Below are 42,285 nucleotides of genomic sequence, written 5' to 3'. Positions count from 1 at the left end.
GCGCCAACGACGGGCTACCGCCGGTGGTGTTCGAGCAGCAGATCACCGAGAAGAGGAGGGCCACAACAGCCCACTACGCCGGGGCCAAGGTGGCATAACCAGTCTCCACACTTTCAGGGGATTGACAGGAGCGGCAGAACGCGGCCATGGCCAGGAAGCTCAAGCAGACCGAGGCCGCCCTGGACATCATGGGAAAAGGTATCGCGCTCTGTGTGCCACGGACGTCGAATGGGCCATTCCGGTAGGCGGGGTGGGCTCGTGAGGCGTGTAACTGCATGGGAGATGGAGGTTTTGTGGCCCTCCGGAGCCGCCCTGCGGGGGGTGGCTTCAAAGCACCTCAAGCTGCGTTAGTTGAAGCCTGTCGTGGTGAACGTTGAGGAAAAGGCGCACGTGATGCGTCAGCTGGGGATCGGGAAGGTGAGCTCAGCTCTCCGCTGTTGAAGCATCGAAAATGCCAAGCTGGCATCAAAACCGGAATGTAGAGTGTGTTCCGGGATAAGTCTGGCGGATACCCGTTTACTGGCCAGGCGGTGCCCGGTGTGAATGGCGGCACGAGCCCGATCTGCGGCTTCCATGCGGAACGTGGGAGAGCATGCCCCGATACTGCTACCGGCGAGTCCGGGAGCGAGAGGAAGCGTGCACAAGCGGCAGAAACCGTGAGGCGCGGAGTACCGTCGCGGGGGGTGCAGTCGGACCGGCTCGTATTAGCGGTGAAGTCCCTGTAATGGGGGTGGAGTGAAGGGGCCGGACCGTCCAGGTGATGTTCGTTCGAGCAACCGGAGAACTCTGGGAGGGATCGAGTGGGCGAACCACAGCAAGGCGAAAAGTCGTTCAGTATTTCTAAGCGGGAGGTGTGGCAGGCCTATCAGAGGGTTGCGGCCAACAAGGGTGCTCCTGGAGTGGACGGGGTGGCGTTGGAAGCATTCGAGAAGGATCTGAAGAACAATCTGTATCGGATCTGGAACCGGATGGCTTCGGGGTCGTACTTTCCACCTCCGGTGAGGGCGGTGCCGATACCGAAGAAAGACGGAGTCCGGATTCTTGGAGTGCCCACGATCGCGGATAGAATCGCGCAGACCGTGGTGGCCAGAAGGTTGGAGCCTCGCATGGAGAAGATTTTCCATGATGACTCCTACGGCTATCGGGTAGGCAGGTCTGCGGTCGATGCGGTGCGGAAGTGCCGGCAACGCTGCTGGAGATACAACTGGGTGATCGACCTTGATGTCCAGAAGTTCTTCGACAGTTGCCCGCACGACCTGATCGTCAAAGCGGTGGACGCGAATACCGATCAACGCTGGATCGTGCTGTATGTGAAACGGTGGCTGGTAGCGCCGATGCAGCATGCAGACGGCACCCTGGAGGCCAGGGACCGGGGAACCCCGCAGGGTTCGGCGGTCTCACCGTGCCTGGCCAACCTCTTCCTCCATTACGCGTTCGATGCGTGGATGGAACGGGAATTCCCGGCCGTCCCGTTCGAGCGATACGTGGATGACGCGGTGGTGCATTGCTTCAGCGAGCGTCAAGCGCTTGAAGTATGTGAGGCGATCGGGCAGCGGATGGAGCAGGTCGGGCTGAAACTCCACCCCGACAAAACCCGCATTGTGTATTGCGCGGACAGTAACCGGCGAGGCGGGCACGACGCCGTCACGTTCGACTTCCTCGGGTACACATTCGGGCCCCGGAAAGCACTCAACCAGCGGATGGGGAAGATGTTCACCTCGTTCGCCCCGGCCATCAGCCGGGAGAAGCTGACCACCAAGGGGCAAGAAGTTCGGGCATGGCGGCTCCATCTGCGGACAGGCAGCTCTCTGGCCGACCTCGCTGAGCAGATCAATCCGATCGTGCGAGGTTGGATGACGTACTGGGGACACTTCAACAAGTCCCACATGTATGACCTGCTACGGCGCATCAACGCCTATCTGATGCGATGGGCCCGTAAGAAGTACCGGCGGCTTCGCAGCCGGAGGAGACTCCAAGTCTGGTGGGAAAAGCTCGTCGCCAACGAGCCGGATATGTTTGCGCACTGGGCATGGGTCACCGGCAGCGAGTTTGCCTTCGCTGGGCGGTAGGAGCCGTATAAGCCGAGAGGCTTACGTACGGAACTGTGGGAGCCCGGGGGTGCGATTCCCCCGGGCGACCCGACTGGAAACGATGTCCGAGAGCGCGGACACCGAGAATTCGTGACCCGCCGCCGGAACGAAACCCTTTCCCTGCTGGTCGAACATCTGCCGATTCGCATCTCGTGCGCATTGTCGGGTGTGCCGCGCAGTAGTTTCTACCGGCGGCGGAACCCGGTGCCGGAAAACAGTGAGCCGGCAGCGCGGCCGGTGCCGCCGAACGCGCTGAGCGAGAGTGAACAGGCCGGACTGGTCGAGATGCTCAACAGCGACCGGTTCGCCGACAAGGCGCCCCGGCAGGTGTGGGCTGCGCTGCCGGACGAGGGGGTGTACCTGGCGTCGGTGTCGACGATGTACCGTCAGCTTCGCAGGCGTGACCAGGTCCGGGAGCGGCGCGCCCAGGCCCGGCACCAGGCGCGCACCAAGCCGTATCTGGCCGCGCACGCCCCCAATGAGACTTGGAGTTGGGATATCACGAAACTGCCGGGGCCGGGGCCACGGCAGTTCTATGACCTGTATGTGATGCTCGACATCTTCTCCCGCTTCGTCGTGCACTGGGAGGTCCACCTGCGCGAGTCGGGTGAGCTGGCCGAGCAGTTCATGCAGAACTCGTTCGTCGCCAACGGCGGGATCGTGCCCGGCACCGTTCAGTCCGACAACGGGACCTCGATGACCTCCAAACCGGTGACCGAACTACTGGCCGACCTGGACATCATCAAGTCCCACTCCCGCCCGAAGGTAAGCAACGACAACCCCTACAGCGAGGCGCAGTTCAAAACCTTGAAGTACTGCCCGGCGTTCCCGGCCAGGTTCGGCTCGCTCGACGAGGCCGAGACGTTCTGTCACCATTTCTTCGACTACTACAATCACCGGCATTACCACGCCGGGGTCGGGCTCCACACGCCGTTCACCATGCACATCGGCACCGCACAGGCGATCCAGCACAAACGAGCCGCCACGATCGCGGCGTTCCGCGCGGCCAACCCGTTGCGGTTCACCCAGACGCCCACCCTGCCCGAGATTCCTACAGTCGCGCAGATCAACCGAACCGACCAAGACACCACCAACCAGGCCAGCCCTGACCAGGGGAAACACGCCGCCTAGCGATCACTGGCCCCTGTCCCGTTTGACTTGACACCTACCGACCCGACAAAGCCCGCGCACATGGGGAAGGGCGGCAGCGAGATCGCATGGGAGGTGCTGCAATGTCCGGAGAATCCGGGGTGGATGCCCTGGTCGTGTGGCCGTCGGCGCAAGCTGCTGAGCTGCGGGTACGGAAGATGCAGGCCAAGCTGCATCGCTGGGCGGGGGCCGATCGAGGTTTCCGGTTCGACGATGTGTTCAACTTCGTCTGTGACCCGGCCGTTTTGGTGATGGCGTTCGAGCGGGTCGCGGGCAACACCGGAGCCCGGAGCGCAGGCGTCGACGGTATTCGTGCCGCTGACGTGCAGGCGGCCGGGGCGACCGCGCACTTGCACCAGATCCGTTCCGAGTTGAAGGCGGGGGCGTTTCGGCCCTTGCCGGTCCGGGAGCGGATGATCCCCAAGACTGGCGGGAAGCTACGCCGGCTGGGGATTCCGACCGTGACGGATCGGGTGGTGCAGGCTGCGGTGAAGCTGGTCCTGGAGCCGATTTTCGAGGCGGACTTTCGTCCGTGCTCCTATGGGTTCCGGCCGAACCGGCGCGCGCACGACGCGATCGCCGAGCTCGGCGAACGAAACGAGACCGCTTCGGGGACTCCGCAAGGAGGCATACTCTCGCCTCTGCTGGCCAATATCGCGCTCTCGGTGCTCGACGACTTCGCCGCCGAGCAATGGGAGACTGCGATGGCGACCCGGCAAGGCCGCGAACAACGGCGGCGACGGGGCCTTCCGACCTGGCGTTTGGTCCGCTACGCGGACGACTTCGTCATCATGGTCCATGGCGCCCGAGAGCACGTCGAGGAGCTTCGCGGCCAGGTGAGCGGGGTTTTGGCGGAGATGGGTCTGATCCTGTCACCGGCCAAGACCCAGATCGTCCATCTTGCGGATGGGTTCGACTTCCTGGGCTTCCGCATCGTCTGGATGCGTAAGCGGGGAACGGACAAGCGGCATGTCTATACCTTCATCGCCGACAAGCCGGTCGAGTCGTTGAAGCGGAAGATCAAGGCGCTGACCCAGAGGTTGTCGCATCTCGATTTCAAGATCGCGCTGATCCGGATCAATCAGATCCTGCGCGGCTGGGCCAACTACTTCAAACACGCGGTCGCCAAGCACACGATGCAACGCCTGCACACCTTCGTCTGGTGGCGGGTGGTTCGCTGGGTGAGCTGATTCCATCCTCATCGGTCCTGGTGATGGAGGGTGAGGATGGCCTGCACGATGGCGGATAGGCGGCGGGGTGAGCAGCGGGCCTTCCGCAGGATGTGCCATCCCTTGAGCGCGGCGGCGCCTCGCTCGCCCAGGGCGCGGACCGTGGCGTGGTGCCGGTTGAACAACTTCTTGCGTTTCCCCAGCCTTGCGATGCTTCTTGCGCTTGTAGGGAGTGCCGACCGCGCCGCCCGCTCCGACATATCCCTTGTCGGCGTAGCAGGCGATCGCCCGGGCCGTCAGAGCGTCGATGATGCCGTGCTCGCGGGCGGCGGTCAGATCATGGTTGGACCCCGGTAGGGCCGGCGACGCCCAGATCAGTTCGCCGTGCGGGTCGGTGAGGAACTGGACGTTCACGCCATGGCGGCGGTGTTTGCCCGAGTAGTGGAGCCGGTCGCCTGCGCCCGACAGTCGGTCGGTGGCCACCAGCGTGCCGTCCAGGATGACGTACGCCTTGCGCTGGGAGATCCGCATGGCTTGCCGCAGGTCGGGAGCCAGTTCGGCGAGCAGTTCGATCACCTCGGTGACGTAGCGGTGCGCGGTCGCGGCACCGACGCCGAACGCCGCCGCCAGGCCGGCGAAGGTCTCGTTGCGGCGCAGGTGCACCAGGACCAGCAGCGCCTGGCGGCCCGGCGGCAACCGCCGCCACCGTGACCCGACCCGGCCCCGGTGCTTGCGGATCAGATCGGCCCCTCGGCGGCCATCCCGTCGGCGAGCTGCGCCCGGTGCCGGGAGCCGATGAACAACGCGTAGTCGAGGCCCACGGCCAGGCCGACCATCAGCGCCAGGCTCGGGGCGGTGGAGGAGACGGTGGCCAGGTGGGAGGCCAGCATCAGGCCGAGCAGCCCCACAGCGGCGTTCCCCGCTGCTGGTCACGGAGCTGTTCGACCCGGTGCCGGATCTCGGTGTTGCGGTAGAGAAAGTCGAGGGAGACGCCCGCGGTCTTGGCTAGGCCGCGGAAGGTGATGGGGTCGCCCCGGCGGACCATGTCGCGAAGGCCTTGCTCGGCGCGCGCCTTGGCAGCTGCACTCTTGGCCGCGGCTGCGGCCCGGAGGTTGTGGGGGTTGCCTCGGTTCACGATTGCGTCTCCCGGTCGCGGGTGATGGCGTCGGTGCGGGCGGTGACTTTGGCACCGCGGACGGCCTGGATGCTTCCGTCTGCGAGCCGGGTCTGCTCGATCTTGACGATGATCCGGCCGAGCGCGTCCTGTTCCTGCAGGTGTCCGGCCAGCCACACGTTGTCGCAGCTCATCTCCTGCCCGGTGCGGGCCTTGAACGCCTGGCGGCGCTCGTCGATGAGCTGCCCGGTGCGTTGCTGCTGGAGACTCAGCTCGGGTAGGAAACTTGCGTCGGTAGTGAACTTCTCGCAGGTCAGGCAGGCGTTGCCCTTGTCACAGGCCTGCCTGGGCGGAAGCAGGCACCATCCGTTGGGCAGGATCCGGTCGGTGCGTTTGTCCAGCTCCAGCATGTCGTAGAGATCGCGCGGATCGACCTGCAGGTCACGCCCGTCAGCGGTGATCTTTCGGTAGCGCAGGAACTCGCGTTCGTGGGTCTCGGCCAGGGTTTCGGTGTACTCCATCGTCATGGCGGGCGTCAGGTGTCCCATGTAGCGCTGAACGACGTGCAGCGGGACGCCGGCGTTGAGGAGGCTGGTGGCCTTGGTGTGGCGGAAGCGGTGGATCCGGTTGAAGTCGACCATCCGTTCAGCGCTGTCGCGGATGTCGAGTCGTCGTGCGAACTCGTTGAGGAGGGCGTTGACCCGCTCGTAAGGAAACAGTGCTACGGAAACAAGCAGACCGTCGTTGATGGTCACGCCGGCCGGGCCTGCTCGGCGGTGTCCCCGTCGTCGGTCAGCTCCCGCAGCACTTGGACGAGGGCTGCCACGGTCGGCCTGTCCTGTGCCGCGGCTCGCGCGATCACGACGATGTGCCGCTCGAATGTTTCTGCGAGGCCCACGACATCGAACCGTGAGGGACGCAGCCGCGTCATCAGGTCGGTGACCGGGGCTGCGCCGACCCCGGCCTCGACCAGTGCCAGCGAGGCGGCCGTGTCGGTCACCTCGTGGCGCACGTCGGGCTCGACCCCGGCGCGGCGGCACACCGTGCGGATCGCCCGGCCGTAATGGCTTTCTGCGGCCGGCAGGATCCATCCCAGGGACTCCGTATCGGAGAGGCTGATGGGATCCACGCCGGGGAGCGTGCCTGTGGGAACCGCGAGTGAGAACCGTTCCCGATACAGCCGCACCACATGCAACGCCGGATCGCGGGGGATCGGCACATCGGGGTAGTCCAGTCCGAGCGCCAGATCCACCGTGCTGGAGGAGACCGCGTCGTAGACATCGTCGACGTCCATTTCCTTGCTCTGCACGACCAGGCCGGGATGACGGAGGTGAATCCGGCCGAGCGCGAGCGGGAGGATCTCCGCGGCGGCCGTGGCGAACAGGCCGACCTGCAGCATCCCGGAGATCGCCCGGGTGGTCCGTTCCAGCGCCGCGACCGCTTCGGCCTCGATGCCGAGCATCCTCTCGGCATGGCCGGCCAGGGCGAGCCCGGCGTCGGTGAGCTCGACCCGGCGCCCGACCCGCCGCAGCAGCTGAACGCCCGCCGCCCGCTCCAGCGCGCCGAGCTGGTGGGAGACACCGCCCGGGGTGTAGCCGAGCGACTGCGCCACGGCCGTGATCGTGCCGCGCCGCGCCAGCTCCACCAGCGACCGCAGCTGCACACTTGTCCATTCCATATAGAAACTCTAAAAAATAAAGATGACGAATTGTGAATAGACGTCAAATGTTCGCGGATGCACGATGGTGCCTGACGCACCATCGCCCTCCGCCACATGCGTCGGCCCCACGGAAGGGACACCGATGTCCGCCACCCCGGCTCTGCTGCCCGACCGCGCCTCCGTCGTCATCATCGGCGGCGGGGTGATCGGCACCAGCATCGCCTTCCATCTCGCCGAGGCCGGAGTCGGCGATGTGGTGCTGATCGAACGAAACGAGCTCGGCTCCGGCTCGACCTGCAAAGCCGCGGGCGGCGTCCGAGCCCAGTTCTCCGACGAACTGAACATCGAACTCGGCGCCCGCAGCCTCGAGGCATTCACCCGCTTCCGCGAACGCCCGGGGCAGGAGATCGACCTTCACCAGGTCGGGTACCTGTTCCTGTTGTCCACACCCGAGCATGTCGCGGCCTTCGAACGCGACGTCGCGCTGCAGAACGAGCTCGGCGTCACCAGCCGCATGATCGACGTCTCGGAGGCGCGCAGGCTGTCACCGCTGATCGAGACCGAGGGCCTGCTCGCCGCGGCGTTCTCCCCCGAAGACGGTCACTGCGCCCCCGAGTCGGTCGTGCTCGGCTACGCGACGGCGGCCAGAGGGCTCGGCGCCACACTGCGCACGAACACCCAGGTAACCGGCATCCGGACACGGGCGGGCCGGGCCACGGCCGTGGTGACCGACCACGGCGTGATCAGGACCGGCACCGTGGTCTGCGCGGCGGGCGCGTGGTCGCGCTCGATCGGGGAGATGGCCGGTGTGGAGCTGCCCGTGACGCCGGTGCGCCGCCAGGTGATGTTCACCCGGCCGATGCCCGATCTCGCCGCGGAGGTGCCGTTCACCATCGACTTCGCCTCGTCCTTCTACTTCCACCGCGAAGGCGGGGGGCTCCTGCTCGGCATGTCCGACCCGGAGCAGGAGCCGGGATTCCATCTCGGCTACTCCGACGCGTGGCTGCCCAGGCTGAGCCGGGCGGTCGAGACCCGCGCACCGCGGTTGCTCGACGTCGGGCTGTCCCGGGGGTGGGCGGGGCTCTACGAGGTCACCCCCGACCACAACGCTCTCATCGGCCGCGCCGACGAGCCGCCGAACCTCCTCTACGCCACCGGGTTCTCCGGCCACGGATTCCTGCAGGCGCCCGCGGTCGGCGAGGTGATCCGCGACCTCTGCCTCGAACGCGCGCCAGTCCTCGACGTGAGTCCGCTGAGCGTGCGGCGTTTCGCCGGCGGTGGCCGGCCGCGCCCCGAAGCACACATCGTCTGAACACGTCCCCCGAGTCGAGAGGCGAAGCATGAAGACGCTCGGCCAATGGCAGCTTCGCGCGGCCTTCGCCCGCAGGCTGTCGGAGATGTACGGGCGCGAGGTACCCGCGTACGCCACGCTGGTCGACGTCTCGCGGGAGGTCAACGCCGATGTTCTGCTCCGTTCCGGGGCCGCCGCCGAACGCTTCGGCTCCGTCGGCCGGGTCACCGCCGAGCGCCACGGCGCCATCCGCGTCGGCACCCCGGCCGAACTGCACCAGGTCGCCCGGATCTTCGGGGCTCTCGGCATGGAGCCCGTGGGCTTCTACGACCTGCGGGAGGCCGCGTCCAGCGCGGTCCCCGTCGTGTCCACCGCCTTCCGGCCCGTCGCGGCCGAGGAACTGGCCCGCAACCCGTTCCGCGTGTTCACCTCGATGCTGACGCCCGCCGACCCCCGGTTCTTCGATCCCGAACTCCGGCGCAGGCTGGAGAACTTCCTGGCACGGCGGCAGCTGTTCCCACCCGAGTTGCTCGCGCTGGCCGATCGCGCCGAGCGCGACCGAGAGCTGCCCGAAGCGGACGCGGAGCGGTTCCTGCACCTGGCGGTGCGCTCCTTCGAATTGTCGGACGAACCCGTCGACGCGGCCTGGTACGAGACCCTGGAGAGGGTGTCCGCGGTCGCCGCCGACATCGGCGGAGTCCACAGCACCCATGTCAACCACCTGACCCCGCGGGTCCTGGACATCGACGACCTGTACCGGCGGATGACCGCGCGCGGCATCCGGATGATCGACACCATCCAGGGCCCGCCCCGATGGAACGGGCCCGACGTGCTGCTCCGCCAGACGTCCTTCCGCGCCCTGGCCGAACCCCGCCGGATGCGCCGGCCCGACGGAAACGTGTCCACCGGAGCGCTGCGAGTGCGGTTCGGCGAGGTGGAGGCGAGGGGGCTCGCGCTCACCCGGCGCGGGCGCGCCCGCTACGACGCCCTGCTCGACGAGGCGGACCGGCGGGCCCACCCCGACGTCCCCCGTGCCGACACGGTGCGCGCCGTCTGGGAAGAGGGCCTCCCTTCCACCGAACGCGGACTCATCGAGCACGGGCTGGCGTTCTTCACCTACCGCATCTCCGACGAGCGCCCCGCTCAAGGCGAACCTGCGCCGGCGAACATGATGGACCTGCTCCGGCAAGGGTGGATCCGCGCGGAGCCCATCGTCTACGAGGACTTCCTTCCCCGATCGGCCGCCGGCATCTTCCAGTCCAACCTCAGCGGTGAAGGCACCCGGAACGACTCCCGGGAAGCGATCCGGTACGACCTCGACTGGCTGGCCGGCGCGATCGACCGCCATATCCACGACCCGTACGACCTCTACGAGCGGCAGCAGAACGACTCGATCGCCGAAGTCGCCAAAGCCCTGGGCATCGCGGGCGCGCTCGACTGACGTCATCCGGCGGACAAGCCCCGAAAGGAACCTCATGCCAGACACGCCTCTCCCCAGCACCGGCTCGCTCCGCGACCGCGCCCGCACCGCCCTGCGCCGGGTCGGGGTGACCGTCACCGAGGGGGACGGACCCGTCGCACGCACCCCCATCACCGGTGAACACCTGTTCGGCCTCGAAACCGGCACCGCCGCCGGCGAGGCGGACCGGGCCGTCACCGCGGCGGCCGCCGCCTTTCGCGCGTGGTGCACCACCCCGGCACCCGCCCGCGGCGACCTCGTCCGGCGTCTCGGCGACCTGCTCCGCGAGCACAAAGACGACCTCGCCGACCTCATCACCATCGAAGCCGGCAAGATCCGCTCCGAGGCCCGCGGCGAAGTCCAGGAGATGATCGACATCTGCGACTTCGCCGTCGGGCTGTCCCGCCAGCTCTACGGCCGCACCATCGCCTCCGAACGCCCCGGTCACCGGCTCGCCGAGACCTGGCACCCGCTCGGCGTCGTCGGGGTCATCTCCACCTTCAACTTCCCCGCCGCCGTGTGGTCGTGGAACACCGCCATCGCCCTGGTCTGCGGCGACACCGTGGTGTGGAAGCCCTCAGAGCTGACGCCGCTGATCTCCCTGGCGGCCGGCCGGCTGCTGGATCGCGCGGTCGAGGACGCCGGCGCTCCCGCGGACGTGCACCGGCTGCTGCTGGGCGACCGGGTCGCCGGCGAGCGACTGGCCGACGACCCCCGTGTCGCTCTGGTCAGCGCGACCGGCTCCACCCGGATGGGCCGGGAGATCGGTCCGCGCGTCATGGCACGCTTCGGGCGCGTGCTCCTGGAACTCGGCGGCAACAACGCCTCGGTCGTCACCCCGTCCGCTGACCTCGACCTGGCCACGCACGGCATCGTGTTCGCCGCCGCGGGCACCGCCGGCCAGCGATGCACGACCCTGCGCCGCCTCATCGTCCACCGCGACGTCACCGGCGACCTCGTCGACCGGCTCACCGACGCCTATCGCAAGCTGCCCATCGGCGACCCCTTCGCCGACCACACGCTCGTCGGCCCGCTCATCTCCACCGCCGCCCACGACACCATGCGCCAGGCCCTCGACCGGGCGCAGGACGAGGGCGGCGAGCTGCTCGCGGGGGGCCGGCGCCGGCTCGCCGACGCCGCCCCCCACGCCGCCTACGCCGAACCGGCCCTCGTGCGCATGCCCGAACAGACCGGCGTCGTCGGCGCGGAGACGTTCGCGCCGATCCTGTACGTGATGACCTACGACCGCTTCGACGACGCCATCGCCATGCACAACGACGTCCCCCAGGGACTGTCCTCGTCGATCTTCACCCGCGACCAGCAGGAGGCCGAACGGTTCCTCGCCGCCGACGGCTCCGACTGCGGCATCGCCAACGTGAACATCGGCACCTCCGGCGCCGAGATCGGAGGCGCCTTCGGCGGTGAGAAGGAGACCGGCGGCGGACGCGAGTCCGGCTCCGACGCCTGGCGCGCCTACATGCGCCGCGCCACCAACACCATCAACTACTCCGGGAGCCTCGCCCTCGCCCAGAACGTGAGCTTCCTGTAGCGGCGCGGATGCCCGGCCGGTCTCCGGCGCGGCCCGACAAGGGTCAGCGGGAGCTCTCTCCCCACACGTCGGCCAGCGTGTAGCCGCGTGGGAACGGGTCGTCCGGATGGAGGACGTGCTGGTTGATGCCGGTGATCCAGGCGCGTCCCTTGATGGACGGAATCACGGCGTCGCGGCCGCCGACCCGCACGCGTTCGTGCAGCATGCCTTCGAAGGTCGTACCCAGGACGCCCTGATGGATGAACGGGACGCCGAGGGCGAGTTCGCCCCGCGCGTGGAGGCAGGCCATGCGTGCTGAGGTGCCCGTCCCGCACGGTGAGCGGTCGAGTGAGCCTCGCCAGGTCTCCGGCCGGCGGACGTCGAGTTCACCATTGGGGAGGATGACGCTGTTCCGCGCGGACACGCCCGGCTCGTCGGCCGGGCCGTGGAGCATCGCCAGGGATATCCGGTTGAGGTTCGGGTCATCGGGGTGGGACACCGGGATCTGGGCTCTGGCCGCGGCGAGCAGGGCTGTTCCCGCCCTGACGATCTCTGGAGCGTGCTGCGCGCCCAGTTCGATGCCCATCGTCGCGGCCGGCGCCTGAACGAAGAACTGTCCGCCGAAGGCCACGTCGGTGAGCACGGTGCCGTACTCGGGCACCGCGAGGGGGGTGTCCAGGGCGACCGCCCAGGAGGGCACGTTACGGATCGAGACGGCTCGCACCTTGCCGTCGGCGACCGTCGCGGTCGCCTCGACGAGCCCCGCCGCGGTGTCGATCCGGACGAGCGTCTCCGGGCTTCGCGCGGGCAGGCTACCGGTTTCCAGCAGGGCCGTGACCGCGCACATCGTATTGCTTCCGGACATCGGACGGAAGCCGCCGTGCTCAAGGATGATGAGCGCGACGTCGGCCCCGGGTGTGACCGGGGGCAGCACAAGGACCCCGCACATGGCCGGGTGGCCCCTGGGTTCGCGCAGGAGCAGCGTTCTCAGGTCATCGAGGTTCTCGACGCACCACTGCAGCCGCTCGGCCATGGTCGTGCCGCGTACCTGGAGGTCTCCGCCCAGGAGGATGCGGCCGGGCTCGCCTTCGGCATGCACGTCGACCGAGTCGATGACCTGAGTTCTGTCCACGCACCGCCTCCAAGGGTCGGATGGCCGGCTCACGAGGATGTTGCCGTTGCCGTTGCCGTTGCCGTGGCCTCGGCTCTTGACATCCGAGTGTGATGCTCCTTACCTTCGATCCACCGTACATGCAGATCGTCTGACAATCTACATTCCAGTCAGGATCTCAGAGCTGGTCAGCCTCAAGGAAGTGCACCATGACCAAACCCACCAGATACTCCCTGGCGGTCATCGCCGTAGCGGTCATCGCCCTGGTAGGCGGCTACCTCGGCGCGGGACTCCGCGGTGACGGCGGCGCCTCCGCGTCCAGCGGCGGGTCCTGGCAGGAGGAGATCAAGTCCCGTGGCGAGCTTCGCGTCGGGGTCGCGATCGCACCGCCGATGACCGTCCGCAAGGACGGGGTGCTCGGAGGGCCCAACCTGATCCCGCTGCAGCGGCTGGCGGAGGCGCTGGGCGTCAAGTTCACCCCCGTATCGGCCGACTGGGGCAACATCGTGGCCGGCCTGCAGGCGGGACGCTACGACGCTGCGGCCAACCTGGACGCCACACTGGAGCGCGCCAAGGCGATCCAGTTCTCGGCCCCCGTCTACGAGTATCAGGGCGTCTTCGTCGTCAGGGAGAAGTCCTCCTACCGCACCGCAGAACAGATCATCGAATCCGGTGAGGATGTGGCCGTCGCCAAGGGGACCGCTCCCGGGGCGGCGGTCGCCGAGGCAGGCGCCAAGACGCTGGAGCTGACCGACTTCACCAACGCGTTCCAAGCCGTGCAAGCCGATCGGGCGGTGGCCGTCTTCGCCGATCTGCCGACCGCCGAGGCCCAGGTTCAGGAGAATCCGGAATACAAGATCGTCGTACCCGATCCGTCGATCTACGAGGCCGGCACCGGTTACGGGCTGCCCGCCGACATCGACCCGCGCTCACTGCGGCTCGTCAACCTCGCCATCGCCAACGCTCGGATGAGCGGAGAGCTCGAACGGGCGTACGCCGAGGAGAACTACGTCCCCATCGACCAGCTCGGCGACCTCCAGAAGAAGTAAGGGAGCTGACGGACGCATGTCGGACTACGAATTCGACTGGGGCGTGGTGACCGACGCCTGGCCCCATCTGCTCGGCGGGCTGGGCGTCACACTGCAGCTCGCGGGCATCACCATCGTCCTCAGCATGATCCTCGCGGTACCCGTCGCGGTCGCCCGGATGGCCACCGTCGAGATCGTCCGGTGGGCCGCGCAAATCTACATCGAGATCTTCCGGTGCACCCCGATGCTGGTGCAGCTGTTCTGGATCTTCTATGCGCTTCCGGCGCTGACGGGGATCACGATCCCCGGCTTCACGTCGGCGACCATCGCGCTCACCGCGAACCTGACCGCCTTCATGGCCGAGGCCTACCGCAGCGGCTTCCAGGCCGTGCCCGTCGAGCAGATCGAGGCGGGCAAGATGCTGCGCCTGACACGTTTCCGGCAACTGCGCCACATCATCGTGCCGCAGGCGCTCCGGCAGCAGATCCCGGTGATCCTCTCGCTCAACATCTCGATGTTCAAGGACACCGCGCTGGTGTCGACCATCGCCGTCGGCGACCTGATGTTCCAGGCGAGCACGGCGGCGACGGAGTCCTACCGCGCGCTCGAACTTTTCACGACGGCGGCGCTGATCTACTTCTGCATCGCCTTCCCGGTGTCACTGCTCACCAGCTACCTCGAACGCCGGGGGCAGCTCGCACGCACCGGGCGCACACCCATGATCAAGCCACGCAGGCCGCAACCGGCGGGAGCCTCCTGATGAACGCAACGTCCGGCATTCCGGCGGGGACGCGGCGCCCGGCCGGCACGGCCGCCCAGGCGCCACTGGTCTCGGCGCGGAACCTGCGCAAGGAATACCACGGTCAACCGGTTCTAGACGGTGTCGACTTCGACGTCGCCTCCGGTGAGGTCAGCGTCATCATCGGCAAGAGCGGCTCCGGCAAGTCCACCCTGCTGCGGGTCATCGCCGGTCTCGAAGATCCCGAAGACGGCGATGTCACCATCGATTCGAAGCCGGTCCGTTCAGGTGGCGCCCGGACCGCCGAGTGGGACCACGGCGCCGCCATGGTCGGCATGGTGTTCCAGAGCTACACGCTCTGGCCGCACATGAACGTCCTGGAGAACCTCGTCCTCGCGCCGCGCAAGGTCCTCGGGCTGTCGGCGAACGAGGCACGGGAGCGAGCCGAGGCCGCGCTCGCCGAGGTCGGCATGGCGCACCACATCACCAGCAGGTCGACCCAGCTATCCGGTGGTGAACGCCAGCGGGTGGCCATAGCCCGGGCGCTCATGATGCGCCCCCGGGTGCTGCTGTGCGACGAGATCACCTCGGCGCTCGACCCGCCCGTGGCCGCCGAGGTCCTGGGGGTGCTCGCCCGGCTGAAGCAGGAGGAGGGACTCGCGGTCGTGCTGGTCACGCATGACATGGCGTTCGCGTCAAAGGCGGCCGATCGCGTCGTGTTCTTCTCACGCGGCCGCATCGCGGTCGACGCCACTCCGGAGGAGGCCTTCCACCACTGCGAGAACCCGGAGCTCAAAGCCTTCGTCGACGCGGTGCGGTTCGGCTGAACCGCGCCCCCGCGCCCGGCACACGGAAATCAAGGACGCACAGAGATCAAGGAGACGACTCCGCATGTCTGACAGGGACCCGCTCACCGGCATTCTGGTGGCCCTGGTCACCCCGTTCACGCCCGACGCCTCGAAGATCGATGGCGACGCGCTGCACCGGCACGTCCGCCGGCTGATCGACGCCGGAGTGCACGGCCTGGTGCCGGGCGGCAGCACGGGCGAGTTCACCGCGTTGACGCTCGCCGAGCGCAAGCAGCTCACCGAGGTCTGTGTCGAGGCCGCCGAGGGGCGGGTCCCGGTCATCGCCGGCACCGGCGCCCTGTCCACAGCCGACGCCGTCGAACTGGGCGCTCATGCGGCCGAGGTCGGCGCCACGGCGCTCATGGTGGTGCCCCCGTTCTATGACGCGCCTGACCTGCCGCAGGTGCGCGCCTACCTCAAGGCCGTGCACGACGCCTCGGGGTTGCCCATCGTCTACTACAACATTCCGGCCGCGACGGGCGTGAACCTCACGGCCGGCCAGATCGCGGAACTCGGAGACGTCGAAGGGGTGCGGTACCTCAAGGACACCTCCGGGGACGCCGTCGCCCTCGGGGAACTGCTTCAGGCCCACTCCGGCCGCATCACGGCGTTCAACGGATGGGACACACTTACCTTCTTCGGGCTCGTCAGCGGCGCCACGGGGGCGGTGTGGGGCGCCACCAACGTCATTCCCGAGCTGTCGATGCGGCTGTGGGACGCCGTCGCGGTGCGCGGTGATCTGGCGGAGGGACGCCGACTGTGGGAGAAGATCTGGCCCATCTGCAGCTTCCTGGAGGCCCACAACTACGCCGCGGCGGTGAAGACGGGCATGGAACTGACCGGGTACCCCGCGGGACCGGTCCGCGAGCCGTTCAGCCTGCTCGATGACGGCGCACGCGCGGAGTTCGCTGGGCTGCTCGGCGCCGCGGGTGTGCTGTAACGACCGTCCTGCACCGTCGGTTCAAGGGAGGAGTCGCGTGAGAATCGTCGTCGTCGGCGCCGGTGTCATCGGACTGGCATGTGCGTACGAGCTGCTGCAGGACGGGCACGAGATCACCGTCGTCGACAGCGGGCTCGCCGGAGCCGCCGCCTCGCACGGCAACGCGGCCAAGATCGCCATCGCCGAGACCGGCCCCGTCCCGGCGCCCGGCATGGTGGTTCAGGCGCTCAGGTGGATGCTGCGAGCCGACACTCCCCTGTACGTCAGGCCGTCGCTGTCGCCGGGCTTCATCCGGTTCCTGGTGCAGATGGCCCGCCACTGCACGGAGGACGAGTTCCGCGCCGGCTTGGATCTGCACCTGCGGCTGGCGTCTACCGCCAACGAATTGCTCGACGAGTGGCAGGCGGCGGGCCTGGAATTCGAGATGCATCGCCGAGGCGTCCTGCTTGCCCACGAGAATGCCGGGCATTTCCAGGATCACCTGCGCTACCAGGACGTCTTCGCCGCGTACGGCGCGGAACCCGAGGTGCTGGACGCCGACGGAGTCCACCGGGTGGAGCCCGCGCTGTCGGACCGCGTCCAGCATGGCCTGTTCTACCCGCGGGATCGTCAGATCGAGCCCGACTCGCTGACATCGGCTCTGGCGGCGCACGTGCGCAAGCTCGGCGGGGAGGTCCGCGAGAACACCAGGGTGTGGAAGTTCGATCGCGGGGCGGCAGGAATCGGCGGCGTCCTGACGGCCCGCGAGCGGCTGCCGTGCGACGCTGTCGTCCTCGCCGCCGGGGTCTGGAGCGGGCCGCTCTCAAGGCTGCTGGGCACGCCCCTGCCCATTCATCCCGGCAAGGGCTACAGCCTGGACTACACCCCTCCTCCCCTCACCTTGAGGACCTCCCTGACGCTCGAAGACGCTCGCGTCGCCGTCACACCGCTCAATGGAATGGTGCGGCTGGCCGGAACCATGGAGTTCTCCGGTTTCGACAAGCGGGTCAGGGTCAGGAGGGTCGAGGCGATCAAGCGTGCGGCGGCGGAGGCGTTCCGTGACTGGGATCCCGCGGCGCCGCATCGGGCCGCGTGGGCGGGCATGCGGCCCATGACCCCGGACGGTCTGCCGATCGTGGGACGGCTCGCCGACGACGGCAACGTCTGGGTCGCCTCCGGACACGGAATGCTCGGCCTGACCCTGGCCCCTGGCACCGCGCATACGATCCGGCGGTTGGTCAGAGGGGACACCGCCGAAGAGCTCCAGACGAGCCCCGGGCGTTTCCGGCGGGCTCGGCGACGCCCGCGGCGCTGAAACGGCGGCCGGCGGGCATCGAGGTATCTGCGACACTCACTGGTGAATAACAGAAGGGGGCGTTGAATGACAACCGGGCGGGAGCGGGAACCGGCGCTGACCCCAGTCAACAATGCCACGAGGCGCGAAGTCGTCGTCGACGCCATCCGCCGTGCGCTGCTGTCGGGTGAACTCGCCCCCGGGCAGCGCGTCAAGGAAGCCCCTCTCGCCGCGGCGCTGGGGGTCAGCCGGCCGACCATACGGGAAGCGATTCACCAGCTGATCCACGAGGGCTCCCTCGTACAGGAGCCCTACAAGGGCATCCGCGTCGCGAAGCCGAGCCCCGAGGACCTCCTCGACGTCGCGGACGTCCGCGTCTCGCTGGAAACCCTGGCCGCCCTCCAGCTGGCGAAACATCGGGACGGGAAGGGCATGGCGGCATTGCGCCAAGCCCTGCAGGCGCACCTCGACGCGATCGACGCCGACGACCTCGTCAAGATCGACATCACCCATCTGGAGTTCCACCGCACCCTGTGGGAAGGCGCGGAGAACCAGATGCTCACGCGCATCTGGCCCCTCGTGGAATCCCAGATCCGGATGGCCATGTCGCTCGACCAGGCGACCCGCGCCGACATCGCACGAGACGCCGAGCTGCACGTACGGCTCGTCGAGGTGATCGCCTCCGGCGAGGAGGAGCGGATCGTCACCGAGGTTCGCGAGCACATCGCCAGAAGCGCCGAAGAGGTCGTCAAGCTCATCGGGTTCCGCTCCGGTTCGAACTGACGCCTCCGCCACCTCGTCCTCTTCCGGAAACCAACGCATCGTGCCGCGATGACTCCTGCCCAGCGCAGCCCATCGGCGGCCGCCACCCCCCCCCGTACCAGGAGTGACCCATGCCCGAATGGACGAAGACGAGCAACTACATCGATGGAGTACGCCGAGCCGGGAGCGGCCCCGAAGTCCCGGTCGTCGATCCGTCGACCGGTGACGTCATCTGGACCTACCGTGCCGACACGCCGGACACCGTCGACTCCGCCATCGGCGCCGCGGCCCGCGCGTTCCCCGAATGGTCCCGGGCCACGCCGGCCGAACGCTCGGCGGTGCTGCACGCACTCGCCGCGGAACTCGGCGCCGTCGCCGAAGACCTCGCCCAGGCCGAGACCGCACAGACCGGAAAGCCGATCCGGCTCAGCCGCGAGTTCGATGTTCCCGGATCCATCGACAACGTCTCGTTCTTCGCCGGAGCCGCCCGGCACCTTGAGGGCAGGGCGGCCGGTGAATACTCCGGGTACCACACCTCGATGATCCGGCGGGAACCGATCGGCGTCGTCGGTTCCATCGCCCCGTGGAACTACCCCCTCCAGATGGCCGTGTGGAAGGTGATGCCGGCGATCGCGGCGGGCAACACCATCGTCCTCAAGGCCGCGGAGAACACGCCGATCACCACGCTGATGCTCGCCGAAGCCTGCGCCCGGGCCGGGGTGCCGGCGGGCGTCGTCAACATGGTGAACGGCACCGGCCCCGTGACGGGGGAGGCCCTGGTCACCAGCCCGAAGATCAGCATGACCTCCTTCACCGGATCCACCGCGGTCGGCCGGCGCATCGCGGGCCTGGCCGCCCGGAACGGGACACGGCTGCACCTGGAGCTGGGCGGCAAGGCCCCCTTCGTGGTCTTCGACGACGCCGACCTCGACGCCGCCGTCCGCGGCGCGGCCGCGGCCGCCCTGATCAACACCGGGCAGGACTGCACCGCGGCGACGCGCGCCTACGTCCACCACACCCTCTTCGACGATTTCGTGGCGGGCGTCGCCGCGCTCATGCGGCGCCTGCGTCTCGGCGCGCCCGCCGAACGGGGTACCGACCAGGGCCCGTTGGTGTCGTTCCAGCAGCGTGACCGGGTCGCCGCGATGGTGGCACGTGCCCTGCGGGACGGCGCCCAGGCCGTCACCGGCGCCCGCGCGCCCGGCGGTGAGCTGGTGGCCGGCGCGTACTACGAGCCCACCCTTCTCGTCGGCGCGGACCAGCGCAGCGAGATCGTCCAGGACGAGGTGTTCGGCCCCGTTCTCGTCGCCCTGCCGTTCGACACCGACGACGAGGCCATCCGGCTGGCCAACGATGTGCCGTTCGGACTGGCCGCGTCCGCGTGGACCCGGGACGTGTACAGGGCGCAGGCCGCCGCGCGCTCGCTCGCGGCCGGCACGGTCTGGATCAACGACCACATTCCGATCATCTCGGAGATGCCGCACGGCGGCATGAAGGCATCCGGCTACGGCAAGGACATGTCGGCCTACTCCTTCGACGAGTACACACAGATCAAACACGTGATGTCCGACATCACCGGAGCGGCGGCCAAACCGTGGCACAGCACCGTTCACCTGAGCGTGGAGGACCCGGCAGAATGAAGATCTTGCTCGTCGGCGCGACCGGCGCCATCGGCGGCGCGGTGCACGCAGCCCTGTCGGACCGCGGCCATGACGTCATCGCGGCGCACCGCGGGTCACGCGAATGGCCCGTCGACATTTCCGATCCGGCCCAGATCGACGACATCGTCCACAAGGCCGGCGTCCTGGACGCCGTCGCGTGCACCGCCGGTTCGACACCGTTCGGTCCATGGCGTCAGATGGACCGCGACGCCTGGAAGTCCGGGATCAACAGCAAGCTCCTCGGACAGGTCGAACTGGTGCGGCAGGCCGCGGACCACGTGCGCACCGGCGGCTCGTTCACCCTCATCACCGGAATTCTCGCGCGCGAGCCCATCCGCACAGGGAGCGTCGCTTCGGCCGTCAACGGCGCCCTCGAGGCCTGGGTGCGCGCCACCGCCGCCGAGCTGTGGGGCGAGCAGCGCATCAACGCGGTGAGCCCGACCGTGCTCACCGAATCGCTGGGCAAGTACGGCGAAGCATTCCCCGGCTTCCCGTCCGTTCCCGCCGCCGACGTCGGCCGGGCATTCGTCCGGTCGGTCGAGGGAACCGACACGGGCCGGATCTACGCGATCTGACACGACAATTCGTCCGCCGTCCGTGCACTGCCCGGGATGGGTCCGCCGCCATTTCGGACCTGCCGCTGGCGTGGGGAACTGGAGGCGGGCGTTCAGCGCGATGCTCATGTCGAGCCTGGCGTCGGGGTCGACTACGTCGCCGCCGTACATCTCCTGGAGGCGGCGGATGCGGTAGCGCACGCTCTGCGGGTGCACGTGCACCCGCTCATCGCCGGAAGGGACGTTGAACGGCCACCACCGGAATGGGGATCGATGGCGGCCGGCTCCGTCGCCGTAACCGGGCGGGGGACGAACCGCGAACCGCCCCATGGCAGTCGGCACATAATCGCCCGCCTCCTGATGCGGAAGGCGCCTTGCCGGACGGCTGGTCCTCCGCGACGGCGTTCTTACGAACCTGTGACGTGGGCGTGATATGCGTTCTGATCGCGCGTCGCGTGGGTCACTGTGATCGCACCACTCCCACCCCGCTCGGGAGCGGAACAGGAGGACTCATGCGTAAGCACAAGCCCCAGCATCGGCCTCGGCGCCGTGTGGTGCCCCTCGTCTTGGCGGTGGGCATCGTCTCGGCCTCGGCCACGACGCCCGCCCTCGCCGGCACGCCCGGCGCGCAGGCACCCCCGTCGATCACCTGCCCGTCCGTGGCGGGCAAGCTGCCCCGGGTGCCGCCGCAGGCCAAAGCCGAGGTGGATCGCAACCTCGCGCGGCTGGATGTCCAGGTCGCCGAGGCGAACCGGAGGATGAGAGCCTCGGTGGGCCAGGGCGGCCCGGACTTCGTCCGCAACGCCGTCCTCGGCCCGCTCCAGGCCAAGCGGGCCGCGACCATCGATCGCATCGCCGGCGCCATCGGCCGCGTCGCCGTCCGGCCCGCCGGCCTGGACGCTCTGGCCGCGTGCTCCCTCACCGGCCAGACGGGAAACGGCGGCCGGCAGGCCGCCGGGCTCACCGCCGCGGACTTCGTCGACATCCGCAAGGTCGCGCCGAATCTCCGGGCGCCGCGCAGGACGGCGAACGCGTCGGTCGGCAGCTTCGCCTCGCGCTGCGGCCGTAACGTCCGGGGCCAGTTCAACTCCGACAACGTCATCTCCGCTCCGGGAGTCAGCAACGGCGCCCACCACGTCCACGACTACGTCGGCAACACCTCCACCACCGGCCAGTCCACCGATCAGAGCCTGGCCGCAGCCGGAACAACGTGCACCAACGGGGACAAGTCGACGCACTACTGGCCCGTGCTGCGCCTGCGCAACGGCAGCATCGAGCGCGACGCCGACGCCCCCGGCGGCGGCGTGGACGGCAACGTCGGGAAGATCCTCACACCCGCGAGCGTCTCCCTGCGGATGTCGGGCAGCCCGGTCGCCAAGGTGACCGCGATGCCGCGGTTCCTGCGGATCATCACCGGGGACGCCAAGGCGTTCACCAACGGCGGCGCCAGGGCCAACGCCTCCTGGACCTGCACCGGGTTCGAGAGCCGCCGCCTCGCCGACAAGTACCCGCTGTGCCCGGCCGGGACCAGGGTCGTGCGGATCCTGCAGTTCGAGAGCTGCTGGGACGGCGTCAACACCGACAGCTCCGACCACCGCAGTCACGTCGCCTTCCCCAATGCCCACGGCGCCTGCCCCACCGGGATGAAAGCGATCCCCGCTCTGGAACAGCGGATCACCTACAACGTGCCGCGCGGCGTGGCCTACGCGCTGGACACCTTCCCCGAGCAGGTCCACAAACCCATCACCGACCATGGCGACTTCATCAACGTCATGCCCGACGCCCTGATGCGCACCGCCGTGAAGTGCATCAACACCGGCCGCCGCTGCGGCTGACCACGCAAGCCGTCCCCCTGGCCAGGCCCCGTGCCGCCAGGGGGACAGCACGTGCATACCACTGACCGTCCGCCCGGACGACCCGACGCACGTCACGAGCGGGGTGGATGTTCAACGCGTCGCGGCACCCCGTGGGGGTATTCCCTCAGGGGCTCTTCCAAGATTGTCGTGGTGACGGATGGTGCTCACGCGAGGAGTGTCCGTTTTCGAAGTAGTGGCAGGCTGCGCTTCCCCTGAGATCGTGGAGACCGAACCTGGGAGAAGGTTGGGTCTCCACGATCTCAGGGGAAGCGCAGTTCACCCAGCGGCTGGCCGATGCCAGTGCTGATTGCTCACACGCCACGAATCGGGTCTCTGGACAGCCGCTCCCGCACTTGAGTGGGCAGCACGCGGTGCTCCCAGAGGACACGGGCCACGTCTACGTGCAACGCTTCTTCGGAGACACCTTTGGCCATGCCGCGCAGCTCCTTCCACGCTCGCACTGCGTCGTGCGCAACATCGAGCACCAGCTTCGGCATTGAAAGGTAGACGTGAGGGTCCGCGATCGGCACGGCGTCTGGATCGACCACACTGCGTGGCGTAACGATGATCGAGATGCTGCCCTGAGGAGGCTCCTCTACGTCGCGGTCGGCAGTCAGGGAAGCGAGTTGGGTGTTGGTCTGCCGCACGTAGTCCATGCTCAGCATCCCCTCGGCCTCCTGCTCGCTCTTGGCTTCAACGGTCATCCAGCACGACTCCCAGATCCACGCGGCGTCGGCCCGTCCCTTGCCAGTCGGCTTAAAGGCATCTGCGCCCAGGAATTGGCCGAGTGACACGAGGCCCTGCTCGTACTTGGTGGCCTCTTGCTGGTTCAGGTTGGCCAGCATGGTGGCGGACTGACGCTCGAAATTTACTGGCGAGCTCAGGCGGCCTTTGAGGAGGGCCAAGACTCCCTCGACGCCTTGTTCGTCCACTGGATCAGAATCGTAGGTGGTGCTCGGGAGCGGCTGGACCTCCTTGAGCCAGGTGGTGCCAACTGCCGCGGCGTGCGCCGTACGTAGCAGGTCGGCACTACGGAGGGCAGCACTGGAGGCATGGTCGGTGGAGGCCAACGCCGACCAGGCGCTGCCCAGGTACGCCCAGAGAGCGCGGTACGGCCGCAGGCCAGGTGCCTTCAGGTTCTCAATCACTTCGATCGCGACCCGCGCCGCCGACTCCCAATCTTGCTGCCAGGCGCAGGTCCAGGCCCGAACCTCACGCCTAGCGCTCGTCGCCAGCTCGGCCACGTTCGGCTGGGGCTCGCGGCTGGCCCCGCGCCGCAGTTTGGCGAGCTCGGGCTCGGCGTCCTCCTGCCAGATCTGGTCCTGTTCGAGCGCGCTCTCGGCGAGATAGACCAGGTCGTCGGCGGCCTCCAAGCTTTGTTCGAGGCCGAATGTGATTTCGGCCTGCAGCTCGACTGGTAGCGACTTGCGCACCTCTGCACGAGACAAGAAGCGCAGAATGTCCTCGCCGGTCACCACGACGACAGCCCAGTCCTTCGGACCGCGGGTGCACCGGCCGGAGCCTTGAAGCACCCGGGTCCGGATGCGCTCTTGGAGGACCTCCGAGGCGCGTAGTTTGGTCTCGAGGAAGCGGTCCTGCAGATGCGATGCAGTCGGCAGGCCGGCCATGAGCATCATGCGGCAGGCGTCGGCGGCCAGGTCCATGCCGTCGTAGCGATTCGGTGCGAGTAGCGTGCCGCTGTTGGCGTCGATGAACGGTTGGATACCGGTGTCGGCGTCCTTGGCGGTGAACCGTTCCGGCCCCGGGACACCGAGCATGTCAGCGATCTTGCTGGCCGAGTCGTCATCCGGTGTCAACACCAGGCGCTTGTTGGCCAGGTCGAGCAGGCTACCGACCAGGCCAGCATTCGGTGATGCCTCGTTCTCCCCCTCTTCCTCGGTGTCTAGGCTGTCCGCGGGCGCCATGCTCGTGGGAGCCGCCAGCTCGGGGAAGATGAAGAACCGACGGCCACTGCCGGTGCGGTCCCACGCCGTTGGCACCGGTACTCGCCTGATATCGGTGCGGCCGAAGGCGCGCTCCAGCTCACCGGCGTCACCAAGGGTCGCGGACAGGTAAATTCGCTGAACCGGGTCGGTGAATGGAGCATGGTCGAACGTCGGCGGGATCATCGGCCGGATGTAGAACTCGCGCCGCGAGACGTAAAACAAGCAGGAGCTGAGGTTCTCCCGCAGCATCCTGAACCGGTACATGGGGTCGCGTTGAAGCTCCGCCAGGACACGATCGATCTCCGCGGCGCGACGCGCCACCGCCCCGATGGGGATGAGCCGGACCTCGCTGGCATCGGCCGCTGGCCCATCCGGCGCGACCATCCGTGCGACGAATGACGACTCAATGGAATCGCCTAGGGCGTCGAAGAGCCGCCCGTACTGGTCCAGCTTGCGGTTGACGCTCAGCGCCCACGCCTCGGCGACGAAACCCTCTGCCGCGTGGGCGTCGTCGAACATCAGTGTCTGGGCGTCGGCGAGGTGTGAGTTGAGATTGAAGATAGTGCTATAGGTGGTGATGGCGGTGACGTCTCCACGGGTGTAACGGACCAGCTCGGCCTGATCCCAGTCCCCGTGGGAACCGGTCAGGAGAACAGCGGGGATGCCCTGGTCGTTCGCCTTCTGCAGTACCTGACGGGCGAGCTGTTTGGTTGGGCAGGCGTAGACGACTCGCTGACCAAGCGTCCGGCGCCGCCACTCCGAGATCAGCAGGCCGACGAGCGTCTTACCAGACCCAGTCGGCAGCTCAAGCGCCACGTCTGAACTGTCGCGGTGGTCGTTGGCGTACGTCCGGAGCTGGTCGGCCTGGTGTGACCATAAGGCACCCACCCCCTTGGGAGTCCGGGGAAGCTCTCCAAACAATGCCTCCGGGTCGGCCGCACCCACCAGAGCCTCTGTTCGCCGCCTGAAGCGTGGGCGTGGACGCTTGGCGTCGTCGTCGATCGTCACGGACACAGTCTTCCGCATCTGTAGGGACGAGGCTTGCTGCGGCGAGCTTTTCGTGCCAATGCTGAGGCTGAGAGGATGCCAACGCAGCGGTGAAGGCTCGCACCGAAAGATCGACGAGCATCCCATCTACAAGCCGAGCGGTGCATGTGCCCAGCGGCAGGGGCTTCCACAACCAGTTGACCCTGCCGGAGCCGCCGGTCACGGGCGTCGCAGCTTGGTGCACACTCCCGGGCCGAACCCATACGCCCGATCGCCGCTGACGACGCGTGCGCAGATCTGATGGGTGCCCCCTGCGGGGCACGCACCAGATCTGCGCATTGATCGGCGGGACCGTGGGCGGCCATTGGACACCGCGCCACCGGGTGCCAACCGGGTGCGGTTGGGGGAGCGAATATATCGCGTGACCCGTAACCTCGCCGCGTTACTCGGCGTCTCGAACTTCACCACCCTCCGCTACTCATCACGCGCAGCTGGAAATCGTGGGCGGACAGACACCGCGGCGCCGCGTTCCCCCCGCCGGGTCCGCCATGATGAGACGCATGGCGGACCCGGCCGACCAGAGGTGGGGCCGTGAGCGACATGCTCGACCAGATCCAGGACTTCGTCGCGCGGTTCCCGATCGCCGACCCCGAGCCTCAGCCTGGCCGCGTCGAGGTCGGCGCGATGGTGCACGAGTGGCTCGCCCGGATGGGGACGGCACCGTCCAGTGGACCGCCATGGGGGCTGTCACCGGTGGCCGCCCTGTACGGCGTGCCGGTCGTCGCGCGACGACATGGACCCGCGCGCGCGGCGCCTGCTCGACCGCAACGGCGACTTCCTCGCCGAGGGCGTCATGGGCCTGCCGGCCAACTTCCCGAGGACGGAGACGCCGTGAGCGTTGCGGAGACCCTCGCGGCCATGCACACCGAGGCGCTGATCGACCTCGTCCGCTGCGGCCTGGACGACGATGAGGAGACGGCGAGGCAGGCCGCGAACCGGCGCTGGCTCGGAGGACAACACCATCACCCTGTGGCCCGATGACGAGCACGACGGGTACATGGCCTGGCCCACCCGCTCCGACGCCTTTCACGCAGCCCGCTGGGAGCCGGCACGCGTCCTGCGCGAGATCGACTCCCGGCGCCGCACCCTCGTGCGCTGCGAGGAGGAGCTCCTGTCCGGTATCCCCCGCCTCGTGCACTTCGCCGAACAGACTCTCCGGGACATGACCCGGCCCCACCTCGACCGGGAGCGGCCGTAGCAGAGTAAGTCGGTGGCGGCCCGCCGCCCATGTCGGCGAACATGTGCGGATATGGACGCCGATGACGACGAGCAGCCGCCCGGCGAGGGCGAAGAGAGCAGCGACGAGCCTCAGCCGGAGGGCGGCACGGACTCCTTCGTTCCCATCGTCCCTCCGATAAAGCTCGTACCTCCCGCGCCCGATCTGAATGCGATCACACGGGACCTCCTCGCACCTCTCAGGGAGTCGCTGAGCCACCTCGTCCGACTCAGTCTCCTGAAGATCGACCCGTTCGAAGAGATGCGGGCCTCTTTGCAGGCCCTCGCTGGGCCCCTGCAGGAAAAGCTCCGGACGGACCTGGTAAAGCTCGGCGAGCAGGCTGAGAAGGCCCTTCGCAGGCACTTCCCCGCGAACTGGCACGAGCTGCCGGTCGACGACATCGACGCGGCATTCGAGATCGTGACGAATGAGGGCGTCCCTCTCGCGTGGACGCCGCGCGCCATCCTCGTCGAGGAACTCATCGGCGCGGAGGATGAGAGCGAACGCCGGATAATCCTCGCAGAGAGGGCCAAGGACATCGCGGACGACTGCGCAGCCGTCCTCACGGAGGTGACGGATCCGAATCTCAACGAACTGGCGGAGTTCGCGACCGAGGCGGCGGACTGCCTGAGCGTCGGACGGCACTTCTCCGCCCAGGCTGGCGCGACCACGGTCGTGGACACCCTCCTGCACCACATGGTGGCCCGGGGAGCCCCGTTCCTGAACGCCCCTCTGGAGAAGATGAAGTTCGGAGGGTTCCCCGACCGCCTCGATGTTCCGGACGATGAAACCTCCTTCGAGGCCGTCCGCTCGACCTGCGCCTTGACGCCGCTGCGCACGGTGCTCAAGAGCTATCAGTTCCCGTCACTGAACGACCCCGGCGACCCGATGCCGACGCGGCTCAACCGGCACGTGACCGTCCACCAGGTCTGCCGCGCCCACAGCACCCCTGCGAACGCGGTCGTGGCCGTGATGCTGGCGGCGTCACTGCTTCGGGAAGCGCAGGAGGTCGGCTGGTAGATCGCGCTGGCGAGGAATGCTTAGCCTGTGATGGTCGAGGCGATGAGGTTCACGAGGACGTCTCGTCCGGCTGACCCGAACCACTGCCCTGTTCTGCGCAGCCTGCCAGCCTGCTCTTCGTCCTCGGTGTTGTCCGCCGCTTCCTGGAGTGCCGCGATGAGACGGTCCGCGAGAGTCTCCGCAGTCGGCCAAGTCCGCACGGTCCGGCGTGCGTGGCCGGTCGGATTCCTGATCGAGTCGAGTTCGGTGTACTTCGACCCGTACGTAGTCGAATCCGTGTACTCGAACAACGGCGGATCCTCGTGCGCGAGGGCGACGAGGGCGCGCTGAACGGTCTCGATGTCCAGGCCAGTATGGCTAGCCAGGTCGTGCGGACGGACGAGCCGGTTTCCGGCGTCGATCAACTCGACGATCGCTTCAAGGACGGGTTCGTCCCGGGTGCTCCATGTCTCTTCCAGCATCGGCACGAACCCTAGATGCCCGAGTTGCTGCCAAGCATGAGAATCTGATTGTTGGCCACTATCGGAGGATCCCTTGCCTCTGCGGACTACCTGCAAGCGTGTAGCCCTGATCGCGCACACTGGAGGGGTGAGACTCGACCCCGCCGACGAGCTGAGCGAGCTGCTCACGCTCGACGAGGCCGCGCGCGTGGCAGAGGTGACCTGCCGCACCCTCGACCGCTGGATCGCCGCGCGCCGCCTCCCCGTGTACGAGGTCTGCGGGCACACCGGCCGCTACGTGCGCGAGAACGAGCTGCTCGACGTCGAGCACGAGCGCCGAGCCTCGCGCGCTAAGGGTCGTCCAGGTGCGCGGATGCGTGTTCCTGACCGGATGTGCTGGACCTAGAATTCCGAAGTTTTCTCAAGATCGGCGGCTTAGGTGGATCGTCTCCGCGTTCGGTGGCGTGCCGATTGCAACAGCCTCCGTGGGTCCAAGTTGCGCCATCCCGCCCTCCGCTCCTGGTCCCCCTCAGGCTCCTCCATCCAGGACAGGAAGTCCCTGGCCCAGAGGGACGCCTCCACGAACTCTCCGCCTGGGGATGGCGCGCGCTTCCCACGGCGAACCCGACCCATGCATTCGAGCGCCTCGTTACAGGCGATGTGACGGGTACTCAATTCACCTTGTCTCAGGTGCCTCCAGAAGTCGTTGCGAAAGCTCAAGATCAGGTGCGCGTCGTCAAGGCGCTTGCGTACGGCCGAGCGAGAAAATTCTCGCGAGACCGTTTGGAGCGACAGCAAGCATTCGCGGTGCTCCCACTCCCACTCCCTAAGTTTCTCCAGTTCCGCCCCCCGGAGGCCATCCGTCCCTCTCATGGCAGATGCCTCGGCCGTCGTGCCCTCCCGTGGAGGCGGGGGCAACCTCAGGAGCGCCTTTAGGGTCTCCGTCATCTGACCGGCGGCGACTCGGTCCTCTTCCCGTCTCCTATCACGCCGACTGCCCCAACGATTCAACCAGGTGGTGGCGAAAGTCGTGATCAAGCTGGCGGTCGCACCCACACCAGCAGGCAAAACAAGAGTCGTCCAGGCACTCATGGATGAACCGTAACCCAGCCACTATCTGCGCAAACGCCAAGGAGTCAGCCCGTCAGTATGCGGCGCACGCCCGCACCTGGGTCGCGCTGGTCGACGGCGACCCGCCTCAGGTCCGGCTCCTGCAAGACGAAGCCGCCCGCCGCGACGCAGCGCTTCACATCGTCTGCGATCTGGTCCACGTGCTGGAGTGCTGCTGGCGCGCCGCCCGCTGCCTGCACACCGCCGACGACCCCGCCGCCGAGCAGCAAGTGGCCGCCTGGGCGCTCGGCTTGCTGTCCGGCGACCTCGACCAGGTGACCCGGGACATGAACGCCCGGGCCGCCGCACTGCCCGCCGGCCGGCGGGCAGTGCTGGAGACCGCCGTCGGCTACCTGAGCGGCCACCGCGAACATTTGCACTACGACCACGCCCTGGAGCAGGGCTGACCGATCGCCACCGGCGTGGTCGAGGGAACGGCCAGGCACCTGGTCGGAGACCGCCTGGAGATCACCGGCGCCCGGTGGGGACTGGCCGGAGCCGAAGCCGTCCTCAAGCTCCGAGCGGTCATCAGCAACGGCGACCTCGACCGGTACTGGACCTACCACCTCGACCGCGAACACCAACGTGTCCACCAAGCCCGTCACCAGGAGGAATACACCCTCACCGCCTGATCGACCGCCTCTCCTGAGTTCGGTACACCAACGTTCTTTGTGTTCGGAAGCCGGATCAGGTCGCGGTGAATATCACCGCGCGTCCGCTTTGACCGCCCGCTCGTAGAATTTTCGCATGTCCACGAAGTTCTCCCAGGTGTACTCGAAGTCCTCCTCGTCGTGTGGCCCGTTGTAGTCGGCGTCATCCATGGCGTCGAATCGCTGTCGCAGCCACACCTGGTCCACCCGATGCAGCGCCTCGGCCACCTCCCGCACTTCGGCAGCGGTGACATGCACCACGTAGTACTCCTCATGAAGATGCCGACCGCCAAGGACGGCATGCGACAGCGGGTACTCGCCGCCGTCGGGATCGAGAGACCCATCGCTGAGACAGCGATGGATCTCGTCCCACGCCTTGTCGCTGGACACCGACAGGCCGCCGTCATCCCAGTTTTCTTCAATGTCTTCCAGGACGTCCCCGACCTTGATGTCGCTCTCATCATTCGCTGAGAGCAGGAACCGCTCCTGCTCGGCGGTGACAGCGAAGTGCACTCCAAGCATGCCCAGAGATGTTATCCACGCCATCGCACCACGTGCCATCACTCCACAGCGGCTCCTGAACTGGGCAGATGTCTCACTCCGTTCGAGCCACACCCATGGGAGTTTCGCCACTTTGGGTCGTTAGGGACCCCTTTTGTCGATCGGCTGGGAGGCCACATGCCCGCCCGCACCGCCGGGTGCAAGGGACGCTCCTGGCGCCGCGCCCGCGCCCAGGCCCTCGCCGAAGGCGCCGGGATCTGCTGGCTGTGCGGCCACCGGGCGCGACGTACGCCGACCACAAGATCCCGCTGGCCCGCTGGAAGGCCATGGGCGGCGCCCCGAACGACCCGGCGAACCTGGCGCCCGCGCACAGCGCGAACGCCCCCTGTGAGCCGTGCGGCGGCCGCTGCTGCAACGAGTCCAAGGGCGATCGCCCCTACCGGCCTAAAGTGGCCGGATCACGGGACTGGTAGAGCCCCTCACCAGGCCATACGCGGCCGTACAGTCGATGGTATGGACTCCGGCGCGCACCAGAAGGCCCTGACGGAGCTGATCGCGTTGCGGTCGATCACGTGGACGCCCCCCGCGCAGGAGCACCGCCCCGAGCTCGACGTCGCGTCCGCGATCGACCACCTGATGCCCTGCCGGCGTTCGAGCGCAGCTACAGCCTCACCGACCCGCCCACGCTCGACGACGTGCGCACCGTCCTGGCCGCGCACTCCCGCGACGCGGCCGAGGTCTACCGGGCCGAGCTGTACGCCGCCGTCTCCGCCGGGGTGAACGTCGGCCTGCGGCTGCTCGCCGAGGTGGCCGAACAGGCGGGCGAGACCCGCGCGCAGGTGCTGCGGCGGGTCGCACTCGATGGGGTGGACGGCGTCGAGGTGGACGCCCCATGGCAGCCCTCCGCGTTAGCAGGTCGCCGTGATGCCACCTGCACAAACGCGGCACAGCCGGGAGGGCCTCGGGCCTGCCGTAGAGCCATCAACGGCGGCCTCCGCGAGGTCGGATGAGGTCGCCCGCCCACTGGAGCACGAACACGAGGACCTTCCGCGCGTCTCGGCGACGTGCCCGGTCAGACGACCACACGGCGGGCAGCAGGACGCCCCACAGGACAGTGAGGACCGCGAGGCCGGTCAAGAGCAGGGCCCAGTCCGGGCCGGACGTCATGGCCACCCCTAGGGTGGCCTTGTGCCAGAGCATGATTATCTTCGGCCTTCTCCCGTCGTGCCGGGGACGCCACGCCCCCCGCCACGGCGACCGGTCATTGGATGGCCACGACAGATAATCTCTCGCTCCAGCAGTCTCGCACCGCGCCCCGGGCGTACGCCGGCGAATCGCCCAACCGGCCTGGAGTTCGGCCTTCCAGGGAGCCCCCAACGATGGCCCTCTACGGGGTGACCGGTCCCCCGCGAGCGGCAAGACCACCTACGTGCGTGAGCACGCCGCCCCCGGCTCCATCGTATCGACTGGGACCTAATCGCCGCCGCCCTCACGGTGGGCACACCCGATACCCACCGGCACCCCCGGCCCGTCCAGCAGGTTGCCCACCGCGCGAGCCGCGCCGCGATCAGGGAGGGGCTCCGCCAGTCGAGGGGCATGACATGTGGGTGGTCCACTCGGCGCCCTCCCTCGAGGCCCTGGCCGAGTACCAGGCTCACGGTGCACGCCTGATCACAATCGACCCAGGTCAGGACGTGGTCCTGGCCCGGTGCAGGGACGAGCGCCCGACCGCCTCGCATGCGGCAGCCCTGCGCTGGTACGCCCAGCACGCCACCCACCCGGACACCGTGAGTGACACACAGCGTGACCTCCCGATGAGTAACGATCATGGTCCGCGCGACTGGTGACACCCAGTGATGTCACGGCCCCGTGAATCGCTTGATCGTCTTCGCTCCTCACACCCCGTGACCCCCGCCCACAGTCACGATCACCATCACAGCTCGTGACTAACACAAACACAGGGGGCTGACCTGCGAAAACGCACTGGGTGCATGGCAGGGGCGGGGGGCACCCTCCGGACGGGAGACGAGTCGAAATGGGGGCGCGAGTGCGCCGAGCACGATGATCGCGACGACCCCGCCACGTGGGCGAAGACGAACCCGGGCCTGGGTGTCCGCGTGTCGGGAGGAGATGATCCAGCGGCTGCACGACTCCATGAGCGTGAAGGGGGTCGACCGGGAGATCCTCGGCGTCGGGAACTACCCGGCGGTCGGCGGCGGCTGGGAGGTCATCTCCAAGGCTGCGTTCGAGGCCGTCCTGCCCGCACGCCAACGCCTGCCTGACCTGCCCGATGTTCATCACCACCGCCGAATTCCTCCCCCAGCACCGCGCACAACACCAGCAGACCCTCCAGATCGGACCCCGAGTTCCGCCCGCTCGACCGCGTCGTGTTCGCGGTCGAGGTGGCGCCGGACCGGCAGTCCGCGTCGATCGCCGTGGTCGGTGAGCGCGAGGACGGCCTGCTGCACGGCGAGATCGTCGCCTACGAGCCCGGCACCTCGTGGGTGGCGCCATGGATCCGGGCGCGGGTCGTGAAGTGGCGGCCCGCCGGGGTGGCGATCGCCCGGCCGGACCGACGGGGAGTCTTGAGCCGGACCTGGCCGAGGCGCTGGAGGACCTGACCGGCGAGGACGGCGCCCCTGTCGACTTCGAGGTCGAGCTGGCGGAGGTGAAGGGCCGCGACACGGGCGCGGCGTGCGGGGGCCTGTACGACGCGATCGTCCGGCCCCGGGATGCGCCCGAGGGCTGGGTGCCGTCCATCCGGATCCGGCCGCATCCGGCGCTCACGGCGGCGATGCAGGGTGTCCGCAAGCGGTACCTGGGTGACGCGTGGGTGTGGGACCGGCGCCCTTCACCGTGTTCGGTGACCGGCCGATATCGGTCATATACGCCAGGAACCCCTCGACCGGCTCCACCGGAACGGCATCGTCCCCGAGCACCATCCATGACTGCGTCTCTGCCCCAGGCAGCACAACCCGCTGCACGAACACCTGTCCCTCCAAACATGTTCTCCGTGATGGACAAGCGGCAGATGACCACTTCCACCACGGCAGTCACGACGGCAGAACGGTCACAAATAGACATCGCAGACACGTTCCAGAAGCTCTAGATAACCCCGGTGATCGCGTTGACCGTCGCCCGGTGGGCTTTCCTGACTCGCCCGCCCGAAGAGGACAAGCCCGCGCGGCCGTGGGCGATGTACATGTGAGGAGCGACGTCCCGGGGTCGCTACTCGGCCTCGGATGCCTCGGACTCCTCCTCCTGGTCATCCGAAGTCCGGCCCCACATGCCCAGGTCCTCGCCGGTCATTGGGTCGAGCGTCGAAGGGGCGACGGGGAGCGTGAAGTCTCTGCGTCGCTCACCATCAGCGTCGAGTCCTGCCGCGGTCCACTGCACCGTCAGTTCGGCGCCGATCTCGGCCACCAGCAGGAGTGGTACGTGAGGCAGCTCCAGCGTCTCCTTTGGGCGAAGGTCCTCGGCCCTGAACTCGATACACAGGCCGCTTGGCGTTTCCCGTACCTCCCAGCCGCAGAGCGCCTCCTGGGTGTATCTCCTCAAGGCCGCAGGGTCGTAGCCGCCCCGTGGATGGCGGGCCCATGGGGCAGGCAGCAGTTCTGCAGGCGTGCCGTAGGCACGCGGTGGGCGCGGGGGGCGGAACGTCGGAAGGTCATCCTCGACCGGATCCAGGCAATGGAGTTCGCCGTCGATCTCCAGTGTGGCGATGACCCTGACGTCTCGGAACGGCCGGTCGACGCGGTTCACCAGCGCCAGTGAAAGGCCGCCAGGAGCGTGGCGCGCCCACTCGTCCTGGAGGCGTTTGCCCAGGCAGTACTCCAGCTTCTTGAGGTACTCGGCTACATCGGCCAGATACTCCTCCCGGGTGCGGTCTTCATAGCTGGCCAGCACCTGGAAGAACCCCGGGCCGGATCGGCGGCTGGTGTCAGCGATTCGCTCGCGGTGGCGCTCGAACTGGGCGATGACATGCTCTGGAAAGTCGGCCAGCCTCTCGATCAGTTGCCGCATGGGCACGACTTCGACGTCCAAGACGTTCTGTGAGGCGGCAAACCGCTGCTGAAGCATCTGCCAATCTCCGGGCTCCGCCTTCACCGTCTGGGCATTGCGGCGGATGAACACCCAGTGTTCCGGGTGGACGTGTCCCTTGCCGTCTGGGCTGGGCAGGGGCTTTCGGAGGAAGTGGATCGGGTCGCCGTACTTGGGCGGATCGACCACGACGATGAGTACGTCCTTGCCGTCGAGCTTCACGTACTCGGGGTGCCAGACAAGGTCCGGGCCGATGAACGGCTTGAGGTCCTGCTCTAGTTCGTTGTGGTCGATCGTCGTTACGCCGTGGACCTCCCCGGGACTCACTCCGACGAGGAGGTAGGCATGGCCCTCGGCCCATCGTGCGGCCACCTCGGGGGGCCGGTTCGCGAACCCGAGGATGTGCTTCACGAGGTGCACTCGCGCCGGGGCGGTGCCGAGCGGAAGCCTCTTTTTCCACTCGATCCACTGGACTCATCGTTCGGGTCGGCGTCGCGTACGGCTTCCGCCAAGCGCCGCAATTGTGAGGGCAGCAGGAAGGCGCGGGCGGGGTCGATCGATAAAGACATGTCGGCAGGCTATCCGCGTTCCGGATCGTATCGGCGTGTTTTGCCAGTTCAGGCCATGTACGGAGGTGGAGCGGTGACGACTGCGGTGTGGGCCGGTGCGGGCCGGATGGCCGACCAGGTGCGCGAGCGTACGCGCGAAATTCGCTGGCGGCAGCGTCGACTTCAGCGGTGCCCGGTTCGAGGACGGCACGGTCGACTTCTCACACGGCAGGTTCGAAGACGGCAACGTCGAGTTCGGTAGCGCCCAGTTCGCTGGCGGCATAGTCAGATTTGACAGAGCAACGGGGCGGCGCCCGACCGGACTGCCGGACGGCATGGCTGACCACCTGTCGTAAAACGTTCGGTTTTCAACGCTTGTGCTGCCCGAGTGTGTTTCTGGCAAGGAGGCTGTGAGAGGCCGTTGTAATACGTGTTGTGGCTTTACTCGGCTGAGTTGCGCCGGGGACGGCGGAGCTCCCATACGGGATCGTTCAGCTCCGGGCGGCCGGAGATCCGGTGCAGCGGCCGGCCGGTCGCGCCGAGCTGCCGGCGCGCGACGTTGATGAACTCGCGCCGGCGTTGTTCGATCTGGTCTCTGAGGGGGAACCAGTCGTCTCCCTGGAGCATCTCGGCTTTGATCTTGAGGTGGACGGGCCAGATCTCCGCGTCGAGCACGTGTGCCGCCTCGACAATCTGGTCGTTGGCGATCAGGTTCACCATGGCCAGCGCCTCGTTCCACGGCCGCCAGTCGATCTCGCTTGACTGTCCCGAAACGGGACGTACCTCGCCTGCCCGAGGGTTGACGCGTCGACCGTTCATCGCCGCGAGCTCGATCAAGATGTTGGAGGACTCGCGCAGCAGGAGCGCGCAGGCTTCCATCTCCCGGTCCCGTGTCCAGTGCCGGGCCTGTGCGCGGCTGGAGACCAGGCCGCCGACGATGACGCCGAGCAGCGTCGTGGCGACGGCACCGGCGGTGGTGATGATCAGGCTCCACGTCGCGGCCATGGCCACCTCCGATGTGCACCCGGTGGGGGCGCGGTCCACGTTCTGTCGGTTGGACGGGCTGTGGTTCAAGGCGGTTCGATCCGCCGTAACAAGGAGGCCAGCACCGGCCGAAGCGATGCAGGTGACTACATGACAATGTCTCTTGTCATGTAGTCCGTGACCACCCCCACCCCAGCCCCCGGAACCACCCCCCGCCGCGCCCTCTCCGCGACAGCATCGCCTGGCAGGCGGTCCTGGCGGCTGGCGGTGCCGTAGCCGCTGCGCTCTCGTTATGGGTCGGCACGGGTCGGCCTCAACCAATAGGTCCATCGTCCCCGGGGGCGTCTTGCCCCCACAGTGACCGGAACAGGCCTTAGGCCAGCAGGCTCCAGGGCTGTTAATTCCTCCAGGCTTGCTGGCGTGGCACAACCCTATGAATTCGGCGACAATCCGACGGCAGCGACCCGGGCTCGCGCCGTCGCACCCAAGCTGATATCCGCCTACGACGCCATCGCCTCGGACCCCGACGGCTTCACGGTCAAGGCCGAGCATGAGGAGATCGCGCTGGCGCTGTTCGGGTGGTGGCGGTACCTGACGCGGACGGCATCGGTCTTCTACAAGGTCGAGGGGGAGCTGTCTGACGGGGAGACAGCGCCGCTGACGCGGGTGATGATCGAGTACGTCTACTCGATGGCGTGGCTCATCGACCACGGGGCAGGGCGCGATGCGGGCGCTGGCGGAGCTCGGCTGGGAGAAACGTAACGACCTCCTCCAGGGAGTGCGCGAGAACGGCTGGTCGATCGCCGGGCAGGTGAAGTTCGAAGACAGGCCCGAGTTCGACTTCGCCGATGAGCAAGAGAGGAACAAGCACGGCACCGTCTTGGGCGAGAAGGCAAACTTCAGCAACCTCGTCATCGCGTACGGACACCCGGCGATGTACGACCTGTACCGGCTCCTGTGCAGCTACACGCACCCTTCGGTGCGGAGTGCGGAGCTGTACGTCGAGGCGATTGCCGACGCCGGAAAGAAGAGGGTGGCGGTGCGAGATGTTCCGGAGCGGCGCAGCTACGCGGATGTGATCTGGGGCGTGGTGGTGCTTCTGCAGGCAGGGAACTTGATGGACCGGGTGCTGGCTGGTGAACCGCTGCGGCGCGACGTCGGGCGGGCGGCGCTCGAGTTGGGCGTGCCGAAGGAGTACTTCATCGTCCTACCGAACAGATCCGGGCGGCGGCGGCGACGTCAGCGACGGGGCCAGCGCTAGGAGGCCCGCCGCTCGGGTCCCGTGTCACCCGCCGCGAAAGTAGGGCTGTGTGGCCGGCGGCTCGGACATGGCCCAGAACTCCCGAAGCCACGGCGGGTCGCAGAAGAACCGAGTCCGACGATTCGCGCTAGAAGGGCACCTCGTTGGAGAACCCTCCGCTGTGGCGAGCCGGGCGGTAGCTGACCCTCCACCCCCTCTACCCCGGCAGGCCACCGGCGCCTTACCCGAGGGCCTACCGGGGTAGAGGGCCCCACCTACCGGCCCCGGCCGGTTGGCGCCGGGCGCCGGGCCCCTCACGTTGTGAAGTCCGCACAGCGGTCCGCGCCATGGGCCGCACGGCAGGCCGCGCGAAGGTCCGCGCCGTCGTCCGCATTTGCCGGTCCAACAGCAAGGTTCGCAGCAGGCCATGGACGCCGATCCTGACGCGCGCACACCTTCAGCCGCATCCCGAGCAGGGCCCGCGATCTGATCGCCAGTGTCCTGGCGAGCCTCGCCAGCATGGCGCCGGGAGTGAGTATCACGGCCGGTGTAGTGGTCGCTGAGGTGGCCATGGCGTCCACCTCACTGGCCGCCGCGCCTGCACCGCCGAGGAACGGCGAGCTGTGGAAAACGGGACACGGGACGCCGTCCGGGATAACACCGGGAGGGTCATGGGAGCGCACAACAGCTCAGGGGCGGCCCCCGCCTTACTCGGTAATCTTCACCCGAGCGGATTCGGGGGCGTAGTTGATGCGGAAGAGCTGGGAGTCGCCACCGTCGCTGACGACGATCGCCCCGGGCTGCTGAGTTGGCACATCGTAGAGCACGCTGGTCATGACGTACTGCCCCGCTTTGGGGTTGCTGGGACTGTGGAGGGAGTCGGCCATGCCGAGACTGCGACAGCTGATGCCGACGATGAAGCCGAGATCCTGCACCTTGCCATCGGCCCCGACCCGCTTCCCCGTCGTCGTGCTATCACCCTCCGTAGAGCCAACGTTTTTGATCTTGAACTCAGCGCACACGAACTTTCCCTCCGCGGGCTGCGCCTGCTCGAAAGTCTCGTCATAGAGACTCTCGGTGGTCTTCAGCTCCGTCAGCGTGAACTCCTCGCGCGCTATCGAGCCCGTCACGTCGGAGACTTCCACGGTCAGGCTCTTGCCTTCGCCCAGCGTCGGAAGGGCTGGCTGGTTGGCTTTCCGCGATGCCTCGTTCTCGGTTCCGCACCCAAGCAGGACAAGGAGCACGCACGCAGCGGCGGCGCCTGATGCATGGGCGAACTTGTTCATGGTTACTCCCCAGAACCACCTTGCTGTTCACAATGATCGTCCTGGTGGGGTCAAACGCATGTGAAAGGGCGTTAGAACGACTCAAACCATCAGGCAAATTATCGTTCGGCTTCGGGCCCGCCTTGGGAACCGCCCCTCAGGCCACCTCGAGGATCTCCAGGCCCTGCGTCTGGCCGTACGCCAAGCCATCTGCGACGCATCCGACGAGCGCCTGCGTCATGTCATGCCGTGGATCTGGAGTGTGGCCACCAGCGGCGGAAGAGCCCTCACCATTTCCGGTGCTGAAACCGGCTACGAACTTCGCCTCTCCCGATACCGTAATGCGGTGTGCTGAAACGAATGCTGCTGTCTTCAGCATGTCGGCATTGTCGGTACGGTGCGGTAAGCGTCCCTGGGGTGGCGGCTCGATCCGGGAGGTGGCCGAACGTGACCGGAAGTCGGGCGAACTGGGCCGCCCTCACCACATTTCTGGCCGCGCGTCCGCCGGACGAGGGCTCGGTCACTCTGTCGTGGGAGGAACTGGGCTCGATCGTGGGTGGGGTGCCGGATTCGGCCGTCCAGCATCATCCGCAGTGGTGGCACGGTGATCGTTCGCACGTGCGCGCGTGGCAGGCCGCCGGTTATGCCGCGTCGGAGATCCAGCGGGGCCACTCGGTGACCTTCCGCCGAGCCGGAGCCGCCGCCCCCGTGAGGCCGTCTCCCTGGACGCAACGGGAGAACCGCGCGACGCCACCCGCGTCGCCGACCGATGCCCTCCTGGAGCTGCAGGAGGTCGATGTCCGCAGCGCCCTGCTCGTGATCCCCTGCTCCAAGACCAAGCGCCCCGGTGGCGGCGCATCGAGCCAGCGGGCGACGCGGTGGCCGTCCGCCCTTGCGGCGGCTCGAGAACACAACCGTGCGGCCGCCGATTTGGATGAGCGGCAACTGATGCCCGCCTGGCGGCGCTACAGCGGGCATTTCTACGCCGCCGCCGACGCCGCCTTGAGGGACGCTGTGTCCAGCGACGCGTCGTTAATCATTCTCAGTGGCGGATATGGATTGCTGCGTGCGAACGAGAGCAATGCTTGAGACCTGTGGATCGGCCGGGAAGGGGTGTACCTTCCCGGTGATCTGTTGAGGCTCACGCAGGCCGACGCGCCAACGTCGGTCGGGAAGGCACACCCATGCTCACCGTAGTGTCCGACTCTGCCGACGGCGACAGCCATGCGGGGAACGCGGCCCCGTCCGCATCGCTGATTGACCAGATCGTCCGGGAGGGCGCCCGCCGGATGCTGGCCGAGGCGCTGCAGGCCGAGGTCGACGCCTACGTCGCCCGGTTCATCGATGAGCGCGACGAGCAGGGTCGTCGTCTGGTGGTGCGCAACGGCTCGCACCAGCCGCGCGAGGTCCTGACCTCGGCGGGGGCGATCGAGGTGAAGGCCCCGCGCGTCAACGACAAGCGCACCGACCCGGTCACGGGTGAGCGGCAGCGGTTCTCCTCGGCGATCCTGCCGCCCTGGGCGCGTAAGACCCCGCGGGTGAGCGAGGTGCTGCCGCTGCTGTACCTGCACGGCCTGTCCAGCGGGGACTTCGTCCCGGCGCTGGGCCAGTTCCTGGGCTCGTCGGCCGGGCTGTCGGGGCCGGTCATCACCAGGCTCACCGAGCAGTGGAAGGCCGACCAGCGGGTCTTCGCCGACCGCGACCTGTCCGAGGTCGACTACGTCTACCTGTGGGCCGACGGCGTCCACGTCAACATCAGGCTCGAGGAGCACCGGCTCTGCCTGCTGGTCATGGTCGGAGTGCGGGCCGACGGCCGCAAGGAGCTCATCGCCCTGGCCGACGGCTACCGGGAGTCGACCGAGTCCTGGGCCGACCTGCTGCGCGATTGCCGGCGCCGCGGGATGCGCGCCCCGGTACTGGCGGTCGGGGACGGGGCGCTGGGGTTCTGGGGCGCGCTGGGTGAGGTGTTCCCCGAGGCCAAGCAGCAGCGCTGCTGGTTCCACAAGATCGCCAACGTGCTGGGGGCGCTCCCGAAATCCGCGCACCCGGGCGCCAAGAAGCACCTGGCGGAGATCTGGAACGCCGAGGACGAAACCCACGCCCGACAGGCGGTGAAGGCGTTCGAGGCCGCCTACGGCGCCAAGCACCCCAAGGCCGTGGCCAAGGTACTCGACGACCTGGACGAGCTGCTCGCCTTCTACGCCTACCCCGCCGAACACTGGATCCATCTGCGGACCACCAACCCGATCGAGAGCACCTTCGCCACGGTCCGCCACCGCACCAAGGTCACCAAGGGCCCCGGCTCACGGGCCGCCGGCCTGGCCATGGCGTTCAAGCTCATCGAGTCCGCCCAGACCCGCTGGCGAGCGGTCAACGCACCCCACCTCGTCGCCCTCGTCCGCGCCGGAGCAACCTTCATCAACGGCACGCTCGTCGAACGCCCCGACGACCGACCAGAAGCCGCCTAGAACCTGATCCACAGGTCTTGACTATTGCTCCTCGGCATCGGCGCCCTGGCCGTCGCCGTGATTCGTCGCCGCTGTGCCTGCCGAAAACCACGTCCGTGCAGGTGAGAGGTGCAGAGGGTGACGGACTCCGACGCGGGCTTGATCAGTCGCATTGCAGACAACGGCATGGCGTTCGCCGCGGGATGATGAACGGTTGTGCTCCTGCGACTGGCTTACTTGACCGCGGCGAACACGTTCGCGGTGCTGCGTCTGCTTCCGATGACCGATCGGGACAAGCACACTGATCTTGGTGTTGCGGCATCAGATCGCCGTGCTGGAGCGCCAGCTGGACGGAAGGAGAGTGAGGTTCACCGGTCCGGACCGGGCACTGCTCACGGCACTGCTGCATCGGTTACCTTCCGGCGCGCTACGGCGGATGCGGCTCCTGGTGCGGCCGGACACGGTGCTGCGCTGGCACCGCGACCTGATCGCGGGCTGGCACGCCGCTGGCTCCAGACCCAAGCGACCGGGCCGACTGCCGACCGTCCGCTCCATCCGGCTGCTGGTACTGCGCCTGGTGCGGGAGAACCCGAGCTGGGGCTACCGGCGGGTGCACGGCGAACTGCTGGTGCTCGGCATCAAGATCGCGGCCTCCACTGTCTGGGAGATCCTCAACGACGCCGGCATCGACCCGGCGCCCGAGCGTTCCGCCACCACCTGGGCCGGATTCCTGCGGTCGCAGGCCGAGGCGCTGCTGGCGTGCGGCTTCCTGGAGACCGTTACCCTCGCCGGCGCCCCACGTGCTCGCGGTGATCGAGCACCCCACCCGCCGCATCCGGGTTCTGGGCGCAACCACTCACCTGACTGCCTCGTGGATGACCCAGGCGGCCCGGAACCTGGTCATGGACCTGGAGGACGCGGGCTGCCGTGCACGGTTTCTGATCCGTGACCGGGACGGCACGTTCCCCGACCTGTTCGACGCCATCCTGGCCGATGCCGGCATCCGGACGGTGCTCACCGGGGTGCGGATGCCGAGAATGAACGCAGCGATGGAACGGTGGGTTCAGACGTGCCGCTTTGAGCTCTTGGACCGCACGCTGATCTGGAACCAGGGTCACCTGCTCCACGCTCTCCGCGAGTTCGAGACCTTCTACAACGAGCATCGGCCTCACCAGGGCATCGCCAACGCCCGCCCGTTGAAGCCGCTGCCTCCGCCAATCACCGAACCAGACCAGATCGCCCACCTGGACATCCAAAGTAGACAACGTCTGGGCGGAATCCTCAACGAGTACGATCATGCTGTTGACCTGCGCGGACGTAGTTTTCGGCAAGTGCAGGGTCGAGCCGGTGTGCCGCGTCCTGGACCTGTGCCTGGGCACCTATTACGGCCGCAAACGCCGCCCGCTCTCACCGCGCGCCCAGCGCGATGCGGTGCTGATTGAGCAGTCACCGACGTTCACCAGGCCAGTTTCGGCACCTACGGCACCTACGGCACCTACGGCACCTACGGCACCTACGGCACCTACGGCACCTACGGCACCTACGGCACCTACGGCACCTACGGCACCTACGGCACCTACGGCACCTACGGCACCTAC

The 42,285-nt window shown here is 67.8% G+C and carries 43 protein-coding genes and 2 pseudogenes; 31 read left to right on the top strand and 14 right to left on the bottom strand.

Annotated features, from left to right (window positions below; all coding sequences use genetic code 11):
• Nucleotides 1–800 precede the first annotated feature (800 nt).
• The 3 genes from ltrA to ACTWPP_RS43180 all read left to right on the top strand — a co-directional run bounded on the left by ltrA (nucleotide 801) and on the right by ACTWPP_RS43180 (nucleotide 4,429).
• Nucleotides 801–2,069: a group II intron reverse transcriptase/maturase gene (ltrA, locus tag ACTWPP_RS43190; protein WP_443110282.1), complete on the top strand. Its 1,269-nt coding sequence runs from the start codon at nucleotides 801–803 to the stop codon at nucleotides 2,067–2,069.
• A gap of 111 nt (nucleotides 2,070–2,180) precedes the next feature.
• The gene (locus ACTWPP_RS43185) at nucleotides 2,181–3,221 is read left to right on the top strand and encodes a transposase (protein WP_443110281.1); all 1,041 of its coding nucleotides are present in this window, start codon (nucleotides 2,181–2,183) and stop codon (nucleotides 3,219–3,221) included.
• 101 nt (nucleotides 3,222–3,322) lie between these two features.
• A complete protein-coding gene (locus tag ACTWPP_RS43180; RefSeq protein ID WP_443110280.1) occupies nucleotides 3,323–4,429 on the top strand; it encodes a reverse transcriptase domain-containing protein in 1,107 nt (368 codons plus the stop codon).
• Between the two features lie 8 nt (nucleotides 4,430–4,437).
• Here the strand turns inward: ACTWPP_RS43180 and ACTWPP_RS43175 are convergent.
• From ACTWPP_RS43175 to ACTWPP_RS43155, 5 genes and pseudogenes are all read right to left on the bottom strand, one after another.
• Nucleotides 4,438–5,149, bottom strand: a pseudogene (locus ACTWPP_RS43175) (transposase family protein).
• Complete coding sequence (locus ACTWPP_RS43170) at nucleotides 5,146–5,316, bottom strand: MMPL family transporter (protein ID WP_443110284.1); 171 nt, start codon at nucleotides 5,314–5,316, stop codon at nucleotides 5,146–5,148. The pseudogene ACTWPP_RS43175 and the gene ACTWPP_RS43170 overlap by 4 nt, the downstream one beginning before the upstream one ends.
• Nucleotides 5,298–5,543, bottom strand: coding sequence for a DUF6262 family protein (locus ACTWPP_RS43165; protein WP_443110279.1), 246 nt, complete (start codon nucleotides 5,541–5,543; stop codon nucleotides 5,298–5,300). The genes ACTWPP_RS43170 and ACTWPP_RS43165 overlap by 19 nt, the downstream gene beginning before the upstream one ends.
• Nucleotides 5,540–6,277 carry a tyrosine-type recombinase/integrase gene (locus tag ACTWPP_RS43160; protein WP_443110278.1) on the bottom strand — a complete coding sequence of 246 codons (738 nt, stop codon included), beginning with the start codon at nucleotides 6,275–6,277 and terminating at the stop codon, nucleotides 5,540–5,542. The genes ACTWPP_RS43165 and ACTWPP_RS43160 overlap by 4 nt, the downstream gene beginning before the upstream one ends.
• Nucleotides 6,274–7,200, bottom strand: a complete 927-nt coding sequence (locus tag ACTWPP_RS43155; RefSeq protein ID WP_443110277.1) for a LysR family transcriptional regulator — start codon at nucleotides 7,198–7,200, stop codon at nucleotides 6,274–6,276. Before ACTWPP_RS43155 ends, ACTWPP_RS43160 begins: the two co-directional genes overlap by 4 nt.
• A gap of 124 nt (nucleotides 7,201–7,324) precedes the next feature.
• On the opposite strand from ACTWPP_RS43155, the gene ACTWPP_RS43150 reads away from it, so the two are divergent.
• Genes ACTWPP_RS43150 through amaB form a run of 3 tightly spaced genes read left to right on the top strand, consistent with a single transcriptional unit; the run spans nucleotide 7,325 to nucleotide 11,481 of the window.
• Complete coding sequence (locus ACTWPP_RS43150; RefSeq protein WP_443110276.1) at nucleotides 7,325–8,494, top strand: NAD(P)/FAD-dependent oxidoreductase; 1,170 nt, start codon at nucleotides 7,325–7,327, stop codon at nucleotides 8,492–8,494.
• A gap of 28 nt (nucleotides 8,495–8,522) precedes the next feature.
• Complete coding sequence (gene hglS / locus ACTWPP_RS43145) at nucleotides 8,523–9,914, top strand: 2-oxoadipate dioxygenase/decarboxylase (protein ID WP_443110275.1); 1,392 nt, start codon at nucleotides 8,523–8,525, stop codon at nucleotides 9,912–9,914.
• A gap of 34 nt (nucleotides 9,915–9,948) precedes the next feature.
• Nucleotides 9,949–11,481 carry an L-piperidine-6-carboxylate dehydrogenase gene (amaB, locus tag ACTWPP_RS43140; protein ID WP_443110274.1) on the top strand — a complete coding sequence of 511 codons (1,533 nt, stop codon included), beginning with the start codon at nucleotides 9,949–9,951 and terminating at the stop codon, nucleotides 11,479–11,481.
• A 43-nt stretch (nucleotides 11,482–11,524) separates the two neighbouring features.
• Here amaB and ACTWPP_RS43135 read toward each other — a convergent pair whose 3' ends face one another.
• On the bottom strand, nucleotides 11,525–12,592 hold the full coding sequence (locus tag ACTWPP_RS43135) for a proline racemase family protein (protein ID WP_443110273.1): 1,068 nt from the start codon (nucleotides 12,590–12,592) through the stop codon (nucleotides 11,525–11,527).
• A gap of 188 nt (nucleotides 12,593–12,780) precedes the next feature.
• Between ACTWPP_RS43135 and ACTWPP_RS43130 the strand changes: the two genes are divergently transcribed.
• From ACTWPP_RS43130 to ACTWPP_RS43095, 8 genes are all read left to right on the top strand, one after another.
• Complete coding sequence (locus ACTWPP_RS43130) at nucleotides 12,781–13,620, top strand: substrate-binding periplasmic protein (protein WP_443110272.1); 840 nt, start codon at nucleotides 12,781–12,783, stop codon at nucleotides 13,618–13,620.
• Between the two features lie 16 nt (nucleotides 13,621–13,636).
• Nucleotides 13,637–14,359 carry an amino acid ABC transporter permease gene (locus ACTWPP_RS43125; RefSeq protein ID WP_443110271.1) on the top strand — a complete coding sequence of 241 codons (723 nt, stop codon included), beginning with the start codon at nucleotides 13,637–13,639 and terminating at the stop codon, nucleotides 14,357–14,359.
• The gene (locus ACTWPP_RS43120) at nucleotides 14,359–15,165 is read left to right on the top strand and encodes an amino acid ABC transporter ATP-binding protein (RefSeq protein WP_443110270.1); all 807 of its coding nucleotides are present in this window, start codon (nucleotides 14,359–14,361) and stop codon (nucleotides 15,163–15,165) included. The genes ACTWPP_RS43125 and ACTWPP_RS43120 overlap by 1 nt, the downstream gene beginning before the upstream one ends.
• A gap of 64 nt (nucleotides 15,166–15,229) precedes the next feature.
• A complete protein-coding gene (locus ACTWPP_RS43115) occupies nucleotides 15,230–16,126 on the top strand; it encodes a dihydrodipicolinate synthase family protein (protein WP_443110269.1) in 897 nt (298 codons plus the stop codon).
• A 37-nt stretch (nucleotides 16,127–16,163) separates the two neighbouring features.
• On the top strand, nucleotides 16,164–17,420 hold the full coding sequence (locus ACTWPP_RS43110) for an NAD(P)/FAD-dependent oxidoreductase (protein ID WP_443110268.1): 1,257 nt from the start codon (nucleotides 16,164–16,166) through the stop codon (nucleotides 17,418–17,420).
• Between the two features lie 66 nt (nucleotides 17,421–17,486).
• Nucleotides 17,487–18,182: a GntR family transcriptional regulator gene (locus ACTWPP_RS43105; protein ID WP_443110267.1), complete on the top strand. Its 696-nt coding sequence runs from the start codon at nucleotides 17,487–17,489 to the stop codon at nucleotides 18,180–18,182.
• Nucleotides 18,183–18,292: 110 nt separating this feature from the next.
• Nucleotides 18,293–19,801 (top strand): gamma-aminobutyraldehyde dehydrogenase, encoded by a 1,509-nt coding sequence (locus ACTWPP_RS43100; protein ID WP_443110266.1) that lies wholly within the window; start codon nucleotides 18,293–18,295, stop codon nucleotides 19,799–19,801.
• Nucleotides 19,798–20,397 (top strand): short chain dehydrogenase, encoded by a 600-nt coding sequence (locus tag ACTWPP_RS43095; RefSeq protein WP_443110265.1) that lies wholly within the window; start codon nucleotides 19,798–19,800, stop codon nucleotides 20,395–20,397. The genes ACTWPP_RS43100 and ACTWPP_RS43095 overlap by 4 nt, the downstream gene beginning before the upstream one ends.
• A gap of 99 nt (nucleotides 20,398–20,496) precedes the next feature.
• Here ACTWPP_RS43095 and ACTWPP_RS43090 read toward each other — a convergent pair.
• Nucleotides 20,497–20,706 (bottom strand): annotated as a pseudogene (locus ACTWPP_RS43090) (helix-turn-helix domain-containing protein); the annotation flags it as partial.
• A gap of 182 nt (nucleotides 20,707–20,888) precedes the next feature.
• Here ACTWPP_RS43090 and ACTWPP_RS43085 point away from each other — a divergent pair.
• The gene (locus ACTWPP_RS43085; RefSeq protein WP_443110264.1) at nucleotides 20,889–22,211 is read left to right on the top strand and encodes a DUF1996 domain-containing protein; all 1,323 of its coding nucleotides are present in this window, start codon (nucleotides 20,889–20,891) and stop codon (nucleotides 22,209–22,211) included.
• 332 nt (nucleotides 22,212–22,543) lie between these two features.
• On the opposite strand, the gene ACTWPP_RS43080 is transcribed toward ACTWPP_RS43085, so the two are convergent.
• On the bottom strand, nucleotides 22,544–25,204 hold the full coding sequence (locus ACTWPP_RS43080; RefSeq protein ID WP_443110263.1) for a DEAD/DEAH box helicase: 2,661 nt from the start codon (nucleotides 25,202–25,204) through the stop codon (nucleotides 22,544–22,546).
• A gap of 852 nt (nucleotides 25,205–26,056) precedes the next feature.
• Between ACTWPP_RS43080 and ACTWPP_RS43075 the strand changes: the two genes are divergently transcribed.
• The 3 genes from ACTWPP_RS43075 to ACTWPP_RS43065 are packed head-to-tail and all read left to right on the top strand — an operon-like array spanning nucleotide 26,057 to nucleotide 27,461.
• The gene (locus ACTWPP_RS43075) at nucleotides 26,057–26,206 is read left to right on the top strand and encodes a hypothetical protein (protein ID WP_443110262.1); all 150 of its coding nucleotides are present in this window, start codon (nucleotides 26,057–26,059) and stop codon (nucleotides 26,204–26,206) included.
• A 16-nt stretch (nucleotides 26,207–26,222) separates the two neighbouring features.
• On the top strand, nucleotides 26,223–26,423 hold the full coding sequence (locus ACTWPP_RS43070; protein ID WP_443110261.1) for a DUF6221 family protein: 201 nt from the start codon (nucleotides 26,223–26,225) through the stop codon (nucleotides 26,421–26,423).
• 51 nt (nucleotides 26,424–26,474) lie between these two features.
• On the top strand, nucleotides 26,475–27,461 hold the full coding sequence (locus ACTWPP_RS43065) for a hypothetical protein (protein WP_443110260.1): 987 nt from the start codon (nucleotides 26,475–26,477) through the stop codon (nucleotides 27,459–27,461).
• A gap of 20 nt (nucleotides 27,462–27,481) precedes the next feature.
• On the opposite strand, the gene ACTWPP_RS43060 is transcribed toward ACTWPP_RS43065, so the two are convergent.
• Nucleotides 27,482–27,922 carry a hypothetical protein gene (locus ACTWPP_RS43060; RefSeq protein ID WP_443110259.1) on the bottom strand — a complete coding sequence of 147 codons (441 nt, stop codon included), beginning with the start codon at nucleotides 27,920–27,922 and terminating at the stop codon, nucleotides 27,482–27,484.
• A 127-nt stretch (nucleotides 27,923–28,049) separates the two neighbouring features.
• Here ACTWPP_RS43060 and ACTWPP_RS43055 point away from each other — a divergent pair, with 127 nt between their 5' ends.
• The 3 genes from ACTWPP_RS43055 (at nucleotide 28,050) to ACTWPP_RS43045 (ending at nucleotide 29,643) form a co-directional block, all read left to right on the top strand.
• On the top strand, nucleotides 28,050–28,307 hold the full coding sequence (locus tag ACTWPP_RS43055; RefSeq protein WP_443110258.1) for a hypothetical protein: 258 nt from the start codon (nucleotides 28,050–28,052) through the stop codon (nucleotides 28,305–28,307).
• A 688-nt stretch (nucleotides 28,308–28,995) separates the two neighbouring features.
• A complete protein-coding gene (locus ACTWPP_RS43050; RefSeq protein WP_443110257.1) occupies nucleotides 28,996–29,418 on the top strand; it encodes a hypothetical protein in 423 nt (140 codons plus the stop codon).
• 15 nt (nucleotides 29,419–29,433) lie between these two features.
• Complete coding sequence (locus ACTWPP_RS43045) at nucleotides 29,434–29,643, top strand: hypothetical protein (RefSeq protein ID WP_443110256.1); 210 nt, start codon at nucleotides 29,434–29,436, stop codon at nucleotides 29,641–29,643.
• Between the two features lie 72 nt (nucleotides 29,644–29,715).
• On the opposite strand, the gene ACTWPP_RS43040 is transcribed toward ACTWPP_RS43045, so the two are convergent.
• Nucleotides 29,716–30,183, bottom strand: a complete 468-nt coding sequence (locus tag ACTWPP_RS43040; RefSeq protein WP_443110255.1) for a DUF1877 family protein — start codon at nucleotides 30,181–30,183, stop codon at nucleotides 29,716–29,718.
• Nucleotides 30,184–30,428: 245 nt separating this feature from the next.
• Between ACTWPP_RS43040 and ACTWPP_RS43035 the strand changes: the two genes are divergently transcribed.
• The 3 genes from ACTWPP_RS43035 to ACTWPP_RS43025 all read left to right on the top strand — a co-directional run bounded on the left by ACTWPP_RS43035 (nucleotide 30,429) and on the right by ACTWPP_RS43025 (nucleotide 32,783).
• Nucleotides 30,429–30,635 carry a hypothetical protein gene (locus ACTWPP_RS43035; protein WP_443110254.1) on the top strand — a complete coding sequence of 69 codons (207 nt, stop codon included), beginning with the start codon at nucleotides 30,429–30,431 and terminating at the stop codon, nucleotides 30,633–30,635.
• A gap of 99 nt (nucleotides 30,636–30,734) precedes the next feature.
• On the top strand, nucleotides 30,735–31,172 hold the full coding sequence (locus ACTWPP_RS43030; RefSeq protein ID WP_443110253.1) for a hypothetical protein: 438 nt from the start codon (nucleotides 30,735–30,737) through the stop codon (nucleotides 31,170–31,172).
• Nucleotides 31,173–32,549: 1,377 nt separating this feature from the next.
• The gene (locus ACTWPP_RS43025) at nucleotides 32,550–32,783 is read left to right on the top strand and encodes a hypothetical protein (protein WP_443110252.1); all 234 of its coding nucleotides are present in this window, start codon (nucleotides 32,550–32,552) and stop codon (nucleotides 32,781–32,783) included.
• A gap of 607 nt (nucleotides 32,784–33,390) precedes the next feature.
• Here the strand turns inward: ACTWPP_RS43025 and ACTWPP_RS43020 are convergent.
• Nucleotides 33,391–34,668: an AlbA family DNA-binding domain-containing protein gene (locus tag ACTWPP_RS43020; RefSeq protein ID WP_443110283.1), complete on the bottom strand. Its 1,278-nt coding sequence runs from the start codon at nucleotides 34,666–34,668 to the stop codon at nucleotides 33,391–33,393.
• A 199-nt stretch (nucleotides 34,669–34,867) separates the two neighbouring features.
• On the opposite strand from ACTWPP_RS43020, the gene ACTWPP_RS43015 reads away from it, so the two are divergent.
• Nucleotides 34,868–35,107, top strand: a complete 240-nt coding sequence (locus tag ACTWPP_RS43015; RefSeq protein ID WP_443110251.1) for a pentapeptide repeat-containing protein — start codon at nucleotides 34,868–34,870, stop codon at nucleotides 35,105–35,107.
• Nucleotides 35,108–35,192: 85 nt separating this feature from the next.
• On the opposite strand, the gene ACTWPP_RS43010 is transcribed toward ACTWPP_RS43015, so the two are convergent.
• The gene (locus ACTWPP_RS43010; RefSeq protein ID WP_443110250.1) at nucleotides 35,193–35,756 is read right to left on the bottom strand and encodes a hypothetical protein; all 564 of its coding nucleotides are present in this window, start codon (nucleotides 35,754–35,756) and stop codon (nucleotides 35,193–35,195) included.
• A 399-nt stretch (nucleotides 35,757–36,155) separates the two neighbouring features.
• Between ACTWPP_RS43010 and ACTWPP_RS43005 the strand changes: the two genes are divergently transcribed.
• Both ACTWPP_RS43005 and ACTWPP_RS43000 read left to right on the top strand, forming a co-directional pair.
• Nucleotides 36,156–36,497: a hypothetical protein gene (locus ACTWPP_RS43005; protein WP_443110249.1), complete on the top strand. Its 342-nt coding sequence runs from the start codon at nucleotides 36,156–36,158 to the stop codon at nucleotides 36,495–36,497.
• Nucleotides 36,460–36,996: a hypothetical protein gene (locus ACTWPP_RS43000; RefSeq protein ID WP_443110248.1), complete on the top strand. Its 537-nt coding sequence runs from the start codon at nucleotides 36,460–36,462 to the stop codon at nucleotides 36,994–36,996. The genes ACTWPP_RS43005 and ACTWPP_RS43000 overlap by 38 nt, the downstream gene beginning before the upstream one ends.
• Before the next feature lie 686 nt (nucleotides 36,997–37,682).
• Here ACTWPP_RS43000 and ACTWPP_RS42995 read toward each other — a convergent pair.
• Both ACTWPP_RS42995 and ACTWPP_RS42990 read right to left on the bottom strand, forming a co-directional pair.
• The gene (locus tag ACTWPP_RS42995) at nucleotides 37,683–38,261 is read right to left on the bottom strand and encodes a hypothetical protein (protein WP_443110247.1); all 579 of its coding nucleotides are present in this window, start codon (nucleotides 38,259–38,261) and stop codon (nucleotides 37,683–37,685) included.
• Between the two features lie 136 nt (nucleotides 38,262–38,397).
• Complete coding sequence (locus tag ACTWPP_RS42990; protein ID WP_443110246.1) at nucleotides 38,398–38,619, bottom strand: hypothetical protein; 222 nt, start codon at nucleotides 38,617–38,619, stop codon at nucleotides 38,398–38,400.
• Between the two features lie 68 nt (nucleotides 38,620–38,687).
• Between ACTWPP_RS42990 and ACTWPP_RS42985 the strand changes: the two genes are divergently transcribed.
• From ACTWPP_RS42985 to ACTWPP_RS42970, 4 genes are all read left to right on the top strand, one after another.
• Nucleotides 38,688–39,329 (top strand): DUF7662 domain-containing protein, encoded by a 642-nt coding sequence (locus tag ACTWPP_RS42985; RefSeq protein WP_443110245.1) that lies wholly within the window; start codon nucleotides 38,688–38,690, stop codon nucleotides 39,327–39,329.
• A 95-nt stretch (nucleotides 39,330–39,424) separates the two neighbouring features.
• Entirely contained in the window at nucleotides 39,425–40,708 is a 1,284-nt protein-coding gene (locus ACTWPP_RS42980) for an IS256 family transposase (RefSeq protein WP_443110244.1), read from the top strand.
• Between the two features lie 415 nt (nucleotides 40,709–41,123).
• Nucleotides 41,124–41,636, top strand: coding sequence for a hypothetical protein (locus ACTWPP_RS42975; protein WP_443110243.1), 513 nt, complete (start codon nucleotides 41,124–41,126; stop codon nucleotides 41,634–41,636).
• A complete protein-coding gene (locus ACTWPP_RS42970) occupies nucleotides 41,590–42,129 on the top strand; it encodes an integrase core domain-containing protein (protein ID WP_443110242.1) in 540 nt (179 codons plus the stop codon). The genes ACTWPP_RS42975 and ACTWPP_RS42970 overlap by 47 nt, the downstream gene beginning before the upstream one ends.
• Nucleotides 42,130–42,285 lie beyond the last annotated feature (156 nt).

Source organism: Actinomadura sp. 3N407, from assembly GCF_052245875.1.
GTDB lineage: Bacteria > Actinomycetota > Actinomycetes > Streptosporangiales > Streptosporangiaceae > Spirillospora.
This window is presented reverse-complemented; position numbering and strand designations above follow the sequence as displayed.

Bases quoted from the DNA above. Each gene is read 5' to 3' on its own strand.
- ACTWPP_RS42975 (WP_443110243.1), top strand. From the start codon at position 41,124: ATGCGGCTCCTGGTGCGGCCGGACACGGTGCTGCGCTGGCACCGCGAC.
- ACTWPP_RS43010 (WP_443110250.1), bottom strand. From the start codon at position 35,756: ATGGCCGCGACGTGGAGCCTGATCATCACCACCGCCGGTGCCGTCGCC.
- ACTWPP_RS43155 (WP_443110277.1), bottom strand. From the start codon at position 7,200: ATGGAATGGACAAGTGTGCAGCTGCGGTCGCTGGTGGAGCTGGCGCGG.
- amaB (WP_443110274.1), top strand. From the start codon at position 9,949: ATGCCAGACACGCCTCTCCCCAGCACCGGCTCGCTCCGCGACCGCGCC.
- ACTWPP_RS43115 (WP_443110269.1), top strand. From the start codon at position 15,230: ATGTCTGACAGGGACCCGCTCACCGGCATTCTGGTGGCCCTGGTCACC.
- ACTWPP_RS43130 (WP_443110272.1), top strand. From the start codon at position 12,781: ATGACCAAACCCACCAGATACTCCCTGGCGGTCATCGCCGTAGCGGTC.
- ACTWPP_RS43065 (WP_443110260.1), top strand. From the start codon at position 26,475: ATGGACGCCGATGACGACGAGCAGCCGCCCGGCGAGGGCGAAGAGAGC.
- ACTWPP_RS43180 (WP_443110280.1), top strand. From the start codon at position 3,323: ATGTCCGGAGAATCCGGGGTGGATGCCCTGGTCGTGTGGCCGTCGGCG.
- ACTWPP_RS43150 (WP_443110276.1), top strand. From the start codon at position 7,325: ATGTCCGCCACCCCGGCTCTGCTGCCCGACCGCGCCTCCGTCGTCATC.
- ACTWPP_RS42995 (WP_443110247.1), bottom strand. From the start codon at position 38,261: ATGAACAAGTTCGCCCATGCATCAGGCGCCGCCGCTGCGTGCGTGCTC.
- hglS (WP_443110275.1), top strand. From the start codon at position 8,523: ATGAAGACGCTCGGCCAATGGCAGCTTCGCGCGGCCTTCGCCCGCAGG.
- ACTWPP_RS43060 (WP_443110259.1), bottom strand. From the start codon at position 27,922: ATGCTGGAAGAGACATGGAGCACCCGGGACGAACCCGTCCTTGAAGCG.
- ACTWPP_RS43080 (WP_443110263.1), bottom strand. From the start codon at position 25,204: ATGCGGAAGACTGTGTCCGTGACGATCGACGACGACGCCAAGCGTCCA.
- ACTWPP_RS42980 (WP_443110244.1), top strand. From the start codon at position 39,425: ATGCTCACCGTAGTGTCCGACTCTGCCGACGGCGACAGCCATGCGGGG.
- ACTWPP_RS43040 (WP_443110255.1), bottom strand. From the start codon at position 30,183: ATGCTTGGAGTGCACTTCGCTGTCACCGCCGAGCAGGAGCGGTTCCTG.
- ACTWPP_RS43125 (WP_443110271.1), top strand. From the start codon at position 13,637: ATGTCGGACTACGAATTCGACTGGGGCGTGGTGACCGACGCCTGGCCC.
- ACTWPP_RS43000 (WP_443110248.1), top strand. From the start codon at position 36,460: ATGCGGGCGCTGGCGGAGCTCGGCTGGGAGAAACGTAACGACCTCCTC.
- ACTWPP_RS43070 (WP_443110261.1), top strand. From the start codon at position 26,223: ATGGCCTGGCCCACCCGCTCCGACGCCTTTCACGCAGCCCGCTGGGAG.
- ACTWPP_RS43050 (WP_443110257.1), top strand. From the start codon at position 28,996: ATGAACCGTAACCCAGCCACTATCTGCGCAAACGCCAAGGAGTCAGCC.
- ACTWPP_RS42990 (WP_443110246.1), bottom strand. From the start codon at position 38,619: ATGCTGAAGACAGCAGCATTCGTTTCAGCACACCGCATTACGGTATCG.
- ACTWPP_RS43085 (WP_443110264.1), top strand. From the start codon at position 20,889: ATGCGTAAGCACAAGCCCCAGCATCGGCCTCGGCGCCGTGTGGTGCCC.
- ACTWPP_RS43105 (WP_443110267.1), top strand. From the start codon at position 17,487: ATGACAACCGGGCGGGAGCGGGAACCGGCGCTGACCCCAGTCAACAAT.
- ACTWPP_RS43100 (WP_443110266.1), top strand. From the start codon at position 18,293: ATGCCCGAATGGACGAAGACGAGCAACTACATCGATGGAGTACGCCGA.
- ACTWPP_RS42970 (WP_443110242.1), top strand. From the start codon at position 41,590: ATGGACCTGGAGGACGCGGGCTGCCGTGCACGGTTTCTGATCCGTGAC.
- ACTWPP_RS43095 (WP_443110265.1), top strand. From the start codon at position 19,798: ATGAAGATCTTGCTCGTCGGCGCGACCGGCGCCATCGGCGGCGCGGTG.
- ACTWPP_RS43120 (WP_443110270.1), top strand. From the start codon at position 14,359: ATGAACGCAACGTCCGGCATTCCGGCGGGGACGCGGCGCCCGGCCGGC.